Origin of the sequence: Sphingosinicella sp. BN140058 (genome assembly GCF_004135585.1) — a bacterium.
Taxonomy (GTDB): domain Bacteria; phylum Pseudomonadota; class Alphaproteobacteria; order Sphingomonadales; family Sphingomonadaceae; genus Allosphingosinicella.
The window spans coordinates 602,027-657,608 of sequence record NZ_CP035501.1 but is presented as its reverse complement, the minus strand read 5'-3'; the positions used below and the strand labels follow the sequence as shown (position 1 = coordinate 657,608).

Below are 55,582 nucleotides of genomic sequence, written 5' to 3'. Positions count from 1 at the left end.
TCGAGACTGCAGCTGCCGGTCTCAGCAGGGTGACGACTTGGCTCAGAGGATCCAACGACCAGGACGATCCATAATGTTTCAGCGATCGGTGAATATAGATCGTCCACGGATGTCCTGTCTATCTCCATGCATCGAAGCCACGGAGACACGACAATGACCAAGACCATCCTCATCACCGGAACCTCGTCCGGTTACGGCAAAGCGACGGCGGAACTGTTCCTCGCGCGCGGGTGGACTGTCGTCGCGACGATGCGCAGGCCCGATCCGACCGTGTTCGGTGACGCCGAGCGGCTGCGGATGCTTCCTCTGGACGTAACGTCAGACGAGAGCATCGCCGCCCTGATCGCTGCAGCCGGACCTGTCGACGTGCTCGTCAACAATGCCGGACTGGGCGGGGTCGGCGCGTTCGAGGCGATGCCCAAATCGATGATCCGACAGCTCGTCGAGACCAACACGATCGGCGTGATGGCGATGTGCCAGGCCGTCATCCCGCAAATGCGCCAGCGACGTTCGGGCACGATCGTCAACGTCACGTCGAGCGTCACCCTCGGCGACTTTCCGCTGGCCGCCCTCCACACCGGTACCAAGCAGGCGATCGAAGGCTTCTCCGGCTCGCTCGCCCATGAACTCGCTTACTATGGCGTCAGGGTTAAGGTCGTGGAGCCGGGCTATGCGCCGACGACCCGGTTCGGGGCGAATGCCATCGTCCCCGTCGAGGATCTGCTGCCGGGCGACTATGCCGACTTCGCACGACCGATCCTGGAAGCCTTTGCAAATCCGGCGATGACGACGAAGGAAAGTGAGGTGGCCGAAGAGATCTGGAATGCGGTCCACGACATGGCGGGTCGGCTTCGCTTCCCGGCGGGGCCGGACGCCCTCGCGCTCGCTCAAGCACGCTGAGAAAGTTCGGCGAAGAGCTGTGTGGAGTTTGCTGGCCGGCATCGGGCGACGGGCTGGCCGTGGGCCGCCCCTGCATCTCGCCCTTGGGCGCCGGCGATCGTTGCCTTGGATTGCAGGGCAGGCTTCACAGCCGCGGAGGATCGATCACCCGGTGCACGGCGAAGACCGTGTACGCGCCGGGTTCGCAGCCGCCGCCGAAGCGGCCCTCGTCGATTGCGGCTTTCGCGTCTTCGAATGTGTCAAAGAGGCAGCTCGCGTTGACCGGGATCTTGGCGGCCATGGAATTGCACGACAGTGGCGAGTGAGGATCGCCATATTCGACCGCAAGGACATCGTAGCCGACCAGCACCAGCTTAGACGGCTCCGGGACGAGCACGTCGTCCCCAACAGACGAAGTCTCGTCGGGTGTTCGGGGCTGCCACTCGGAAGGATCGAAGGTCCAGCCGTCGGACTCGAGCTCCAATTCGTACGCTGCGTAGAAGAACAGCTCGGCGCCGGTGAGATCGACGTCGTTCTGCGCGGCCAGATCCCGAAGCAGATCGGGACTGTTGGCGAGTCCGAAGCCGTTATGCTGCCAGCTGTCCGCCGGGTGGGCGACGGTGCCGCTGACGCAATGCGCGAGGCTGCAGACCTCCTTGATATGGGTCGGGCTCGAGACGAGCCACTCCGGCGGGGGCACGACATGTTTGAGAAGGTAGCCTGCAGCGATCATGAAGGCAGGCTAAGCCGCTGCGCACTCCTCAGCCATTGAAAACCGAACAAGTTGAACGGCGCACCGAAGGTTGGGGCACGTGTCGGATCCGTTCGAGGACCCCGACCTCGCCCACGCGGGCACCGACGTCAGGGGGCGCAGCGGGCAGGGGCCGCCAGCGCCTCGGCTGATGAATCTGAACGGATCGGTCCGCGCTGTAGCGCGGTGATCCGATGGCAGGCGTCGCGATCGTCCACCTGGTTCGCGAAACCAGTCAGAATTCTCGGGACATGGCGTGCATCATGCCTCTCCGCTCCAGGGCTGAAGATCGAGCAGCAAGGTCGGGATCAGCTCCGACACGGTGGGATGGATCGGCACCGCCCAGCGAAGCTGCTCGATCGGCTGGTCGGCGTTCATCATGTCGAGCACGCCGTGGATCGCCTCGTCGCCGCCGGTGCCGAGGATCGCCGCGCCGAGGATGCGGCGCGTTCCCGCATCGGCGACGACCTTCATGAAGCCGAGGGTCTCGCCCTTTTCGACCGCGCGACCGACCCGGGTCATCGCCCGCTTTGCATGGAGCAGCGGCCGCCCGGTGGCGATCGCCTGCGCGTCCGTCATGCCGACCCGGCCGAGCGGCGGATCGATGTAGAGCGCATAGCCCGGCAAGCGCCGGCTGACCCGCCGCTCCTCCCTATCGAGCAGATTGGCGGCCACGATCTCGAAATCGTTATAGGCGGTATGCGTGAACGCGCCGCGTCCGTTGCAGTCGCCGAGCGCCCATATGCCGGGCACGCTGGTCTGCAGGCGATCGTCGACCGCGATATAACCGCGCCCGTCGACCGCGATGCCGGCCGCCTCCAGGCCAAGGTCATCCGTGTTCGGCCTTCGCCCCACCGCCATGAGCACATGGCTGGCAAGTACCGGCCGCGCGTCAGCGGCACACTCCACGCGCACCTCGATATCCTCGCCGCGACGGGCGAAGCCGATGCAGTCCGCACCCGTCCTGACAGTGATGCCCTCCGCCTCCAGAATTTGCCTGATGGCATCCGACACGTCGCGGTCCTCGCGTGCGATCAGCCGGTCCATCCGCTCGACGACGGTCACCGCCGCGCCGAAGCGGCGATACATCTGGGCGAACTCCAGCCCGATGTAGCTGCCGCCGATCACGACCAGATGCCGGGGAAGGCTGTCGAGTGCGACGATGTCGGTGTTGGTCAGGATCGGAACCTCGTCGATGCCCGGCATGTCCGGCACGACGGCACGAGCACCGACATTGATGAAGATGCGCGGCGCGGTCAGCCGCTCGCCCGCGACCGCGACGATGTTCGGCGCCTCGAAGCGCGCATGGCCGCGGATGATCTCGACGTTGGCCATACCGGTCAACCAATTCTCATTTCCGGCGCGGCCGTCGCGAATGATCTTGTCCGCACGGGCCGCGACGGCCTTCATGTCGACGGCGATCGGCCCATCGACGTTGAACCCGTATTCCGTGCCCCGCCTGGCGGTATGAACAGCATAGGCGCTTGCCACCAGCGTCTTCGTCGGCCTGCAGCCGGTATTGACGCAGGTGCCACCGACATGATGGCGCTCGATGATGGCGACGGACAGGCCGACGTCGTTCAGCCGGCCGGCGAGCGCGGGCCCCGCCTGGCCGGCGCCGATGATGATCGCGTCGAAGCTGCGCATGGTAGGATCCCTCTTGATGTCGGCCGTACCGGTCCTGCCGGCCGCCATCTGCCGAACCACCTCAAGCTTGAACGCACGCCCAAAACGTTATCGTGCAACCTTGGCCATCAGCTCTCTCCAATCAGAGCTGTCCCTTATATTACCGTATCATCCTAGGGGCGTACTCAAACTTCGGCGTCAACGAATTGAGTATCATTTCTCCGGACTCATAAGGTCACGGCGCCGCCGAACGGCTTGTATTGGTCGTGTGCCGACGGGCCGCATCGGCGGAGGCTGGTGCGCATGCCCCGGCTCGATCGTCAGCCGTGATCGCCGCGGTCCGGCTCGAGCGCATCGTCCTCGATGTGGCCCTGTCCGGACGCGCGGAGGCAGTCGGAAATGAACCACGCACATTCCGGAAGGAAGACCTTGTGCGCCGCGAACCAGTTGATCGTGTCTCCCACGGTGCACCAGATGACGAACAGCATCCCGCACAGGCAGAAGCTCCAGAGATGAATGGTGAACGGCTTGGCGAAGCCGCCGTGCCAATTGGCCAACATCAGGAAGAGAAGGCGGCTAACCAGGCCCGTCGCCGTGAGGGCGATCGCTAGTTCCGCCAAGACCCCTATGCTCTGCACCGCCGGTCCTCCCGTTACGCTGCACCGGATCTACCATCGAATCGGCGTGGAGTGATGCCCCGCCATCTCCGTCCGTGCGGCGCCAGCGCTCTCCGTCGACTTCCCACGGCCCCTGCTTGATGGCGACTTCGGGCGTTTGCACCTGCCACGTTAACCTGGGTTGCGCTGCCAGTATACCTAGTTCAATCGTTTCGCGAACCCTCCCCGCGCCCGCCGGGACTGCCCCAGCGTCCGATCCCGGGAAGGTCAGCGGTACGGTTGCGTGTCCCGAAGTGGTCCGAACCCGACGGGCAGGATAGCTAGGCGTCAACATCAGCTTTCGCCAAGAACCGGGCACGAGGCGAATTGCGGAGGAACGACCGGGCTTCTTCGCGCGCGGACGTTCGCAACGTTACGGTCGACCGGCTTTCCGTGGTCGAAGGCTGCCGTCACCGGATGGCGCGCCTGTCGGGCCGTTCCTGCCAGCCGCGGCCCAGAGGGTGAACGTGCATCGTCATCAAGATGGAGCAGCAAGCGGTAGCTGCCTACAGGCCGGAACTCAGGCGACGAGCTGGGGCACGCCCGTGTAGAAGTCGGCGCGATTCCGTCCCCTGCTTTTGGCCGTGTAGAGCGCTTCGTCAGCGTGTCCGACCATCTGATCGAGGTCCGCCCCTTCGACCGGGGCGGTGTGGATGCCGAAGCTCGCCGTGACAGTGCCGCAGGCTCCGAAATCATAAGCGTGGAGCGCACCACGGACCCGCTCCGCAAGGGCCATGGCGTCGTCACGCCCGCCGACATGGACGATGAGGAACTCCTCGCCGCCCCAACGGCCCACCAAGTCGGCCTCGCTTGCCTGCGCAGAGAGGATAGAGGAGAATGCGACCAGCACGGCGTCACCGGCATTGTGGCCGAACGAGTCGTTAAGGCGCTTGAAGAAATCGATGTCGATCAGGATCACCGAGATGGCGCTACTCGGAGCGACGCCGGCGGTAAGGCCCTCATAGCCTCGAACAAGACCCCGGCGGTTGAGTACCGAGGTCAGCGCGTCGGTAAGCGCGCTTTCCTGCGCCGCGCGGGCCGCTGCGAGCGCCGCTTGCTCCGTCCGCTTGCGCCTCTTCAGATCGCCGGCGAGCCTGACCAGACGCATCGCGAGGAACGCGATCGCGAAGATCACCCAGGCGGCAAGGATGACCAGATAGAGTTCGGCTCTGCTCAACAATTTCCGGTTGAAGGTGATGCTGTGCACATCGAACGCGTGCTCACCCTTGGCAGACCAGGAACCCGTCTGAATGTCGAGGCTGACGATATTCTCGAACTGAGGCCGGCTCAATGCGGGCGGCATCGAGAAGCGCGTCAGCCACCATTCTGCGACAGAGAAGTCTTCGGGGCGCACCTCGATCACGCGACGGTCTCCGGTGCGGACGAACACCTCCACCTTGTTCGGCTTGAACGTATCCGGCCGATCCTTGTGGCTGTAGCGAGGATCGAAATCCAGCAGGTTGAAGCGGATCGTCTCGCCCGGGCCGCTGTACGACATGTCGATCGAGATCGACTCGACCTTCGCGAAGTTCATGCCTCTCACGCCGCCCCAGCCGCCGAACAGCAATTGATAACCGCAATACGGATATTGGAAGCCATCCTTCAATGCGCAGCGCCAGTGAAGGGGCCGATCATTGTCTGTCGAAACGGTGGAGCTACCCTTCTCCGCCTGGTCGCCATAGCCGTTGAGGATGTAATCTCCCGCGTTCATGCGGTTGATCGTAAAGCTTCGGTCGAGGAGCGTGTCGCCGGCGATCAACGCGATCAAGGTCGTCCCGAGAAGCAGCGCGAAGCCCCACTCCAGCGGCGCGTTGGCCAAGGCGCCAAGGAGCTTCGCACCTTTACTTCCGCCATTCCCTGCCGCGTTCACATCCCGACCTTCTTCGATGACCGACGCGCATGCGCCGGTCTCAACCTCCGGCACGGCTAAGCCAAAGGTGCTATTCGCCTGTGAAATAGCATATGAGGACTTATACGGTGCGCTGCGGCCCGTTCGATCGACGCCACTCGCGGCTAAGAGCCCGACCCGACCAGGCTCCGGCAGTGATTGCGCAGCGCGCGCAGGCGGGCGGCTTCGTGGCGGTACTCCTCCGCGCTCCGGCTCGAGCCCAGGGTGCCGGCGTCGATTCGCTTGGCGCTGGCGTCGGCGCCGCCGGCCGCATGAGCGAGATCGGCGATGAGCTTTTCGACCGCGGACGGATCGACGCGGGCGAGGGCGTCGGCGATCAGCTGCGCGCTCTCCATCCTGCCGGACCGGGCCGCCGTCTGCGCCGCGATCGCGGTCGGGGCGGCGCCGCGGGCGAGCAGGGTGCGGACGAGGTCCGGCGGCGCCTGGGCGGCACCGTTGGCGATCGCGTTGCGCGGGTCGCAGCCTTGCTCGATCAGCCACGCGGCCGCTTCGAGCCGTCCCGCCGCCAGCGCATGGTCGAGCGCGGCGCCGCCGCCGCGGAACGGCTCGTCGAGGTCGCATCCGGCACCGCGCAGCGCCGCCAGCAGGGCGATGTCGCCGCGGCTGCTCGCGGCCTCCAGCGCGAGCCGGCGGGGGCGCGGGCGCGCCGCGATGCTGCCGTCGGCAAGCGCGGCGCGCCAGTCGGTCACCGCCGCGCGGACCAGCGCCTCGAGCGACGCGGCGCGGGCCGGATCACGCGCGCGGACCTCGTCGATCCCTTCCATCAATTCGTTGCCGGGACCGTGGGCGTCCGAGCCCAGGGCCGGGTCCGTGGGCAGGTCCAGCCTGCGGAAGAGGGCGGGCACGTCGTCGGCGATGCGCGCCAGCGCGGCGTGGTGAAGCTGGAGCGGCCAGGCCGGAGGCAGACCCTGTGCATAAGCGAAGACGGCGCCGTAATCGGGGCCCGGTTCGACGCAGACATAGAGCCGGTCGAGATATTCGAAGCCTCCGAACGGCAGGAAGGCGAGTGTCCCGCGCCAGGTGTCGCCCGCTTCGTCCGCCGCCGCCTCCGCATGTTCGGCCTCGTGCTCGATCCAGCCGGGGAGGTCCCGGTAGCCGTCGCTGCCGGGATAGAAGAGCTCGGTGAACGAGAATTCGTGGACATGGTCGCCGAACTCGACGCTCAGCGCATAATCGATGCGGCCGCCGAAGCTCGCCTGCCAGAGGGCAAGCAGGCCGTCCGGGATCGGCCCGGCACAGCGTGCCTCCACCGCGTCCCGCTCCGCCTGCGTGATCGGCGGACGCGCGTCGAGGATCAGGCGATCCTCGAAGATGACGATGCCGTCCGTGCTCATGCCAGGATCGTCATGGTGCAGACTTTCCTTCCAATCCGGAGTTCAGGTCGTTGGGCGCTCTTGTGCAAAGCTTTGGGGGACGAGGACAGGGCGAATGTGCGTCACAGCAGACCGCTGGGGCGGATCGTACTCCTGGGCGCACCCGCAAGTATTGCCGCGTGAGCAAGGGTTGGATGCGCCGTTCAGGGATTCGACGATGTCACGCGAGGGCGGCCCTAACGTCGAGACGAAGAGGATCTTCCGTCCGACGCCGGCGCCTCGAGGAGCCGCTTGATCTCGGCGAGCAGCACCGGCCAGGCCGGCGTCAGCGGGCTCGCGATCTCGAAATGGCCGGCGCCGGAGACGATGCGCAGGACGGCGTCGTCACCTGCGGCGCGGGCGCGCTCGACATATCGCTCGGCGAGCGGGCGCGGCATGAAGCTTTCATGCTCCCCCCAGATCAGCACATGCGGCACCTGCAACGGCAGCAGCGCGCCCGGCGATGCGGCACGATAATGGTCGGGCACACGATCGGGCTCGCCGCCCATCATCTGCGTGATCACGGGATCGCGGCATTCGCCATGATAATTGGCGATGTTCTCCCGCATGTCGAACGGGCCGGCGAGATCGATGGCACCGAGCGGACGCAGGGGGCGACGGCCGGCGATGGCGCTCGTCGAAGGCACCCGGGCTCGCGCCGCCGCCCAGAGGGCGAGGTGGCCGCCCGCCGAATGGCCCACGAACACGATCCGGCGCAGATCGAGCCGGTCGCGCCGGGCGAGGCCGCGCAGATGATCGATGGCGGCGCCGACATCCTGATAGGTTCCTGGCCATCCGCCGCCGGGCTGGCCGAGGCGCCGATACTCGATGTTCCAGGTGGCGATGCCTTCGCGCTTCAGGGCATCCCCGATGGGTGCGAGATCGCGCAGCGTCGCATAGGCGGCCTTGAAGCAGCCTCCGTGGACCAGCACCACCACCGGATGCGGCCCCGAACCGGCCGGCAGCCGCAACTCGCCATACTGGTTCGGGTCCGATCCATAGCGGGAGACCGCATCCGCGGCGCGCGACGGGATCTCCTGAAACTGTCGGGGCGTCATCAACCCCTGCTGCCCCGTTGCGGCGGAGGCAACAAGAAGGCCGGCCAAGATCGACGCTTTCGACGACAGCATCATCCCTGCTCCCGTGCACGATGTTCGAAAGACATGGTGCATGAGCGGCGCCTGCAAATCCAGCCCATCGACGCAGCCCGGGGTGCGTGGCTAAGGTTCGCGCTGCGCGGGACCAAGGGGAGGCGAATGGAAGCGACGGGCGTTCTGGCGGCGGGGGAGAGCAATGCCGCGATGGCCTATGTGAAGGGGCGGCGGGGCGTGTCGCCGCGCCAGATCAAGAGCATCGCGCTCGCCTGCATGTTCGCGGTCGGCATGCCGGTTGGGAAATGGGCGTCCGGATCGTGTCTGACGGGCGCTGATCATTGTCGAATTCGCGTTCATCGGCCTGGCTGTCGGCATCGTCATCACCCAGATGGTGATGGGCCCGTCGATGCGGCGGGCGCTCGCCCGGCGCGGACAGGCCTACGAGCAGCCGCTGACGCTTCGCCTGACGCCCGAGGGCCTGGATTACGATCTTGGGGACGTCAGGATGACGGCCCGCTGGGCGTGCGTCACCGACTTCTACCGGACCCGCAAATATTGGGTGTTCCTGGTGCAGAGCAGCGCGATGGTGCTTCCGCGCCGCTTCTTCGCGAGCGCCGAGGCGGAACGTGCGTTCATCGCCGAGGCCCTGTCGCGGATGACACAGACGGCACAAGCGAGAAGCTCCGACGCCGCACAGCTTGTGGGGCGCTAGCACGGACGCGCACGCGTCGCGCCGGGACCGAGCTGTACAGGCGGGATCGGCGACATTCGCGACGCGGATCATTTCCGATCTTCCCGCCGAACGATGCACGCGCATTTGCCGAGTGATAATCGAAAGTTCGGCATCTCCGTAGCGGATCCTGCTGCCCTCGCAGCCGTGCGCATGCTATGGTGGCCCGCGCAGCCCTCTGGCGCCGGCAATTCGGTAACGTGAGTTACCGATAACATTTGTGCGCCATGCCGACGTGGAAGTCCGGCTCAGGTACGCTCGACAGTGGCGCCGCGATCCTCTCGCATCATCGCAAAATCCTCTGGAGTCCGAGGTCTTTGTTGACACCCCGAAAACGCCGCCAGTATAGATGGTACCGGTAACATTCACAGGCCGGCACCTGCAAAAAGCATGGGCCGGGCGAGGGGAGGATTTCGAATGTCTCGCATCGAACTGGTACGTCGCGCCCTGCTCAGGGCTGTCGCAACCTCGACGATCGCGGTGTCGTCCCTCGCTGCGGCTCAATCGGCCGACGCGCCGGCGGCCGCGCCCGGCGACACGATCGCCGAGCCGGCCGATGTCCAGGCGCAGGACGGTGCCGGGCAGACCGCACCGACCCAGATCGATTCCGTCGACCAGGAAGGCGCCGATCCCTCGGCGACCGGCAATGGCGAGATCGTGGTCACCGGCTTCCGCGCCTCGCTGCAGAGCCAGACCAACGCCAAGCGCAACTCGATCGGCTTTACCGACACCATCTTCGCCGAGGATATCGGCAAGTTCCCCGACACCAACATCGCCGAATCGGTGAACCGCATCCCTGGCGTCACGATCAGCCGGGAAGTGACCGGCGAGGGCGCCAACGTCGCCATCCGCGGCCTCGGCACCAACTTCACCCGCGTGCTGCTGAACGGCGCGCCGGTTGCGGTCGCCTCCGTCCGCTTCGATGCCCAGGGCACCAACCGGGAAGTCGATCTCGATCTGCTGCCGACCGAATTGTTCACCCAGCTGACGGTGAGCAAGACTCCGGTCGCGAGCCAGGTCGAGGGCGGTGCTGCGGGCACCGTCAACCTCCGCTCGGCGCGGCCCTTCGACAATCCCAAGCCGTATATCAGCTACGGCCTGCAGGGGTCGAAGGTGAGCGGGGCCGACAAATGGGGCTATCGCGGCCATGTCGTTGCCAGCGCCACCTTCGGCGACTTCGGCATCCTGGTCGGCGGCGCCATCGTCAAGAACCAGTTCCGGGTCGACGGTTTCGAAACGATCGGCTGGACCAATCCCAATCTCAGCGCCACCCAGCGCGCCGGCACCCGCAATCCGACCGGCGGCGGCAATTTCGCGATTCCCGGAGTGGTGCCGGCCAATGCCGGCAACGGCCTCACCCCCGGTGCCGTGATCGACCAAGCCTTCCTGCTCGCGAACAACCCGGGCGCGACGATCGATCAGATCGACAACGGCCTGATCCCGCGCTTGGGACGGCCGCGGACCGAAATCGGATCACGCGACCGCTATAACGGCCTCGTCTCGCTCGAGTGGCGGCCGAGCGATTCGCTCCGCTTCTACGTCGACGGCATGTATGCGAAGCGCACCACCGACTTCACGCGGACGGCGATGAACTGGGTCGGCCGCAACGGCGCCGCGATCCCGCTCAACACCACCTACGACCGCGAGGATTGTTCGGCAGGCTGCGTCGTCACCAGCGGCACCTACGCCAATGCGCAATTCTTCCTGGAATATCGGCCCTATAGCGACGACCAGGAATATTGGGGCGTCAATCCGGGCGCGGAATTCACGGTCAACGAATGGATCAAGGGCGACATCCAGGCCAATTACACCAAGAGCGATTTCCGGCGCGAGAGCCCGACCGTTCTGGTGATCAGCCCGCCAAGCAGCGGCACCACCGTCACCTATGCCAATGACGGCGGCATCCCCGACATCAGCACCAACATCGATCTCAACGATCCGCGCAATTTCGGCTGGGCCGGCGGCGGCCGCGTCAATCTCAACGGGGAGGAGCGGGCGACGGAAACCAAGGGCGTGCGCGGCAGCCTGCTGTTCGGCGACGAGCGGCGCTTCAGCGTCCGGGTCGGCGGCGCCTATGACGATACCAAGCGGCGGATCACGCCGTTCGACAACACCAATCCGTGGCAGAATGCGATCTGCGGCAACGGGCCGAGCGTTACCCTGCCGGCGCCCAATACCGGCACGACGCCGTGCACCGGCCTCAACCAGCCCGGCAGCGCCACCCCGGCGGGCTTCCCGACCTTCCCGGGCTACGGCACCAACTTCACCGCCGGGGGCGCGCCAATCACCTATGCGGGCTCGCTGATCCCGACCGCGGCGGTGCCCGGCTATCTGCTGCCCAACAGCAACGGCTTCATCACCGTGGACTGGGACAAGTTCCGCCAGGACACCAATTACCGGCAGCTGCTCGCCGATGCCGCCGAGACCGGCACCGGCAGCAGCGGCGCCAATGGCGGCCTGATCCGCGAGAAAGTGACCGGTACCTTCGTCGAAGCGAACGGCGTCATCGACGTCGGCGAGAACACGCTGCGGCTGAACGGCGGAGTCCGCTACGTCCGCACCGAGCAGATCGTCGGTGGCCGGATCAGCGTTCCGGACCCGCGCAACGCCACCATCGCCGACGGCGGGCGCTACCCGAACGTGATCAACTTCTCGACGACGCGGACGCTCTATTCCAACTTCCTGCCGTCGGCGAGCCTCGCCTTCGATTTCGCCGGCAAGGCGGTCGCGCGCGCATCGGTGTCGAGGACGATGACCCGCCCCGATCCCAACGCCCTGCTGCCGGGCGCGAGCTTCGTCGCGCCATCGGCCGACGTCGGCACGGTCGGCAACAGCGATCTCGATCCCTACATCTCGGACAATATCGATCTCGGCTTCGAATATTATACCGGCGGCGAGGGCGTGATCGCGGTTGCGGCATTCCGCAAGTCGATCACCGGCTTCACCGTCAACGGCCTGCGCACGGTGCCGTTCTCGTTCCTCGAGCAATATGGCATCACCGTCGACTCGCTGACCCAGGCACAGCGCGACGCGCTCGCCTCCCGCGCCGTCGGCGGGCAGCCGCTCAGCGCGGTCGACGTCGTCCTGCAGCAGCAGGTCAATGCCGACGGCAAGCTGAAGGTGAACGGGCTCGAGTTCCAGATCACCCAGCCGCTCGACTTCCTCACCCGCTACATCGGCGTCGAAGGCTTCGGCGTGCAGGGCAACCTCACCCTGATCGATCAGAAGGGCGAGGGCGAGGGCGCGCCGGCAGTGGCGATCGGAGTCGCGCCGACGACCTATACGCTGACCGGCTATTACGAAGGCAGCGGCATCTCGGCCCGGCTGACCTATACCTATAACGAAGGATCGCAGGGGTCCGGCCTCAACCAGAACGGAATCCCTGCCGCCGCCATCTTCGGCCGCGATTATTCGCAGCTCGATTTCTCGGGCAACGTCGATCTCGGCAAGATATTCGACAACGATTATCTGCCGACCCTGGTCGTCAACGTGATCAACATCACCAAGCAGGCGCAGAGCAGCTACTTCCAATTTCCGAACGCGACCTTCAACGAATATAATCCCGGAAGAACCGTGCTGGTCGGCCTGCGCGGGCGCTTCTGATCCGAGACCGGGAGCCGCGCCTGCGGCTCCCCTCATGCTCCTCCACTGATGCCACCGACAGGTGGCATCTTTTTTCGGTTCAACCGCGGATGCCGACGTGAGAGGAAACGTGCCATGACCCGTTCGTATCTGAAGGCCTCGATCGCGCTCGCCGCTGCCGCCTGCGCCGCCGCCGGCCAGGCCCAGCCGCCGAAGCTGGTCCGCCACGGCACCGCGATCCAGCTCAAGGTGCAGGGCAAGCCGATGCTTCTCCTGGCCGGCGAACTCGGCAACTCGTCCGCGTCCAGCGCCGCCTACATGGCGCCGCACTGGCCACGGCTGAAGGCGATGAACCTCAACACGGTCCTCGCCCCCATCCAGTGGGACATGATCGAGCCGGCGGAGGGGCGCTTCGACTGGTCGAGCGTCGACCGGCTGATCCGCGACGCGCGGGCGCACGACCTGCGGCTCGTGCTGCTCTGGTTCGGAGCCTACAAGAACAGCATGTCGACCTACGTGCCCGAATGGGTGAAGCGCGACGAGACGCGCTTCCCGCGCGCGCAGCGGCCGAACGGCACCGGAGTCGAGATCCTCTCCGCCCACGCGCCGGACCTCCAGGCCGCCGACGGCCGTGCGTTCGCGGCGCTGATGGCGCATGTCCGCAGCATCGACGAGCGTCAGCAGACGGTGGTGATGACCCAGGTCGAGAACGAGATCGGCATGCTTCCGGTCGCGCGCGACTACGGGCCGCTCGCCGAAGCCGCGTGGCGGGCACCGGTCCCGGCCGAACTGCTGCGCTACCTAGCCGCGCATCGGGACAGCCTGGTGCCCGAATTGAAGCAGCTGTGGCTCGATCGCGGTGCGCGCGAGAGCGGGAGTTGGGCGGAAGTGTTCGGACGCGGCGATGCGGGCGAGGAAGTGTTCACGGCATGGCATTATGCGCGCTTCGCCGAAACGCTCACCCGCGCCGGCAAGGCCGCTTATGCGATGCCGATGTACGTCAACGTCGCGCTCAACCGTCCCGGGCGCGCACCGGGCGAGTATCCGAGCGGCGGGCCGCTGCCCCATCTGCTCGACGTGTGGAAAGCGGGCGCGCCCAGCGTCGACTTCATCGCGCCCGACATCTACTTCCCCAATTTCAGCGACATCGTCGATCGCTATACGAGGCCCGACAATCCGCTGTTCGTTCCCGAGGCGAACAATGCCGACCGGTTCGACGTGCCGGCCAATGCCTTTTACGCCTTCGGCGAGAAGGATGCGATCGGGTTCGGCCCGTTCTCGATCGAGTCGATCGGCGATGCGGGGGCGGACCATCCGTTGGCGCAGGCCTATGACGTGCTGCGCCAGCTGACCCCGCACATCCTCGCCAATCAGGGCAGCGAGCGGCTGACCGGCTTCAAGCCCCGCTTCCTCTACGACGGCACGATGATCTACGAGCCGCAGGTGCGCACCATCGGCGACTATCGCTTCACGATCTCGTTCGCCGACATCATCAACCCGGTGGCGGGGCCGAATACCGACAAGGCCGGCGGGCTGATCGTCCAGACCGGCCCCGAGGAATATCTGATCGCCGGCCGCAACATCACCGTCACGATGAAGCCGGTCGGCGGGACCAAGAATGCGGCCGGCATCGCCAGCGCGAGTGAAGGCCATTTCGACGCCAATGGCGCCTGGATCGCCGGACGGCATCTCAACGGCGACCAGACCCACCAGGGCCGCCACGTCCGCCTGGGTGACGAATGGGGCATCCAGAAGGTGCGGCTGTACAGCTACGAATAGACGGGGGGCTGTCCGCGGCGCAGGACGTCTCGACACGCCGGCGTGGAAGTATCATCGGAATAGCCGCCGAGCCGGCTTGACCGCCCTCGTTCTGTTTCGGGTTCAGCTTCCGACCGGGACGAGGTGGACGATTCGTCCGGAGCGCGGATCGGCCCCGACAGGAATCCGCAGCCAGGGGGAGCCCGTTCCGGGATCCCCCCAGAGTTCGAAGCATCGCCTGCTGCCGCTCACTGCGGTGCAATAGGAGCCTCGCGCGACGCTGTAGCGCCCGGCCGCCCAGAGTGTCGAAGAGGTGCTCCGGCGCATTCGGCCGCCGTCCGAGAAGGTCTCGTCGCAGCCGTCACCAGTTTCGCATTCTGGATCGTGCATCCGGGAGCCGCGCAGCAGGTCCTTCAGCCGAGAACCGCTGATCCGCTCGTAGCGGGTCGTATCGACCCCCTGCTGCGTCACCATTCCCGGATGCATCGTCAAGGCGGCAAGGGTGGCGATGAGCGCGTTCATCCGTTCACCTTACGCTTGTCCCGGCCTGCTCCACCCGACGTCGGGGTCTCGGCATAGTGATCGGCCAAAGCTTCGGCCGCGCGGCCGATCAGTTCCAGCGGCAAAGGCGCGGCGTGCGGGAAGATCAGATTGCCCTTCGGCCCGCGATAGGGGTCGAGTTCCTCGACCAGAAGCTGCGGCGCCGTGACCGGCGGATAGACGCCGATATGCTTCTTGAACGCCGCGAAGTAGAAGAAGATTCTGGTCTTGCGGAAAGCCGGCATGCCATAGCCGACGCAGCGTTCGGCCCCGCTTACCCTCTGCTCGACGATCGCCTGGATCGCTTCCAGCCGTCCTTGCGCTTCGGGCGAGGCCAAGGCGAAGAGCTCCTGATGACTCTTGATCGGTGGTGCCGTGACCATTGGATCGTCCTTCATGGCTACGACGCATCGCACGATCGGCGAGGCGGGCATAGCCCGGAGGCGTGCAGGCGCAGGGGCGGGACGAGGCGGAATCACCGTCGCGACATGTCGGGACCATGGTGCCGGGGCAGCGGCTCTGGCATCATCATGCCATGACGCGGCATCAGCTTCTTCCGATTCTCCCCTGCAACGACATCGAGGCCTCGCAAGCCTTCTACGAGCGGCTGGGCTTCGCGGTGACCGGCGGCGATGCGGGGTTCCGCTTCATGGCCGACGGCAAGGGGTGGGAGATCATCCTGCGGCCTGCCGAGGCCGGCTGGGTGATCCCGGATCGCAATTCGCACGGCCTGTTTCTGTTCTGCGACGATGTCGATGCGGTCGCTGCCCGTGTCCGAGACATCATCGTCGAGAAAGGCGCACCGCATCGCAAGCCGTGGGGTACCTATGAATTCGCCGTCGGCGACCCCGATGGCTTGCTCGTCCGCATCGGCCGGCCGGCGCGTGAGGATGATCCACTCCAGCATTGATCGGCGGGGGAACCCACCAGGGGGCGGTAACGATAATGCCCGTCGCCTCACTTCCCGGACCGTAGCCCCGGCCCGCGACAGCTGAGCCGACGCGCGGATCCCGCAACGCAGAGACCTTGCGCATTGCCCGAGGCACGCGTAGAAACTGAACCATATGGTTCAGTATCACGCCCCCCGTCTCGATGCGTCCTTCGCCGCCCTCTCGGACCCCACCCGCCGCGGGGTGCTGGAACAGCTTGGCCGTGCCGACGCGTCGATCACGGTGCTGGCCGACAGGTTCCACATGACCCTTACCGGCATGAAGAAGCATGTCGGCGTGCTGGAACGCGCGGGGCTGGTCACGACCGAGAAGATCGGGCGGGTGCGGCGGTGCCGGCTGAGCCGGCACGGGCTGGAGGAGGAGGCGGCGTGGATCGCGCGCGCCCGCCAGCTCTGGGACGCCCGCTTCGATGCGCTGGACGATGTCATTCAAGACCTCAAGCGGAAGGAGATAGCCGATGAACCACCAGGGACGTGAGCGCAGCACGCACGAAGGCACGCGCGTCAACCGCAGATCCGACCGCGAACTGGTCGTCACGCGCATCTTCGACGCGCCGGCACGCATCGTGTTCGAAGCCTGGACCCAGGCCGACCTGTTCAAGCAATGGTGGGCCCCGAAATCGGCTGGCGTGCCCTTGCTGTCGTGCGAGATGGATGTCCGGACCGGCGGCCGGTACCGCCTGGAATTCGGCCACGATGCCGGGAGTTCGATGGCCTTCTATGGCAAATATCTCGAGGTGGTGCCGCCGACGCGGCTGGTCTGGACCAACGACGAGGGCGAGGAGGGGCCGGTGACCACGCTCACCTTCGAAGAGCGGAGCGGAAAGACGTTGCTGACCCTCCACGAACTCTACCCGACCAAGGAGGCGCTGGACGAGGCCCTGCTCGGCATGGAGGAGGGAATGCCCGAGCAGTTCGGGCAGCTCGACGAGCTTTTGGCCACGCTGCGGGCGAGCGCCGGACGCGGGTGAGGCCACCGGGCGAGGACCTGAGCGACGGGGACTGAACGAGACCATCACTCCAAGCAGGCGCATCAATCGGGAGCATTCGCCAGTGCAGCCGCGTAACGCGAGCGTGTCCCTACTCCAGCTTGCCTCCGAAGCCGTGAGCGCCAGCGCGGCGGCGCAACCGCGCGTCGGAGTGTTGGGCGAGGCATGAGGTTCTTACGGTTCGGCTCAGTCTGATGTTTGCATGAAGCTCTTTCCTGACTCTGGTGCGACGACGAAAATCAAGGTGGCGTGACGTCCATCACGCGCGCGCCGGATGGAGCCCATTATTGCACCCCGGAAGCCAGTGAAGCGTTCGAGAGGTCGGGACCGCAAGCGGATGCCGGCTTTGGCCAAGCAAGGCAAAGGGAGCATCGTCATGTCAGGCTTGCGCGGAATTAACGCCAACGGGTTCGGTCAATCCTACGCCAGCCGCGGCATGCGGGCACTCTCGTCCCGCCTGCAGCGACTCGAGCGCACCTCGCTGAAGCGTGAGAGGACCGCTCCCCAGAGCGCCAGGGCTGCGGACCCCGACGCGCAGAAGTACAATCTCCTCCTGGCCGAGCGAAGGCAGCTCAGAAGTTCGAGCAGCGATGCCGCGTCACGCCGGCATCTTGAGACGCTGCTCCAGGATCTCGACAGCCGGCCGATGCTCGCGGTGACCGCACCCGATCGGCCCGAACGCATGCCGACCATGACTACTCGTCTCGTCGGAGTCGCGCCCGACATCGACGCTAACACGGTGACGTATCAGCAGTCGTCAGGAGAAGTTCCAATCTTCGGCGCGCGCGTCGTCGTCGATGTCGATCGCGAATCGAAGGCGCTGGTGGCGGTCAATGGGCAGCTTGCACCACCGCCGGTCCGACCTGCGATTGCGCGACTGAGCCCAATCGAGGCTTGGCGCAGGCTTGCCGACTGGTGTGCGGCGCCGGCGAACCTGACGGACCCTGCGGTCGCGCCAACCCTCACCTGGTATGTCGACGACGCTGGAACGGAATATCTAACCTACCGCTTTCGCAACACGCAGCTGACGCCGCCCAAGGGCGATGAGGTCGAGAGGGATGCCGATCCCGTCGCTTGCGTACGCCACGCTCGGCCGGGTTTGTGTAGTTACGACTATCTCGTCGACGCCGAGGACGGTTCCATCCGCTATTATTTCGCGTCAGCCCCCCATTTCGTACCCTCACCAATGTGTGGCATCGACTGTGCCAATGAGCTGCGCAAGTTCTACGGGTTGAAGGTTGGCGAAAGCTACATCCTCAACGACCCACAGCGCGACATCGTAACCTACGACTATAAATTCGGGAACATCAGCGAAGAACCGATCCCTGCCCTCCCGGAAACAGCGATGCCCTTCCCGAACCATGATATCGGCGATGCTTCGCCGGCCGCGGTCTCGGCCCATTGGCACGCCACTCTTGTATTCGACTTCTTCAACGATGTGCTGAAGCGTAACGGTATCGACGACCGGGGAATGAAGCTGGTCTCGGTCGTCAACGTTTATTCCGGTGACGACACCAGTCCTACACGTCCGCAGTGGGGCAATGCGGCCTGGTGGCGGAACGCGATGTGGTACGGGCAGGAAAAGGACGCCACCGGCACGCTGATGAGCTTCGCCCGGCACCTCGACATTATCGCGCACGAGCTTACGCATGGCGTTACTTCGAGCTCCTCCAACCTGGTCTACCGCGATCTGCCCGGGGCGCTGAACGAATCCTTCAGCGATATTTTCGGGGTCTTCATCGCCAACTGGTACCCCGAGCCGAAACCGGTACAGGACTGGAACTGGGAGATCGGCGCCGGACTCGGCCGCAATGGCGGGGCGCTTCGCAACTTCGCAAACCCTGCCGCGGTTGGCCAACCGGACCATATGCGCCACTACGAGCCCCTGCCGGAGTATCAGGATTATGGTGGGGTGCACCGTTATAGCGGCATCCACAACCGAGCCGTCCACGGCATCGTCACCGCGCTCGACGGCGATGGTCAGCCGATCATCCCGATCAGGGATGCTGCGCTGCTCTTTTACCTCACCCTGGTCCGTCTGACCCCGACTTCGAATTTCTCGGCCGCGCGCCGTACGCTCGAGACTGTTGCCGGTGTCTACTATGCCGACGACCCGCGCAGAGAGGAGCGGCTGAAGGCGATCTCCGAAGGTTACGATGCGGTTGGGATCGTTTAACCAGGAGCCTTGCAGTGGGCTGGGGGGCACTCGTCAATCTAGGAGCCGAGTGCCTGGTATCGGCGGTCAAAACGAGCGCTTGCGCCGCTCGGTAGCATGCTTGTCCCGGAATTCGCAGCGCTTTCAGCGCAACGTATCTCCTGATGCACCGACCTGATCGACTCATGGTCGCCACAATCGGCATTTTCTTGAATTGATAAAGTACTTCTTCTCCGGATGCCTTCGTGTATCTTGATCACGGCACGAAGTGCTCCGTCGGCTTAGAAACGTTCCAGGGAGGAGAGAGAACTTGCCCCTGTTCGGAAATGTGGACGGCGGTATCGAAGGCCAAGAGGGCTTTATTCGCTTCGAGGATCGCTGGGGAGATATCGCCTTTCGTCCGAGCGACAGGCGCGTGAGGATCATCGTCGGTCGGCGCGGCGCCGGGAAGAGCCGGTACATCAGGGCGATGGAACGAGACGCGAGCAGTCAAACGGGTGAGCATCTCCTCGTCTTCCCTCAGCGGGATGAGAGCGTGTGGATCTCGGAGATGCGATGGGTGCATCGATCCTATCCTGAGCATCATGAACGCGTAGAGCTTTGGCGGCGGCTTTGGGGCGCGGCCGCTTATGCCGGCATCGCGTCGAACCTCGTCAATTACTCTGCCCCGCCGGGAACCACGATCAGCATGCGTCCGGAGGACAAAGCCTTCTTCGTGGATTTTTGCCGGCAGCATTTCGACAAGGCATCGGTGGCGTTCCCGATCGTCTCCGCATTGAACCAGTTCCTGGCGAGATACAGCGATCGAAGCCGACTCGACAGCTTCCTCAAGGAGGCATTCTGGACCGAACTCGAGGATCGCGTTCTGAAGTCGAGTGCGATTTCCACGCCGGTTGCCTGCTACATCGACACACTCGACGAGACGTTCGGCGCTTCCCCCGCTGCGGCGACTGACTGCCAGGTTGGGCTATTGCTGTGGATGCTCCGCAAGTTCCAGGACCCCAACGTCAGCAACCGCATCCATATCGTCGTGGCTGTGCGCGATACCGTCTACGCAAGCCTGATGCAGAGCGAGCACGGCCGGCGTTTCAGCCGGAATGACATGATACGCTGCCTCGATTGGACCGATGATGCGGCGCTTTACTTTCTTCAACGAAAGATCGACGGGTTGCCGCCCAGCGCACAAGTGGATGCGAAAGAGAAGGTAAACAATGTGCGGCGATGGCTGGGCATCGAAAAGGTTCGGAACGAGGTCAGGAGCGGCGGCGAGGAGCGCGTTTGCGACGTGATCGTACGACACACCCGCTTCTTGCCCCGCGAGATCATCGAGATCGGCAATGCGCTCGGACAGTATGTTGAACATTGTATCGCCGAGAAGACGCAACCCGATGGTTCCGCGATCGCGCAGATCATCATGGATACCGGCAAGCAATTGGCCGATCTGGCCATCGAGACTGCCACCGATCACATGGCCGCGCTCGACAGCGATCACGGACGGACCACGGTCGCCAATGGTTTCCGCCAGGAACTGATCCGCGCCATTGACCGCGTCTTCATACCCGCCTTGGGAGCCGAGCGATTCACGCTTGCCGATCTACGTCGCGCGGAACAGGCGTTCACCGAGCAAGTGGGAGGCTGGTCGCCGAGCTTTGATTGGCGGACGGTATCGCTCGGCGAGGTTCTTTGGCTCCACGGGCTCATCGGCTTCGAAGACACGACCGGTGCGAAGCCGATCGTGAAGTACTTCAGCTCCACCAAGAGCCTTCGTTCGCACGTAAGCGCAGAGTTGCCGGACGCCGACTATTATTATCTGCACTCTGCCCTAATCCGCCCGAAGAAGATGGACATCCAGGCGGAGGCGCCGATCGTCGAATCGGCGGACGCGGATTGACCGAGCAACACAGCTTCAAGAGCTGGCGCGACTTCAAGGGAGCGCTTCCGGATTTGTTCGGAGGGTCGCAGCCGATCATGAAGCGGTTCGCCTTCAGGGGGCAGGCCGATGCCGACTGGCCACTCTCGTCAAGCTTCGATCGCGCCTACGTTGGAGCGGATGTGGATCGTCAAAAGTCGTACATACGGTATCTGAATTTCTTTCGAGTTCTGAACCGCAGACTGGGCAAGGATCTACCGGACGACCACGAAGAAACGGGAGCGATAGCACAGCATTACGGAATGCCTACCAGATTGCTGGACTGGAGCCTGAGCCCGTATGCCGCGGCATTCTTTGCGTTCTATTACGCCAAGGTCGACCGCGTCAGACAGTCGCACGTGGCCGTCTGGGCGCTTGACGCCCGCGAGTTCCCCAAGATCGCGGATCCGCGCTACTTTGCCGTGCTACGGCCGCGCAACACCGGTAATGCCCGCATTCACCGTCAGGTTGGAAGCTTCATTATCGCAAGGGGTGAACAGTTCGACCTTGGGGCATATCTATCGCAGATGCCGCAATCCTCGCCTATTCTGCACAGATGCATAATCCCCACCCGGGATGCGGACGAAGCGCTTAACGACCTTATTCTGATGGGTCAAACGCCCGCCGATATATATCCGGACTTCGAGGGCGTGGCGAAATACGTCAGGTTGCGCATGGCTTTCGAGGGCTACAAGCTCTGAGGGCTCTGACTGTCGCACGCGAGCCGCATTCACTCGCAACGGCACGATCATGTTCCCCGCAATGTGCACCGTCGCGCGTTCGCGACGCACGGGAAAATCCCGATGCCACTTACCTTCTTCGATCGGCATAAGCGACCAGTAGACTGGCCCGGTGCTGCCGGGAGGAGATCGTGAGACTTGCGACGCCACCGGCTTGGCATCGTAGGTACCATAGGCCGGCGGAGGCGGATGGCGGCTGCCGTAGTGCTCGCCACGCAGTGACCCTCGGCGCCGGCGTGCCTCCGCTCGGCAGCCGAACAAGGAGCCCTCGGGTGAGCGAAGCGGGCGCGCGCGAAAGCCGGCTGTTGGGCGCCTCGCTGGCGGTGGCGGTCGTCGTCGCGATCGTCACCGTGTCCTTCGGTCTGGTCGTCGGCTCGCAGTCCATCCTGTTCGATGGCATCTACACGATCGTCGAAGCGGCGATGACGAGCCTGTCGCTGGTCGCGGCGCGGCTGATCGCGAAAGGCGCCGACCAGAGGTTCCAATATGGCTATTGGCACCTCGAGCCGCTGATCGCCCTGATCAGCAGCCTGCTCCTCACCTTCGCCTGTCTCTACGGCTTCCTCGAGGGCCTGAACGGCATCTTCACTGGCGGGCGGCCGGTGGATTTCGACAGTGCGGCGATCTTCTACGGGGTAGTGACCGTGTTCAGCGCCGGCTTCTATCTCTATCTGCGGCGGTCCGGCCGAAGGCTCGGCTCCCAATTGCTGGACCTCGACGCGCGCTCGTGGCTCGTCGCCTCGATCCTCGGCACGGCGCTCGGCCTCGGCTTTCTGGCCGGCGGACTGCTCGCCGGTACCCGCTGGGCCTGGATGGTGCCCTATCTCGATTCCGCCATCCTCACCCTTGTATCGGTCGTTCTGATCCCGCTTCCGCTTCGAACGATCCTTCAGGTGGGACGAGAGATCATGCAGATCGCGCCCGAAGATCTGGACGAGCAGGTCCGCAGCGTCGCACGGGAGGTCGCCGCCCGGCACGGCTTCCGCCGCTTCAACACGCATGTTCGGCGCAGCGGACGTCAGCGCTTCGTCGAGATCGGTCTGGTCGCGGCGTCGCAAGATGCCGCGACGACCTTCCGGACTCTCGATCGGATCAGGAGCGAGATCGCCGCAGCCCTCGGCGGCGCCAACCCCGGCTGCTGGCTGACCGTCGACTTCACCGCAGAGGACGAATGGATCTGAGCGCCGTAACCGGCCGCCCAGCACCGCGCGCGCCGATGCCGCCGCCTTCCCGCAGCATTTTAGGGAATTGGGCCTGCCATCTCATTCCGTCTCCGAACCATCTTGCATTCACCGCCTGTGCCTGCAAGTCGGCTCCCGGTCTCGACCTGGGGAGCTGGAATGAAGAAGCTGTTGCAAGTGGCGTGCGTGATCCTGATCGGCGTGATCGTGATGATCGGCGGGCGCTATTATCGCTACGTCGCGAGTTCGGACACGCCGTATGACGAGGTCGGGATCATGCTGAACGGCTACATGCCGGGGCCGGTGCGCAGCTGGGGATGCGGCAAATTGAAGGCGCGCTTTCCGGACCAGCTGCCGCCTTATGGCTGCGCCGGCGCCGATCCGCGGACCTGGGCCTGAACACCAAGCGCTCGCGCGGCGTCGTCCGCCGCGCGAGCGCGCATGTTGAACAGGCGTGATCAGGCGCGGTGGCGGCGGAGCAGCATCCAGCCGCCTGCGCCGAGGCCCGCCGCAGCCGCGGCGAGGCCATAGGGCAGGGGCTTGCCGTCCTCGTCGGGAGCGGTCGTGGCGACCCCGGCCAAGCGGGCTTGCTTGCCCTTTTCCTGGTTTGCCGGCGCCGCATCGGCACCGCCGGCGGGCACGAAGCCATTCTCGGTTAATTGCATCGCCGACAGATCGATGCCCATCTGCTCGGCCCCTTGCGCCACGGCGGAGCCGAGCGCGCGCAATTGCGCCGGATTGTTCTTGTTCTGCTCGACGGCGGTGTCGACCAGACTCATCTGGATGAGCAGAGCCTCGGCGAATTCCTGCTTGGCGGCATCGTCGGCCCCGACGATCTCGGGGGTGGCGCCGATCGCCCGCGCCGCCTGCGCGCTGACCGCCTGGCTCATCGCGCGGCTGGGGCTGTCGTTGTTGCCGCGGGTCGCGTTCCAGGCGCTGATCCACCAGATCGCATAGGCATCGGCGATATTGTCGACCCGCAGCCCGAGCGGCGCGATCGCACCGCCGACTTTGTCTATGAAATCGCCCGAGGCGAACAGGCGCTGCATGTCGGCGGCATTGCCCTGATCGACCGCGCGGGTCTTGGCGACGAAGGCGGCGAGATTGGCGGCGCGGCGCTGCTTGGAGGGCTTGTAGCGGAGCGCCTGAAGGTTGACCGCCGTGGGTGCCGGCCCGGTCGTGCCGACGAAATTGTTGCGCGGTCCCGCCGCACGGGCGCCGCCGTTTCGGCCCTGCATCTGGCCGCGCAGGGTTAGGCCCAGCGTGTCGGTGCCGGTGACCGAGGGAATGATCGTGCTCCAGCCCATATTCTGCGCGGTGGCCGGCGATCCGCAAAGGCCGAGGGCGACGAGGAGAGCAAGTGCACGTTTCATTTCGAACCTCCGGAAACGCAAAGAAGGAGGGCGGACCGGAGTCCGCCCTCCCCCAGGGGGTAAGCGACTGTTATTGCTTGCGGGCCATACCGCTGAGACCTTCGCCGATCGTCTTGATGACGGTGCTGCTGGCGTTCATCAGGTAGGAGAATTCCTGGCCGGCGACCTGCAGATCGGTCGACGCCTTGACCGACTTGTTGCTGCCCTGCTTGTCGAGCGCCTTGGCCATCGAGTCCATGTCCTGGACCTTCTTGTCGAGTGCCTCGGCCATCGAGTCGGCGATCACCTGCAGCCAGCTTGCGCCGGACTTGGAGCCGCGCGACTTGCGGGATTCGGCCATTTCCTTGCCGCTCTTGAAGGCGTCGGCGAGCTTGTCGAACATCTCGCGCTGATCGTTCTGGGCGGCGCGGGTCAGCTCGCCCTGCTGCGACGGCGACAGGTTGAAGTCCTGCGCCAGCTGGGCGACCGCCTCGCCGATATTGGCCGGACCGCCGGTGGTGCCGGTCGCCGCCGAGAAGGCATTCTGGGCGAGGTTGGTGATCGCCGGCGGCAGGCCGAGCTGCTGGCCGAGCTGTCCGATGACTTCCTTGACGATCGCGGCACCAAGCGTGCGGGTCGCGAGCGCTGCCCAGCCGGCGGGGCCGGCGGCCAGCAGGCCGAAGTTGACGGGATTGAGGAACGAACCGGTGATGCCGCCGAGGATGCTCATGTGGTTACCCTTTCACACTCGAATTTCGCGCTCCGTGCGGGGAGCTGGCCGGTTGCGACTTCCGCCGCGACAAGGAGAAATTGCCCGAAACGGGCCGCCCCCGCGCTCCACGATTCGTTTAGATCGCCTAAACGAATCGCTTAGGAGGAGCGGCCTCATTCGAGCGGCAGGAAAAGCAGTCCCGCCAGGCTGTTCAATTCGCGCACGCCGTCGAGATCGAGCTTGCGGATCGCGTTGTTCATGTGGGTCCTGACCGTATTCTCGGTCATGTTGAGCAGGGTGCCGATATCGCCATTGGCACGGCCCCAGCCGAGGAAGCGCAGCACCGCCGCCTCGTTGCGAGTCAGCGTCTGCAGACCGGCGAGGTGAAGGAGGGGCACCCGCCAGCCGGCGACGGTGAACTCGCCGATCAGGATCTCGCGGCCATGAGCGTCGCGCCGGGCTTCGGCCTCGCGCAGCCGCTCGACGAGCTGGGCGAGGTCGTCGGTCCCGGCAGGGCTCTCGCGGCCAGGCTCGGCGCGGGGCGCCGGGCGGGGGGCGTTGCCGCCGATCATCGCGGCTGCGCCGTACGCTGGAGGACTCCGCCGGCAATGCCTTCACGGGAGCCGAGATCGGCGATGATCGCCTGCGCCAGCAGCGGCAAAGTGAGGATGACCACGAAGATCGCTCCCGCCGCCTTGATCGGCATCGACATCGAGAAGACGTTGAACGACTGGGCGAAGCGATTGAGGAAGCCCATGCCGAGATCGATCACGTAGAGCACGGTCAGCACCGGCGCCGCGAACAGAAAGGCGAGGGCGAACAGCCGGCCGAATTCGCCTTCGAAGAATTGCAGCGCGCGCATGTCGAGGGCGAGGCCGCCGGGGCCGAGCGGCCAGAGCAGATAGCTGCCCATCACCGTGCCCACGAGAAGGGTCAGCCCGCCGGCACTGACGAACACCACTTCGGCGAAGCGGCCGAGCAGGATTCCGGTCAGCGAGGTGGTGGTGCCGCTCAGCGGATCGACGAGCTGGCCGATGGTCGCGCCGACCTTGGTGTCGATGAGCTCGCCCGCCGCCGCCAGCGCCCACATCACCGTACCGAAGAACAGGCCGATGATGCCACCCGCGGCCGCTTCCTTGAACAGCATCGTCGCCCAATCCATCGCGGTGAGATTGGCGGGCGCGAAATTCGCCTGGCTGGAGAGCGCGACCAGGCCGAAGGTGACGATGATCGAATTGCGCACCGTCGCCGGCATCACCTCCCGCGAGAAGACCGGCACGAACACGAAGGCGAAGGCAAAGCGGGTCGCCGCCACGCCGACGGTAAGCAATTGATCGAGCCACGGCATTGCAGCGAACAGCGGAATGCCGACGCCGGGAGGGGCTGCCTCGATCATCGGCCGACCCCGGCAAGGCTCATGAAGATGCCGTCGGCATAGGAGTAGAGCGTTCCCGCCATCAGGCTGGCGGTCACGAAGATGCTGACCACGATCGCGAAGAATTTCAGCGTATATTGCAGCGTCTGCTCCTGCAGCTGGGTCGCCGCCTGCAGGACCGCGACGAGCAGCCCGACCACCGACGCCGCGATGATCGGCGGCGCCGACAGCAGCAGCACCAGCCACAGCGCCTGAGTGGTGAGGGTGATGACGTCGTCGGTCAAAGCGGGCGGCCCCTACGCATAGGACAGGACCAGCCCGTGACTGAGCTTCACCCAGCCGTCGACGAGGACGAACAGCAGGATCTTGAACGGAAGCGAAATCGTCACCGGCGACAGCATCATCATGCCCATCGCCAGCAGGATGTTCGAAATGACGAGATCGATCACCAAGAATGGCAGGAAGATCAGGAAGCCGATCTGGAAAGCGAGCTTCAGTTCCTTGACCACGAACGAGGGAATGACGACGACGAAATCGCTTTCCTTGAGATCGCGGACGCTGCCCTGATCGCCCATGCGCTGCTGCGTGCGCAGGAAGAAGGCGCGCTCGCGCGGATCGCTGTGCTTCATCAGGAACTCGCGCAGTGGCTCCTTGGCGCGATCGGCGGTGGCGAAGATGTCGCCGTTGCTCTCGATCGGATTCTCGGCCGAGACCGGCTCCCCCGGCATGGTCGCGGTGGTCGGTGATTCGATCGCGGCCGCCGCCTGCATCTTCTCGAGCGTCGGGTACATGACGAACACCGACAGGATCAGCGCCAGGCCGTTGAGGACGAGGTTGGGCGGCACCTGCTGCAGGCCGAGCGCGTTGCGGACCAGGCTGAGCACGACGACGATCTTGGTGAAGCTGGTCACCATCACGGCAAAGAACGGCGCCAGCGAGATCAGAACGACTGTGATCAGCGCCGAGCCGGGAGTGAATTCGGCAAGGTTCACGCGCGCACCTCCGATTCCCCGGCGGCCGGATCCTGGCCGGCGGCCTCGACCGGAGCCGCGGCGCTATCGTCGATGCCGGACCGTTCCTCGATCAGCACCGCGAAGCGATCGCCGAGCTGGACGAGCTCGCCCCGCGCCAGGGTGCGGCCGGCCACGAGCAATTCGACCGGCATGCCGTCGGTCAACGGCCCCAGCGGAAGCGCGGTACCGGGGCGCAGATCGGCCAAGCTGGCGGCGCTGGTCATGCGATCGGGAAGCCTGATCGTCAGCGGTACGGCAAAGTCGCGGGCAGGCCCCGTGCCCTCATCAGCCATCGTGGTTCCTTGCGTTTGCAGGGTGAAATCTCCCGAGAGAAAATCGAGCAGGCCGGCGACACGTCCGGCTTCGCTCGCCAGAATAGCGGTGGTGCGCGCACTGAGCAGGACGAGATCGCCGGCTTCGAGCGCGCCGGCCTCGGCCATCGGCAGGCGCGGCCCGTCGGCGAGAAGATGAACCAGCACCGGCATCGCGCCGGGTGCGGGCGTCAGCGCATCCGCTTCCGCGCGCCAGCGCGCTGCCGCCGGATGATCGACCGGCAGCGCAATCTCCGCCGCAAGCCCTTCGCCGCGCACCAGCAGGATCACGGCGTCCCCAAGCCCTTCGCGGATCTCGCTGGGTTCCAGGTCAAGGCCGAGACCATGCTCCAGCCGCTCGAGCAGGGGCTCACCGCGGTCGAGCATCCTGACGGCATCGCCGATCCGGGCGTCGTCGAGCGGGCCGCTGTCGCGCAATTGGAAGCAGACATGGTCGGTGCAGCCGAACCAGGCGCCGGGCGCGATCGTGTGGAGGATCTCCGCGTCGAGGCCGCGCGCCGCGATCAGCGCCGCCGCGGCGGCACCGAGCGCGGCCGCGTCCGGATCGATCCGGCGCAGGCTGCCGAGCGCCTCGAAGCGGAGTGCGGTCGCCATCACAGCCGCCTAAGGCTCGGCTCGGCCGGCAGCGGCGTGCCGCCCGGCCAGCGCGCGAGCAGGGTGATCGAACCGGCGGTGACGCCGACCAGCATGGTCTCGCCGCGTGCCTCGATCAGCACCACCCGCTCGCGCTGGCCCAGCGGCATCGAACGCAGGAAGCGGATCGGCTGCGATTCCTCGCCGTTGACGCCAGCGGCGAGCTGCCGGTCCTGAACCTTCTTCAGCAGCCAGATCACGCCCCACGCCATGCCGAGCACCAGCGCAAGCGCGATCACGATCGCGATTATGGACGAAATTACCGCTCCAATTCCCATGTCGGTTCACTGTCTCCGTTGCTTCAATTGGTCGCGGCGGCAGCGGCAGCCGGCAGCGCATCATCGTCCATATCGTGCCACATCGGCGCTTCGCCGCTCTTCGCCTTCGCCGCCCACAGGATCACGGCCGCGATCGCATCGAACATGTCCTCGGGCACGATCTCGCCGATTTCTCCGCGGGCCCACAGACTGCGTGCGGTCGGAATGTTGCGGATGATCGGGACCCCGGCGCGCTCGGCTTCAATACGCATCGCGGCGGCGACGTCGCCCATACCCTTGGCGGCGATCACCGGCACCGGGCAGGTTTCCTGATCGTAATCGAGCGCGATCGCGATGTGGGTCGGATTGACCAGCAGGGCGGCAGAGCCGCGGGTCGCGCCGATCGTGTTCTGGTTCGCCCATTCCTGGTGCATCTCGCGGCGCATCGACTTGACCTGGGGATCGCCCTCATCCTCCTTATGCTCCTGCTTGATGTCGCGGCGGCTCATCTTCATCTTCTTGATGAAGCTGTGCTTGGCGTAGATCCGGTCTGCGACCGCGACGAAAAGGAAGACGGCGACGACCATCGCAAGCATCTGCAGGGTCAGCGAATAGGTCTGGTCGAGCACCGCCATCGCGGCGACCTGGCCGCTATTGTCGATCGGCGAACTGCCGGCGAGCCGCACGACCTGGCCGGCGCCGTTCAAGGCGGTGCGGACGGTGAGATAGATGATCGCGCAGATCAACCCGGCCTTGACCAGGGTCTTGACCAGCTCGAACAGCCCGTCCTTGCCGAACATACGCTTCAGGCCCTCGACCGGATTCATCTTCTCGAGCCCGAACTTCATCTTCTCGACCGTGACCAATGGCCCGACCTGAAGGAATTCAGTGAGCGTGGCGAGCAGCGCCACCGGGACCAAGGTCGCCAAGGTGATCCGAAGAAGCGTGGCGGCCGCGTTCCAGCCGAGATTGGTCGCAGCCTTGTCGAACGGCAGGCTGGTCGCACCTGCAATGGTTTCCGACGCGAGCGTCGCCAGCTGGCTTGCTGCATAGCCGGAGACGGCAAGAAACAGGATCATCCAGGCAAGCGTCAGCAGCCCGGTGCCCAAGTCCTTCGATTTTGCGACATCGCCCTTTTTACGTGCGTCCCGAAGCTTCTTCGGTGTCGGTAGCTCGTTCTTGTCGGCACTGTCGTTGCCTTGGGCCACTCTTTCGCGTCTCCCCTGCACGAGACCGGCGCATGCACAAGAAAAAGGTGCAGCGTTGGCCTCGTCAGCCCGAGCAGGTCATGCGGTCGACTGTCCGTGGGGCGGGACAACCGACCCCCTATTGATCCTGCAAGTTGCAACCCCGGGTCAATCACCTAATTCGGACATTGGGATTGTAGAAGCCAGGCTAAATGCTTGATTTCCCTCTGCCCCGGTTGATTCGACTCAGGATGAACCGTGCGACGGACGCGGCGAAGCGTATCGACATGAGTGTCAGCTGATCCGTAACGAAAAAAAGTTCCCGCGAAATTCGCAATTCATCGCTCCCAGCCAACGGCTTACCGCAGTTAACCATTCGGAAATAAATATGGCTAATGACTTGAAAACGCAACAAAAGCTCGACAAGCTTAAGGCGTTCCCGGACGAGCAGGCCGGAAACAGTGGGGCATCGTGTACAGACAAGGATTGGTCGCAAGGACCAGTAACTTGGGGAGCGATGCAGTATGAAATGCTTGTTTCAAAAGGCGCTCGGGATCGGGGTCCTGGGTGTCGTGGCTTTGGTTCCGGCGGCGCAGGCCAAGGACCGGCCGAAGCCTCCGCCGCCCTGTCCGCTGACCTCCACCTTGCGCGTCGCCGAGGCGGGTTCGCTCGAGGGCATTCAGTCGCTCGCCACCTGCACCAACGTGATCGTCGCCCCCGCGATCCCGGCCGAAGTGCCGCCGGCACCGCAGATCCGCATCGCGCCGCCGGCGGAGCCGCGTGAGCGCAATGCCGCCTCAGTCTTCCTGACCTCGGCCGGCGGCTTCGAGGCGAAAGCGGCTGGAGCCCAAGGGTTCGAAGCAGGTGGCCAGTCGGCCGTTCAGGGCAAGTTCGCTACCAAGACGCTCGCCAGCGGGCCGATGCAGATCGCCGCGATCGCGCCGGCCGCCGACGAGCCGCCGGCGCCGGTGGAACTCGCCGGCCTGTCGGCCGAGCTCCCGGCAATCGAAGCCGAGACCATCCTGGCGATGCGGCCGATGTCCTACACCACGCAATATGACGCGATGATCAGCCGGGTGGCGGCACGGCATCGCATCGATCCGCTGTTGCTCCACGCGGTGATCGATCAGGAATCACGCTATCAGCGTACCGCCACCAGCCATGCCGGCGCCCGCGGGCTGATGCAGCTGATGCCGGGCACGGCGAGCATGCTCAACGTCCGCGGGGCCGCGATCGTCGATGCCGAGGCCAATGTCGACGGCGGCGCCCGGCTGCTGCGCCAGCTGCACGGCCGCTTCAACGATTTCTCGCTGACGCTTGCCGCCTACAATGCGGGCGAAGGCGCGGTTCGCAAATACGGCAATCAGGTGCCGCCCTATCGCGAGACCCAGGATTATGTGCGCAAGGTGATGGCCCGCTACAACAAGCTGGTCGCGGAACAGGCCATCGGGACCCGCTGAACATGGCCCGTGCCTTGTCGCTTCGCCGCATAAGGGCGCTTCCGATCCGCGCCGCGGACATGCTGCTGGTCGGCATCCTGATCGCGGTCGTCATGCTGATGATCGTGCCGATCCCGCCGCTGGCGATGGACGTGCTGATCGCGGTCAACATGACGATCGGGATCCTGCTCCTGCTCAGCAGCCTCTACGTCACCAAGCCGCTCGATTTCTCGACCTTCCCGACCGTGCTGCTGCTGTCGACCCTGTTCCGGCTGGCGATCAGCATCTCGACGACGCGGATGATCCTGACCCACATGGATGCGGGCGACATCGTCCAGCAATTCGGCGAGATGGTCGCCGGCGGCAATCTGGTGGTCGGCCTGGTGGTGTTCCTGATCATCACCATCGTCCAGTTCATCGTCATATCGAAGGGTGCGGAGCGGGTTGCCGAAGTCGCGGCGCGGTTCAGCCTGGACGCGATGCCGGGCAAGCAATTGTCGATCGACAGCGATCTTCGCTCGGGCATCCTGTCCAAGGACGAAGCGCGCGAGAAACGGCGCACGCTCGAGCTGGAGAGCAAGCTGCACGGCAGCCTGGATGGCGCGATGAAGTTCGTGAAGGGCGATGCGATCGCCTCGATCGTGATCGTGCTGGTCAATCTGATCGGCGGCCTCGCGGTCGGTACGCTCTACCATGACATGTCGGCGGGCGAAGCGGCGGCGACCTTCTCGATCCTCACCATCGGTGACGGTCTCGTCGCGCAGGTGCCGGCCCTTTTCTCCGCCATGGCGGCGGGCCTGCTGGTCACCCGCACCACCGACGAGGAGCGCGACCGCGATCTCGGCCCCGCCATCGCCCGGCAGATATCGGGCAAGCCGCACGTGCTGATGATCGCAGGCGGCCTTGCCGTCCTGCTCGGCCTGGTGCCCGGTTTCCCGACCATCGTCTTCTTCGGTCTGGCCGCGCTGCTGTTCGGCGGCGGTGCGCTCAGCCACCCGACCTCGGGCGCCTGGATCCGCGGCAAGTTCGGAATCGAAGCCGCCAGCGACACCGCGATCGTCGGCGAGGCGCTGATCGAGGCACGGGCGCTGCCGACCCTCGATGCGCTGCGGCTGACCGTCGGCCTTCCCGCGGAGAGCGCCGAATTCCAGGCACTGGCGGCGCGGGTGCGGACCGGCGTGGCTGCGCTTCAGGAGCGCAGCGGCGTCGCCATCCCGGATCTCCGGATCGTCGCCGATGCCGACATCGGCGAGCAGCGCTGGGTGCTCGCGGCGCACGACGCGCCGCTCGGCTCCGGCAAGGCCGAAGGGGCCGACCCGGTGGCGACGATCGGCCTCTATGTCGAGCAATTGCTCGGCCGCAACCTCGTCCTGTTCCTCGGCCTGCAGGAGGTCACCGACCAGCTCAACCGGCTCGGCGAGAGCCATCCGGAGGTGGTCAAGGAAGCGGTGCGGGCGGTGCCGACCGGCCGAATCGGCGAAGTGCTGCGGCTGCTCGCCGAGGAGCGCGTGCCGCTGCGCAACTTCCGCGACGCGGTCGAGGCGATCGGCGAAGTGGGCCAATATGAACGCGAGGCGGTCGCCATGGCCGAGCGCGTCCGGGTTGCCATGCGCCGCCACCTGATCGCGCCGCTGTGCGACGAAGGACGGCTGCGGGTGCTGATCGTCGGCACGAACCTGGAAGACATCATTCGCCAGACGCTGACTCCGGTCGACGGACAGATGCGGCTCGCGATCAACCCGCATCAGATGCGCGCGCTCAACACCCTGCTCGCCGAGCAGATCGCCGCCTCCGGCGCGCGCGCGATCCTGACCGCGCAGGATCTGCGCCGGCCGCTGCGGCTGCTGATCGCCGGCGATCTGTTCGAGGTGCCGGTAATCTCGTTCAACGAGCTCAACCCCGCGGTCCCGCTGGACATCGTCGGCGAGCTCAATTCCGCCCCAGAGAGCCTGGCCAGCCAGGCGCAAGACGAGTTTGCTCTATGATCCGATCGTCCTGTTCCCTGATGATACTGGCTTGTGCCGCCGCTTTGTCCGCGCCCGCGGCGGCGGAAGCGCCGCCGTTCGCGAACAAGCCGATCACGCTCACCGCGCGCGATCAGCGCGTCGACGCGGCGATCGTCGACCTGTTCACCCAGGCCGGTTTGCAGGTGAAGGTGAGCTCGGCGATCACCGGCAAGATGAACGGCGTGTTCTCGGGCACGCCGAAGAAGATCTGGTCGCAGCTGTCCAAGGCGTTCAACCTGGTCGCTTATTATGACGGCGCCGTCGTCCGGGTCTATTCGGTGGGCGAGGTCCAGTCGCGCAGCTTTGCCTCGGCCAATCCGGCCGGGGTGGTGCGCGATGCGAAGAAGATGCGGCTGCTGGACGGGCCCAACAAGGTCTCGGCTTCTTCGAACGGAGTGAGCGCAACCGGCGTTCCGGCCTTTCTCGATCGCGTCGCCCAGCTCGCCGGCACGACTCCGACCGAGAGCGGGCCGGCGGTGATCCAGGCCTCCGCCACTCCGGCCAATGCGCCGCTGATCTCGCCATTGCTCGGGCCCAACGCGATGGCGACGGTAACCAGCGCGCCGCTGCGTTCGCGCACGCTGAGCGCCGCCACCGCGCGGTCGCCCTACGAAGTGCGGATCTTCTATCTGCGCTACGCCCGTGCCGACGACACCATCCAGAAGAGCTTCGACCGGACCATCACCATTCCGGGCGTCGCTTCGATCCTGCGCGGCATGATGGGCGATGGACGTCCTTCCAACACGGTCTCGACCAGCGGCGGCAATTTCGACATTCAGCGCCAGTCGCTGCCCCGGCTCGGCGGCCGTGGGCTCAATGCGGTGGCGCCGGACGAAAGCCAGCGCAGCTTCGACCAGCAGGGCAGCCCGGGGCTCGACACCGTCGTCGTGCGCGAAGCGGCGGCACGCGACGTCAACGGCCCCCGGGTCGAGGTCGATCCGGCCAACAATGCGGTGCTGATCCGCGATCGGCCCGAATCGATGACGGTCTACGAGGACATCGTCCGCGCGCTCGACGTCGAGCCGCGCGGCGTGGAGCTCGAAGCGACCATCCTCGAACTCGACACCAGCCGGCTCAAGGAACTCGGCCTCGATTTCGGCTTCCGCACCGGCGGCCTCGGCGCTTTGTTCGGCGGCAATGCGACCAACCCGACCGAGAATTTCTCCGGCGGCAATGCCGTTGCCGGCTATCTGACCGGCTCGCTGGACCTGTTCGCCGTCCGCATCACCGCGCTCGAGAAGAGCGGTGCGCTGCGGGTGATCTCGCGGCCGCGGCTGAGCACGCTCAACAACATCCCGGCCGTGTTCAACAACCAGGTGCAATATTACGTCCGCGTCGCCGGCGACCGCCAGGTCGACCTGTTCCCGGTGACCGCGGGGATGGTGATGCGGGTCAATCCGTCGATCCTGTTCGACGGCGGCGAGCTTCGCACCCGGCTTTCGATCGAGATCCTCGACGGCTCTCCCACCGGCCTGATCGTCGACGGCATTCCGGCGGTGAAGCAGTCCAGCATCAACACCAGCGCCGTCGTCAAGCAGGGCGAGAGCCTGCTGATCGGCGGCATGACGATGGACACCCAATATGATTACAAGTCGAAGGTGCCCGGAGTCGGCGACATCCCCGTCATCGGCCAGGCCTTCCGCAAGCGGCAGAAGGGCAATCAGCATTTTGAGCGGATCTTCCTGATCACGCCGCGGGTGCTGTCGCAGCGCACCCAATTGGCCGGACCGGTGCCGACCAACCCGATCCCGCTCGAGCAGCTGCAGGCGGCCGGCAAGAAGAGCAAGAAGAGGGGGCGGCGATGAACGCGCCGTTCGCGCCCCTGATGGTCGGCACGATGGTGCTGCGCGTGCTCAGCGGACGGCTGAGCGGCGCGGAGCATCGGCTGCATGCCGGCAAGTTCGTGCGCGTCGGCCATGGCTTCGACCATGATATCGTGCTGCGCGATCCCGCGACGCGCGGCCTCTCGCTGGAGCTTCATCTCGGCGACGAGGTCGCCACGATCAGGGTCGTCGCCGGTCAGATCGGCCTGCTCGGCCGCCCGGTTGCGGCGGGCGAGGAGATGACCTTGCCGCCCTACGTGCCGATGATGATCGGCGGCTTTGCCGTCGCGATCGGCGATCCGGCGTCCGAACGCTGGCAGGAGAGTGCGCGGTTGTGCTCGACGCTGGCGCCGGTCGACGCCGCCGCCGGCGAGGTCGCGCGGCAGCAGGCCGCACTCGGTGAGCGGATCGCGACACGGCTCTACCCGATGCGCGGGGCGCTGTCGCTGGAGCGCCGCTGGCCGGCTTACGCTGCCGTGGCGGCCGTTCTGCTGCTGTTGCTGACGCTCGCGGCACCGGCCGGGCAATGGGTGTCGCGCCAGTTGAACGACACCGGCTCGGATCAGGTGGTGCTTGCCGCCGCGGGCTTCGGCGATCTAACCCTCACCGACGGCCCGAACGGGCCGATCATCCGCGGCATCGTCAAGGACGATGCGGCGCTCGCCAATTTGCGCATGATCGTTGCGCAACGTATCGGCGCAGCAACCTTGGACGTCCAGACCATGGAGGGCCTTGCCGCGGCGGCGACCGATCTGCTGCGGGCGCAGGGCGTCGACGGCGAAGCGGTACCCCGCCGCGGCCATGCCCTGCTGGTCAATGCCGAGTTCCTGCCCGCGGATCGGCAGGCGGAGCTCGCCCGGCTGATCAAGCAGGACGTGCCCGGCGTCAGCCGTGTCCACTTCGCGGCCGACCCGGGCCGCGGCGACCGCGACCTGCAATATTTCTTCTCCGGATCGGAATACGGCCTCGCCAGCTTCGTCGACGGCGATCCGGGCTACATCACCACGGCCGATGGCACGCGGTGGTTCGCCGGCGCGCAAGTGCCGACCGGGCACCGCATCGTCACCATCGGCAACGGCCGCGCCACGTTCGAGCGCGACGGCCGGATCGAGGAACTCGTCCTGGGCCCCAGTACGCCGCCAGCCCAGGGCGCCACCGAAGGCGGCCAGACCACCGGAGAGACGCAATCATGACCAACCCGATCACCAGTGCTTCGCTCGGCACGCTCGTGTCGCTCGGCAACATGGGAACGACCGATGCCCGCAGCGGCCGCGGCAACTGGTTCGAAGCGTTCAGCCAAGCCTGGGGCAAGGCACTCGACACCCAGGCGGATGCGATCACCGCGCAGGCCGACGTCGTTTCGCAAGGCGGCGACAAGCCGTCCGACATCACCCAGCTGACCACCGAATCGATGCGGATGACCTTCATGGCGAACAGCTCGCACACGTCGATCGACAGCGTGTCCAAGGCGCTCGAGACGATGGCACGGAAGAACTGATCATGAGCATCGAAGCGATCGGCGCCGCGCTCGGGCCGGCCGGCGCCACAGGCTCGGCCGGGGCCGGCAGTCGCGCCATGGATCTGCTGCCGCCGGGCGGCGGCGGCACCAGCCCCCAGCTCGAAGGCCGCTTCCAGGCGGCGGTGGACCGCGCCGGCGGTCTCGACGGCGTGGTCCCCGCCGGTCCGCTGCCGCCGGCGATCAAGAACATGTTCGGTGCCCTCGATCAGGTGAACATGCAGGCGCAGTCGGTGTCGCGCTATGCGGAAGCGGCCGAAGCCAGCGGCGGCCAGCTGACTCCGGGTGAGATCGTTCAGCTGACGATGAAATGCTCGGAATTCATGTTCCAGGCCCAGCTCACCTCCAACATCGCCAACCGCAGCTCGGACGGCGTCCAGCAATTGTTCAAGCAGCAATGACGGCGGCGGCCTCCTTTCGTCGCCGGCCGGGGCGGGCCGCTCTGCCCCTGCTGTTGCTCGCCGCCGTCACTCTCTCCGGCTGCGGCCGGCAGGAGGTCTATGGCAAGCTGACGGAGAATGCCGCCAACGAGATGGTTGCGGTGCTCAGCCAGGCCGGGATCGAAGCCGGCAAGGCCAAGGGCGAGAAAGAGGAATGGAGCGTCACCGTCAGCCAGGGCGATTTCGCCAAGGCGGTGGAGACGCTTCGCGCCCAAGGCCTGCCGCACGAGAATTTCGACGATCTGGGTACGGTGTTCAAGAAGGAGGGCTTTACCTCGACCCCGCTCGAGGAGCGGGCGCGGCTGATCTACGGCCTGTCGCAGGAGCTGAGCCGGACGATCAGCGACATCGACGGAGTGGTCCAGGCGCGGGTCCACCTCACCATGCCGGAGGCGGATCCGTTGTCCCGGGAAGCCAAGCCGTCGGCGGCCTCGGTGTTCGTCAAATATCGCACCGGCTTCGACCTGCGCAGCCAGACCGGCGCGATCAAGGCGCTGGTCACCAACGCGATCGACGGGCTTACCTACGACCGGGTTTCGGTGGTGATGGTTCCGGCGCAGGCGTTGCCGATGCTGCCGCAGAATGACGACAGCGTCTCGATCTCGACCCTGGTCCGTGGGCTGGTGGTTGTCGTCGCGGCATCCGTGCTTGCCTTTGCCGGCCTTGCCTTGTTGCGGATGCGGCGCCGCCGGCCCGGCCTGCCGGACGTGGTGCGGCCGTGAACGCAGAGGCGCGGCACCGCCGCTATGCGCTGCTCGCCGAGGCCGCACCGGATGGGCGCGGTGCCCGCTTCGCGCGGCGCCGCGCCAACCAGCCGGGCCCGCTTTATTCGGACCTCGCGAAGATGCCGGATTGGCTGGCGGCGGGAGAGGCGGACCGACATCGCCTCGCCGCACTGGCCGGTCTGCTTCACTACCGCCGCGCGATCGATGCCGAGCTTTCCGGCCCCAAGCTTGCGACGATCGCAGCGGCGCTCGGCGAGGATCTGCTCGACGCGGCCTGCGACGCCGATCTCGACCAGGACGGCCCAACCACTCTGCCGCCCCCCGAGCGGATCCTGGCCGAGGGGCGGGACTTGCTCGAGGCCGCGTTGCCCGTCTCGCTCGCCGTCACTTTTCCCGGCGCGCGCGACGACGCGCGGGCGCGCAGCCTGGTGATGCAGGCCCATGTTCTCGAAAGGGCCATGGCGTGACCTTTCACCTGTTCCATGCCGACAAGAACAGTCTGCTCGCGAGCGACCGGGCGGTGATCAAGCGATCGGACCGCAAGGATTTCACCGACGCGGCGGCCCTGCTCCAGGCGGCGAGCGCCATCCGTGACGAGGCCGTCGCCGCGACCGAAGCGGCGCGGCGCGAAGGCCACGCCCAGGGGCTCGCCGAAGCGCGCGACACGATCGAGGCGCAGTTGGCCGAGCAGATTGCCGGCTTCGCAGCCGCGCTCGATGGGCACGAGCAAGCCCGGCGGAGCGACATCGCCGAAGCCGCTTATGCCGCGGTGCGCGCGATCGTCGGCGAGATCGCCGACGAAGAGCTCGTGCCGCGGATGGTGGAGCGAACGCTCGCCCGGCTGCCGGCAGAAGGACCGGTTGCCCTGTTCGTCGCGGAAGCCCTGGCCACCAAGGTCTCGGAGCGGCTCGGCACGGCCAGCCACGTCGTCGTCAGTGCCGAGCCGGGGCTCGGTCCGACCGACTGCGTCGTTCGGACCAGCGCCGGGCAGGTGATTGCGAGCCTCTCCGTGCAGCTCGATTCGCTCGCCAAACGCTGGGGCGTCGCCGCGTGACCGGCCGCGCCGATACGCTCGCCCTCGTCCGCGCCCTCGATGCGGCGCCGATGTTCGAACAGCATGGCCGAATCGTCGGCGCGATCGGCACCACCTTGCGAGTGACCGGGGTACGCGCGCGGATCGGCGAAAGCTGCGAGATCGTCGACGCGGAAACCGGCTTCTCGCTGTGGGCGGAGGTCGTCGGTCTTGCCGATGGGGGCGCCATCCTTACCCCGCTCGGCGACCTTCGCGGCCTGTCACTCGACAGCGACGTGATCCTGCGCAGCGGCGACGATCGCACGCCATACGGCCCCGACATGTTCGGGCGCGTGCTCGACGCCCGGCTGCAGCCGCTCGACGGCCTGGGCCCGGTTCGGCGCGGCGACGACCGGCCGATCCACGGCAGCTCGCCCAATCCGATGGGCCGCAGGCCGATCGACCGGGCGATGGAGACCGGGATCCGCGCGATCGACGGTTTGCTCACCGTCGGCGTCGGCCAGAGAGTCGGCATCTTCGCGAGCGCGGGCGTCGGCAAATCGACCCTGCTCGCCAATCTCGCCCGCCAGGCGCAATGCGACGCGATCGTGATCGCGATGATCGGCGAGCGTGGCCGCGAGGTGCGCGAGTTCGTCGAGGAAACGCTGGGCGAGGACGGGCTCGCCCGATCGGTGGTGATCGTCGCCACCTCCGACCGGCCGGCGATGGAACGCGTTCGCGCAGCCCATGTCGCGACTGCGATCGCGGAAGGGCTGCGCGACGAGGGCAAGCACGTGCTGCTGCTGATGGACAGCGTCACGCGCTTCGCCAGGGCGCTCCGCGAGATCGGCCTCGCGGCGGGCGAGCCGGCGGTGCGCCGCGGCTTCCCGCCCTCCGTCTTCGCCGAGCTGCCGCGTCTGTTCGAGCGCAGCGGCGCTTCGGCCGCGGGCGTCATCACGGCGCTCTACACCGTCTTGCTCGAGGACGAGGAGGGCGATCCGATCGGCGAAGAGGTGCGTTCGCTGCTCGATGGCCACATCGTGCTGTCGCGCAAGCTCGCCGCGCGCGGCCACTTCCCGGCGATCGACGTGCTCGGTAGCCAGTCGCGCCTGTTCACCAAGCTCGCCGGCGCGGGCCAGCAACGCGCCGCCGCCGGCTTGCGCGCGATGCTCGCGAAGCTCGACGAGATCGAGCTGCTGGTGCAGATCGGCGAGTATCAGCCGGGCCGCGACCAGCTTGCCGACCGCGCCCTTGCCGAGCGCGGCGCGATCGCCGCCTTCCTTCGCCAGACCCGGGACGATCGCGCTTCGCTCACCGAATGCGTCGCGCGGCTCCGCACTTTCGAGGAGATGGATCATGGCCGCTGACCAGCGCGGGCCGATGCTCGCTAGGATCGCGGAGGTGCGGGCGCAAAGGCTGACCCGCGCCGCCGCAGAGGCGCACGCCGCCCGCAATGCCGCCGAGGCCGCGGCCGAGCGCGCCCGCCTGGAGCGGGAAACGGCGGCGGCGACTCGGCGCGAAGCCCGTGCGCTGTTCGTCGGAACGCCCGCTTGCGCGCAGGCGCGGCTTTGGCTCGACCGCACCATTGCGGGCGAGACCAGCGCCATTGCCGAGCTTTCGGAGCGATCGGGCCGACTCGATCTCGCCCGAGATTCGCACGATCAAGCGGTCGGCGCCCTTGCCCGCCACCAGATCCGCAGCGACGCGGTCGCGGGCCACCATCTGGCGGCCGTACGTGCCGAGCGGCGGCGGAGCGAGGATCGGGCGGAGACGGATGCGCCCGCCGTCCGGGTGCGCGCCTCGTGAACGGCGGCGCACAAATCAAGTCGGCCAAGGCGCCGGCGCTGGCGCCGAGCCGCCCGGCTGCGCCCGGCAGCCAGACTCCGGAACCGCTGCCCAGCCATCGCCGCGCCTTTGCGGAGGCGCTGACCCGGCACGGCGGCAAGATGCGCGACCAAGCGCTGGACATGATCGGGGATGCCGGCGCGGTTGCGAGCCCGCGTCCGTTCGCCGCCATCGCTTCGGCAGATGCGCCGATCGCCGCCGGCGACGTCGATCCGGCGCTGCATGCGCAATTCGAGCGGATCGCGGCGGCCATCGCCGAAGTCGCCAAGTCAGGGGTCGAGCCCGAAGTCCACCTGTCGCTGCCGCTCGGCGCCTACCGAGTCGAAGGCGCGGTGCTCGGCCGCGATCTTGCCGGCCAGATCAATGTCGCGTTGATTCCGGGAAGCGTGGTGCCGCCGGCGGTGGCGGCGCAGTGGAGCGAGCAATTGAGCGAGCGCCTGGTGCGGCGCCAGTTGCGGATCGGCCGGATCAGCGTTCAGCCGTCGAATCGTCGGGCATTCTCGCCGGCATAGAGGGCCATCGATCGGTAGACGTCGATCGCCTGGGGACGGCGCTCGGTCTCGCTCGGCTGGTTGCGTCCGATCGTCAGCATCAGCGAATCGATCTGGTTGTAAGCGACGAAGCTCGAGATTGCCTCACAGATCTCGCCGAGGCTCAACGTATCCTGGTCGGGCCCGTAGAGGCCGCCGACCGCCGTCTGATCGAGCACGCTCTGATCGACGGCATTGCCATATTCGTCGCTCCACGTGCCGGTCAGGTCACTGACGATGGTGAGCCCATCGCGGGTCGCAGCATCGATCGCTTCGCCATCGAAGCTCTGGACGACGGCGAGATCGCCGAGCGTCGTCTCGGCGATGCCGGTGATCACCATCGCCCGGTCGTCGCGCGTGACGGTGAGGCGATCGAGCCGGAAGAGATCGGCGACCAGCGCATCGACCGCAGTCTCCATCGTGATCTTGGTGCCGTTGCCGAGCTCGACGCTGGTGGTGCCCCAGAAGCGGGCGGCATCGGCGCCGTCGAGAGCGATCTCGGCCGCGCCCCAGACCAGAATCGACTCGCCGGTGAGCGCATTGGCGACGAACACCGCCGATTGCAGCTCGTCGATGGACAGGGAATAGCCGTCGGCGAGATCGAACACGACGTTGCCGATCGACACCGCCTTGACCTCGAAAGCCGGAGGGCCGGAAATGGCCGGGAGATCGTCCGAGGGGGCGATGTACACGGCGACGTTCACCGACGACGGCAGCGCTGCATCGCTATCGGCGGGCGCCGCCATCGGATCGAGCAGCACCACCGCGGCGATGAACTGACCATCGTCGCCTTGGCCATCGAGGCCGAGGGTGGCGGCGCTCGGCGGCGCTACAGCTCCGGTTTCCATGGCGCATCTTCGCGGAGCCGGAACACGCCGGCCTCGACTGCCGCCACCGCATAGTCGGCGTCCGTGCAGCCAGCCCGTCCGTCCGGGTCGGTGAGATTGAAGTGGAGGTCGGCAAGGGCGCCGAGCACGCTGCTATGCGGTCGCGCCGTCAGCAGCGAGGCGACCTCTCCGGCAAATTCGTGCAGCGCGCGCGACAGGCGGCCGGCATCGGTCGGGCTGGCACGGAGCACGTTGGCGAGTTCGCCGGCGAGGGCGTCGACGCCGTAATAATCACCTGCCTTGCTGCCGGCGGGAGCGCCGCCGCCGCCGCCGGAAAGGCCCAGTTCGCGGGCGATCGTCGCCGCGATGCGGCTCGACAGGGTCGACATTGCTGCCGCCGCCTGCGCACCGGGGCCGTTGCGGACGCCGCCGGCGCCGCCGAGGGAGGTGGCCTGTACGCCGCCGCTGCCGATCGACTGGATCATCTCATTTCTCGTCCGAAGCCTGGAACATGTTGCCGTGAATAGACGAATATTCGCGGCGGCGCGCTCAACGAATCGCTTAGGCAATGTTACGCACCGCAGGGGCCCATCGGGAGTGACTTGGATGATCGTAACCCTCGCCGCCGGCCTTGCCGCCACCGCCGCGCAAATTCCCGCTGCCGAGCGCAGCGTGCTAATGGATGTCGCCCGCCAGCCGGTGCTGAAACGCCTCGGCAAGCCGGTGGAATTCGTGGTTCGAAGGCTCGAGCGACAGGGCGATTGGGCGTTCCTGATCGCGGCCATGCAGGACAAATCGGGACGCCCGATCAGCTATGCCGGCACGCCGCTCGCCTCTGCCGAGGCGGAGGGCATTGTCTCGAAGGATTATGTCGCCTTGCTCCGGCTGAGCGGAGGGCAGTGGCGGGTAATCGATGCCGCGGTCGGCCCGACCGACGTTGCCTGGGCGGATTGGGCCGAAAAGCACCGGGCACCGAAGGCTTTGTTCCCCTGAGCGGCTTTTCCGCAAACGGCGGACGCGATCAGTAGCTGCCGTGTTCGTTGCCGGCCGTCCAATATTGGAAGGTGCGGCGAAGATCGCGTGTCGAGAAGACGACGTTGCCGCGATTGCGCTCATAAGCCATTGCCGGGGCGCCATCGAGCGTTCCGGACCACCAGCCCGATTGCCGTCTGCCGACGAAGACGGCGCGCTTGCCGCTCTTGCCGCGCGCCTGCATCCGCATGGTGCCACCGGCCACGCTGAAGCCGACCTGGCAGGCTTCGGGGGGCGCCGTGCCGAAAACGCAGGTTGCCGGTTCCGCGGGGACGGCGGCCGCGACCGCCAGAGCCGCCGCGAACAGCGCCAGGCTCATCTCTGCATGATCGAAGCGGCCACCCGTGCGCGCTGCGCGGAATCGCCGACGATGTCGGCCGGGCGCTCATAATAGCGGCAGACGATCGCTGCGGCGTCGCCGGCGCTCGAGGCGCCGCGCAGGCGCTGGCCGGCACTGCTCTCAGACGTCGACAGCTCGTGCTGGACGAAGCGCAGCTGCTCGGTAAAGGTCGAGCTGCGGATGTCATGGCCCGCCCAGGCTGCGAATGCCGCCTGCCGTGGCCCTTCCCATTGTGCGAGCCCGTAGCCGGGGCCGCCGCCCTGCTGGCGAATGTTGGCGTTCATGCCGCTTTCCCCATCGAGATTGGCGACGATGCCGGCGGCCTGCGCCCGCGTCCAGCCCTGGCTCTGGAAGAAGGCCATCGCCTGATCGATGCGGCCCTCGCGGGTTGCGGCGGCGGTTCCGACCTGGCCGGTACGCGCCGTGTCGTCCGCCGCCGCCCGCGTCGCGCCTTGACCCTGTACACTGGCGGGCGCGCGCAGAATCTTGCCGCCATTGGAAAGCGCCCACGAGAGATTGCCGTAGGTGACTTTCTGGCTGCCGTCCGGATTGCGGTTGTTGGAGCCGATCGTCTGGCCGTTGCCGGCGTAGAGGACGGTGTGCGAGACTCCGCCGCCCTGGATGATGACGACGTCGCCGGGCTTGGCCTCGGACGCGCTGACTTCGGTCCAGCCGCGCGCGCGCAGAGTGGAATTGAGCTGCGCGACCGAATCGGTGTGGAGATTGCCGGGCAGCTGGCCGGCCTCGGTCAGCACGGCGGAGACGAAATTGGCGCAGCAGACGTTCGCCGGCACGTTGGCGTTCATCGGCAGATTGTCGCTGCGGTCCGCACGCAGTTCCGATGCGTTGCGGCCGAGATATTGCTTGGCGATGTCGGCCGGATTGCGGCCGTTGCCCGTGCCTCCCGAGCTTTCGGTGCCGCCGACACTGCCGGTGCCGCCGGCCTGGCCGCCGCGCCCGTCGAGCCGGATCGTCTGGTTGGGGAAGATGAGGTTGGGGTTGGCGAGGCCGTTGTCGAGCGCGAGATCGCGCCAGTCCAGGCCGAATTTGGCGGCGATGCCCGACAAGGTATCGCCGGGCTGCACCGTGTAGCTTCCGCCCGCCGCCGCCGCCGAACCGCCCGACGGGATCGTCACGTGCTGATTGGCGAAGATCAGGTTGGGGTTCGAGATCTGGGGATTGGCGGCCTTGAGCGCGGCGAGCGAGACGCCGTGGCGGGCGGCGATGCCGGAGAGCGTGTCGCCGGTCTGGACGGTGTAGCGCCCGGAAGCGCCGCTCCCGCCGGTGGACTGGGTGCGGGCTGCGGTAATCGACTCGACCATCTTCGCCTCCGTAGAGTGTCGAAGCCTGGATCGCATTCGGTTCCGCCGCTGTCTCTCAACGATTCGTTTAGGCCGGCTCCAGATGGAGGGATGTCCATGCCGCTACCGCAACGTCGGCGAGCCATCTCTTTAGCCGTTTGCGACGACTTATGTTCGCGCTAACACCCACGCAACAACGATAAGGGAGACCAGGATGACCGCCAGCTTCGATCGCCGTGCCATGCTCGCCGGAGGCCTTGCCGCATCCGCCGCGACATTGATGCCGCTGAGCCAGGCATTCGCGCAGCGGCGGGGCCGGGTGTCCGCGAACGACAAGGTGCAGGTGGGCGTGATCGGCTGCAAGGGCATGGGCTGGGCGGACCTCACCGCGATGATCAAGGGCGCCGACGTGACGCCCGTCGCGCTGTGCGACGTCGACCTGGAAGTCCTCTCCGGCCGCGGCAGAGAGCTGCAACAGGCCTCCGGCCGCGCACCGCGGCTCTACGGCGATTATCGCCGGATGCTCGACGACCAGAATGTGGACGCCGTGATCATCGGCACCCCCGACCATTGGCATGCGCTGCAGCTGACCGACGCGATGTCGGCCGGCAAGGACGTCTATTGCGAGAAGCCGCTGGGCAACTCGATCGCCGAATGCCGCGCGATGGTCGCGGCCAAGCAGCGCCATGGCCGAGTCGTCCAGGTCGGCCAGTGGCAGCGCAGCAACCGGCATTGGGCCGACGCCATCGCCCACGTCCAATCCGGTGGCATCGGCAGGGTCCGGAAGGTCAAGGCCTGGGCCTATATGGGCTGGATGAAGAACATCGCGCCAAAGCCGGACCAGGCGCCGCCCGAAGGCGTCGACTACGATCGCTGGCTGGGGCCGGCGGCGCAGCGCGCTTTCAACCCCAATCGCTTCCATTTCAACTGGCGCTGGTATTGGGATTATGCGGGCGGCCTGATGACCGACTGGGGCGTGCACCTGATCGACATCGCCTTGCTCGGCATGAAGGCCCAGACGCCGAAATCGATCAGCTCGCTGGGCGGGGCCTACGCCTATCCGGATTCCGCCATGGAAACGCCCGACACCCAGACCGCGATCTACGATTTCGGCGACTTTTCGGTGGAATGGGAACATGCGGTCGGCATCAGCCGCGGCCCCTATGACGGCCATGACCATGGCGTCGCCTTCGTGGGCGAGACCGGCACCCTGATCGTCGACCGCAGCAAATGGTGGGTCACGCCGGAGACGAGCGACGGCAAGCCGATGACGCGGGAAGTTCCGGTCACCAAGGCCAGCGACAGCGGACTCGATCGGCACACGGCGGACTTCATCGCCTGCGTGAAGGATCGCGCCCGCACGCCCGCCTGCCCGATCGAATCGGCCGCCAATACGGCCATCGTCTGCCAGATGGGCAACGTCGCCTGGCGTACCGGCCGCAAGCTGCACTGGGACAATGCCGGTGGCCAGTTCAAGGGCGATGCCGAAGCCAACGCCCTGATCACGCCCCGTTACCGCGCGCCGTACCGCCTGCCGGCCTGAGCGTAGTGCTTCCATGATGGCGAGGAGAAGCTGACCCGAGGGTCGTGCTTCTCCCCGACCGATGTACATCGGCCCTGGAGCGTTGCCGAACGTCGCTCTTCTGCGCCTGGATGACAGGCCATCAGGCAGAGGCGGCCTACGTAATATTACCAGTCACTGCAGGGAAGCTGCGGCTGAAGCGTCTTAGTGAGCCTCGGCTATTCCCATGATCGCGCGACAATATCTGCGCGAATAGCGGCCGCTCGAATCGAAGCCGCGCGCATTTCCGGCTAAAACATCTGCGGTGCTTGGGACCGATCGAGGTTCGTACGGCCTATAACGTATTCGCCCACTCGGCAAACCAGATATCAGATCCAAACAGGACATCAAATGAAGAGCACACTTCTTTCAAGTGCGGCGCTGGCCGCGCTTGTCTTCGCCGCGCCGGCGTTCGCGCAGGGCAGTGCGACCGATCAGCAGGAACTCGTCTCGCTGCTGAAGGCCCAGGCGGCCGAGATTGCAGCGCTGCGCGCGCGCCTCGACAAGATCGAAGGCACCGCCGCCGCGTCTGCGGCGCGTGACGGCGCAACCCTGCCGGCGCAGCCGGTCGTCGTCGCCCAGCGCGTGGGCGTTGCCAACGAAGAAAATGCCCAGGAGTCCTTCGCGCCGCAGATCGTTCCGCCCGGCCCGGCCGACCAAGACGTCGCTCGAGCGCGTGCGGCCATGAATGCCAACGTCACCACGGAATGGCGCGGTGGCCTGCCGACCTTCCGTTCGCCCGACGGCAAGTTCATGTTCAAGATGCGCGGCCGCATCATCAATCACGTCAGCTCGACCTTCGGATCGGACTATGACGCCCGCAACATCACCACCACCGGCGCCCGCGCATTGCGCATCGGCATCGAAGGCGCGGTCGGCCCGCACTTCTTCTACCAGTTCGAGAACGATTTCGCCGACAACACGTCGGACGTCGGCACCATGTTCGTCGGCTGGCGCGACAGCACCGGCGGTATCTCCTACGACGTTCGCTTCGGCAACATGTTCAACGACCGCAGCTTCGAAGGCTCGAGCGGCTCCGATGCGCCGCCGTTCCTGGAACGCAACGTCGTCGCCACCTCGATCATTCCGCAGCGCGGCTTTTACGGCATGGCGCTGATGCCCCGCATCTTCTGGAAGACCGGCCACGCGTCGATTACCTTGAGCGGGGATGCCGTCGATGCGAGCCAGGCGGTGGGCGACAGCCGTACCGTACTCGCCCGCGCGCATTGGAATCCGCTCAAGACCGATGACTCCATCGTCCATCTCGGGCTGTGGGGCTTCGACGAGAAGCTCGCCAAGGGTCCGGGCACGCTGACCCGCAACACCGTGATCGGCGGTCGTTTCAACAGCACGCTGCGAGTCTCGACCGGCACGCTGGTCGGCGGCACCGGCACCACCGGCTATGGCGTCGAAGTCGGTGGCTATACCGGGCCGTTCTGGATGATGGGCGAGGCCGGCCGGCGCGAAGCGCGGCTCGATGCCGGACGGCCGGATTTTGAGAGCAAGGCGTGGAGCCTGTCCGGCGGCTGGTTCGTCACCGGCGACCTGCCTCCGTACAATCCGCGTCTCGGCACCTTCGCCCAGCCGCGGGTGCTGCGCCCTGTCTTCGACGGCGGCCCCGGCGCGATCGAGATCCTCGCCCGCTACGAGGATATCGATTATTCGGGACTGCCGACCCTTGGCGAAGGCAGTGCCGCCACGGCGGGGGTGAATTGGTATCTGGACAGCATCATGCGCCTCCAGTTCAACTTCATTCACTGGAACACCAACAACCGCGCCGGCGCCTATACCGGCAAGGACAGCGGCGAGACGGTCAGCGCCGGCTTCGGGGTGACCTTCTAAGCGCTCGCGACATGCCGTGGCTGCCGCCCGAGAGGGGGCAGCCACGGTCTATCCTCCGATTTGATGATGCGGCCGGCGAAAAGCCGGCCCATTGCGCACCCGCCGAACCTGGCTAACCTCAGGCCATGCGTCGCCCGATCCGGAGCGCTGCAGCCAGGGAGGAGGCCATGTCCGAGCATTCTTTTCGCCGACTGAGTCTCGCCGATGCGCCCGATCTGCTCGTCGTCATGCGGCGCGCCGAGGGCGGGCTCGGGCGTCTCCCCGGCGAAATGGACCTGCCCTGGATGGAGGAGGCGCTTGCGGGCGCGCTGGCCGGAGGCGTCGCGATCGGCGCCTGGGACGGACACCGCCTGATCGGCATGATCAAGGCCAGCCGGATGCCCTCCGTGCAGTTCCAACACGTACTCTGGGATCTGACGATCGCGGTCGATCCCGATGTCCAGGGCTGCGGCGTTGCGCGGGCGCTGTTCGCGCACCTGCTTGAGAGCGCCGCAACGCTGACGCCCAGGGTCGAGCGGATCGAGCTGGTCGTCAGGGAAGGGCTGACTCACGCGATCCGGCTCTACCAACGGGTGGGCTTCCGACAGGAGGGCAGGTTCGAGCGCCGGTTCCGGCTTGCCGACGGACGATTCGAAGCGGATCTGCCGATGGCGATGTTGCTGTAGCGGATGCGCCGCGGATCAGTTCGCGCGATCCTGCCGCATGCGCTCGAGTATCTGGGGTGCCACCGTCATCCCGGCTCTGGCCATTGCGGCCGTCGGCCAAGCGCCGGTCACGACCATCTGGCGCACGTGGGCGCGCTCCGGCGGCGGCCAGCCGATCGGGCTCTTGCGTGCCCGGTCGAGCAGGCGCGCGCGTGCCGCCTGCATCTCGGCGCTGGTGAAGATCACCGGTTCGGCGGCAAGCTCATGCGCGGCCATGCTGCCATCCTCGGCGACGCTCCAAAGCGTGCCGCCCTTTTCGACGAGCAGTTCGGCGATGTCCGCCTGTTCGGCGTCGAGGGCGAGGCGGACCCGGTCGATGCCGAGCGGATCGGCCCAGCGCGGATCGGCACCGTGGCGGAGCAGGGTCATGACCGCGCCGATATTGGAGAAGGTGATCGCCGCGCGCATCGGATCCTCGCCCTGAGGCAGATGCTGCGGATCCGGGGACGCGCCGGCCTGGAGCAGGCGCTCCGCAAGCTCCGGCCCATCGGCCAGGACGGCGAGAGACAGAGCGTTGCCGGGGAGGGTGCCGTCCGCCGGCATGCCAGCGCCGAGCAGCATCGCGATCCCATCGGCGTCGCAGCGGGAAACGGCGAGGGTCAGCAGGTCGCCATATTGGCCGGTGGGCGCTTGCGGCATGCGTGGGTCATGGGTGACGATCGTCCCGATCAGGCGCGGATCGCGACGCAGCATCGCCTGCGCATCCTCCACGCGGCCATCGAGCATAGCCTCGGCGAGGGCACGGCCCGAGGCGCCGTTGGACACGTTGCTCAGCACCAGGTTGCGATCGGGCAGGACGACCGACGGTCGCTTGGTAAAGCAGGAAGGTTCGGTGGCCATGCATCCCCCAGTTGGCGCAATCGCCAGCATGGCGGCAGCGGCGATACGCAGGCGGCGGTTCACCGCTTCAGCCTGTAGGCAGTCTCGAAAGGGTTCGTCAATTGGCGCCGAGGCTGCTCAGCACCCAGTTCATGCCGTGACGCGCGACGGGATTATCCTGATACCAATGCGTGCCCTCGGGCCGGACGGCGTCGAGCGGCATGCGGGTGCCATAGGCTTCGGGCGCGTCGGCGAAGATCGCGCCGAGCGGGCCGCCGAAGATCGCGCCGGCGACGCGGTCGCCGCCATCCTGGACGGCGGACAGAATTTCGCCGCGGACGTAGAAAGCGGCGATGTCCGGCGCAGCGCCGCCATTTGCGGAGCGGATCGTCTCCGCCTGGCGGATGGTGTTGTCGCTGAGTCCGGCGGCGTTGAAGGTGGCGGCGTCGCGGCCGCTGGCCAGCGCCGCCGCGGAGGCGAGGCCGCCGCCGAGCGAGTGGCCGGCGAGGGTGATGTCGGCGTCCGGATGGCGGCCGATCGCCTTGGCGATCATCAGCGCCTTGGCATATTGATCGGACGGAAGGCCGACCGCCTGCTGGGCGTTCGCCTTCCAGTCGCTGCCGTCGGTCGAACCGCGGAAGCTCACGACATATTGGGGACCGCCATCGCCCTCCTTGACGTAGACTCGGGCGCGGAAGGCGCTCTGCGGCGAGGAAAGGTCCTGCGTGCGCAGGCCGACGCGCGAAAGGTCGCTCTCGGTCGCCACGCGATAGCCCGGCGGCGGCGCCGGAATGTCGTTGTAGACGTCGTCGGCGAGCAGCGCGAGCTCGCGGGTCGTCGGCGCGGTCGCCGCGCCGGCGGCGGCGGGCGCGGCCGCTCTCTCGACCGGGGCGACCGTCGTCGGCTGCGGGGCGGCCTGGATCGGGGGTGCGGGCTGCTGCCAGGCGAGCGCCTCGCGGGCGGGGATATGCTGTGCCTGGAACTCGGCGCTCGCCGCTTCGCGTCCCCGTGCGGAGATCGCGCTTGCCGGATTGATGCTGTGGCTGCGATTGGCAAAGGCTTCGACGTTCATCCGGTCCTCGCGACTGGCCCCGCCGAAAACGACGCGCGGGTGCGAACCAGTCTGATGCCACGGACCGCCACGGCCGTCCCTAGACGATTCGTTTAGGCGATCTAAGCGATCCGATGAGTGTGGCCTGCCCGCATGCATGGCACTTCATCCTCCAGTTCACGCCATCTCGGCATCAGGAGGAGCGAAGCCATGACCAACATATCGGCCGGCGCGTCGGCGCAGTTCGCAGCGAGTGCAAACGTTCTCGCCAATGGCAGCGCGCTGATGATGGCGGCGGGCATTCTCGCCGGATCCTTCCGTCCCCTCAACGCAGGGCCGTTGGCGTTCGGGATGCTTCCGGCGGCGTTCGCGATCAAGCTGGGCACGCTGGCGCAAGGCGCGGCACCCACCCAGCTCCAGCAGCAGGCCGGCTTCACGGCAAAGATTTCGGGTCAGCATACCGCCAAGGTCGATCTCGGCGACGGCTACCGGCTCGAGATCGACGAGCGGAACAGCGAGATGACGATCGTCAACGCCGAGACCGGACAGAGCACCCGGATCTGGGGCGATCCGCATGTCGACGTCAACGGCAAGCATCAGTTCGACTTCTACGGCACGACCACCTTCGAGCTCGCCAACGGTACCAAGCTGACGATCAACACCGAGCAATGGGCGGGCAATCCCAACGCCTATGTCGCGAGCCAGGTGGTGGTGACCCGCGGCGACAATGCGGTGGTGATCGACGGAATCAGCCAGAACCAGCTCGGCGATCTTTCGGTGAGCGTGTCGACCAACGGCTATGCCCTCGACGCCGCCCATCGCGACGGCTTCACCGTCCATGAAAATGCCGGCGGCTGGCAGACCGAACTCGGCCAGAAGGTGACTCAGGCCGAAGCGGACATCACCCGTCCGGGCGCGCTCTACGGGCCCGGCAGCGGAGCGCTGAGCCTTGCCGAGGCGGGAACCGCGATCGGTGCCTTCCTCTTCCTGGGCAGCCTGTTCGGGGCTGGCCTCGATGCGTCCGCGCGCAGCCAGAATGGCGGCTTCGAATCCGCCAAGCTGCTGCGCCAGATCCTGCTGGCCTGAGCCTTCGAGCGAGGAGCGTGAAATGATCGACGGCGTCAATGGACTCGGCAGCGTCAGCAGAAGCCTGTCCAACAGCAGCGGCCTCGGCGAGGCGCTGGTCGTTGCCAATCGCAGCGGCCGCGGGGTCGACGTCGCCGGTCTGACACGCGACCTCGCCCAGCTCGCGCTGCGCGATCCGAAGGGGGCGGCCGATGCGATCGAGGCTGCGCGCAAGGACCTGACCCCGGTCCAGCGCGGCGAGTTCGATCGGCTGCTGCCCGACGCGATCTCGTCCGGGCAGCGCGCCGGCAATAGCCCGCCGGGCGGCCTCACCGATGCCCAGAAGGAGCTCGCGCTCGATCTCACCCAGATGGGCCTGGACGTCGCCGGGCTGTTCGATCCGACGCCGATTTCCGATGGCGCGAACGGCATCGTCTCGCTGTTTCGCGGCGATTGGCTGGGCGCCGGCATCTCCGCGGTCAGCATGATCCCCTATGTCGGCGACGCTGCGAAACTCGGCAAGCTCGGCAAGTGGGGCGAGACGGTGATGAAGGCGGTCGACCTTGCCAAGACCGACAGCGCCTTCGCCCAGGCGGTCGGCCCCGCGCTCAAGAAGATCTCGGACGCGATCGGCGCCGCGCCAGAGAGCGTGCTCAACGCCTTGCCCGAATCCGCTCGCAACACTTTGTCGACGATGAAGCGCCAGATCGACGAGCTCTCCTCGCCGGCGGCGCGCAGCGTCGACGAGATCGCCGCACCGACCGTGCACAGCGCCAAGCTCGGCAACAATCAGGTGACCTGGACGGTGGACGCGCAGGGGCGCCCGACTTCGGCCTCTGCGACGCTTTCCGACGTGCAGCCCAAGGGCAGCAAGCGCGGCAATGACGAGCTGAACGCGCAGGACAATGTCCGCGGTCGCGGCGTCGCCGAAGACGATGCGGGGCACATCATCGGCCATCGCTTCATGGGCGATCAGGGCGAGCGGAACATGTTTCCGCAGAATTTCAACTTCAATCGCTCCGCCTACAAGACGATGGAGAACGAATGGGCCGCCTGGATCGAGGCCGGCGCGACGGTGAAGGTCAACGTCGCGCTGAAGGGCGGCACTGCGGACCGCCCGGACCAGGTCGGCGTGGTGTACCAGGTGTTCGACCAGAGCGGCAAACGGGTGTTCAAGAACAGCGAACTCTTCGATAATGCGGCAGGGCAGGTGTTCGACCGCGTTTCGCGCGCGGACATTGACAAACTGCTCGGCAAGTGACGGCATTTGCCGCGATCGTGGTTGAGGTGATGGCAATGACAAGCGTGACGTTCGACCAGAAGCGCGCGGACGCACTCGTTCACGACATCGGGCAGGCGATCCTCGCCGATGCCAATTATGTCGAGCGCGACTGGAGCGGGATCGCGCTGGTGGTCGAAGTCGGGCAGCGCAAGCGCATGTACGGCTACGTCTACGACGCCGAGGGCGAATGGGAGGCCGAGACCCCGGACGATTTCGACGTCATCGATCATGCGCGCGCATTGGCCGACGTGATGGCGCAAGGCGGCAGTCGCTGGCAGCGCTGCCTCGTCCAGATCTCCCGTCCAGGGCCGAAGATCGACATCCGCTTCGATTTCGACGACAGCGCCGAGTGGGTGGTGACCCCGGGCAATTCCGCGGAGATGGCCGAGAAACTGCGCCCCTGAACGCTTTCGCTTTCCGGTTTGGAGCCTGATCCACGCCTCAGGTCGGAGCTAAATGCTCCAACCAAGACGATCAGACTCCAGGCTCAGAGCGCGAGCGGGCCGTTCCGTCCCTGCTCGGCGGCATGGGTGATCGCTTCGCACAGGCGATGGGTTTCGAGCGCGTCACGCGCATCGATGCGCCCTCCGGCGGTCACCGCATCGAGGAACACGCGGCAAATCTCTTCGAAGCCGCGCGCCCTGGTGACCGGTGTCCAGTCGGAGGGCAGCATCGAGCCACGGCTGCCGCCGCGGTGCTCAAGCACTTCGCGGACGTTTTCGACCCGGGTCTTCTCGCCGCCGCCGATCACTTCCAGGAATTCCTCGTCGCTGCCGCTCGTGCGGACCATTATGCCCAGGGCGGCGAAGCCCCGGCCGGAAAGGGCAAGCGAGACGTGCTCGAGCATGCCGTCCGCAACCCGGGTCTCGACCGCAATCCGCTCGATATCGCCCTCGGCGAGGAAGCGGATCGTGTCGACCACATGGATGAAATCGTCGAATACCACGCGACGGGGCGGTGCGGGGAGAGCGTGCCGGTTCTTCTCCATCACCACGACCGGCCGCGGCCTGTCGCGTAGCGCCGCATAGGCTGGCGCGTGTCGGCGGTTGAAGCCGACCATGAGCGATCGATCGCGCTGCTCGGCGAGACGGACCAGCCGATCGGCCTCGGCGAGCGTGTCGGCGATCGGCTTGTCGACATAGACATGGATGCCGGCGCGGAGCAGCCGTTCGACCAGGGCTGGATGGGCCTCGGTCGCGGCGTGGACGAAGGCGGCCTCGATCCCGGCCCCGATCAGCGCATCGACATCCGTGTGGCGGCCCTCGATCCGATACGCGTCGCCGACCCGGCGCAGCGTTTCCGGATTGCGGCTGGCGATATGGAGCTCGACGCCGGGCATCGCCGCCAGGACCGGCAGATAGGCCTTGCAGGCGATGTCGCCGATCCCAACGGATCCGACCTTCATCGGCACGCCGCCGCCGCCGCGTCAGGCATGACGCGCTTCGGCCCGGCCGTCGGCGCCGTCGATCCAGGTCTCGATCACCTGGAGGTCGTCGTCGGCCGCGGCCAGGCTCGCCCGGTAGCCCGGGGCGATGCGCCCGAGTTCGTCGCCGAGGCCGAGGAATTCGGCGGGGTTACGGCTCGCCATCCGGACGGCATCGGCAAGGTCGATGTCGAGCATCTCGACGCTGTTGCGGACCGCGGCCGCCATGTCGAGATCGGAGCCGGCAAGCGTGCCCTTGTCGTCGACGCAGACACCGTTCAGGACGTTGATCGTTTTTCCCTGGAGCTCGAACGACTTGGTCTCGGCACCGACGGTCGGCATCGCGTCGGTCACCAGCATGAACCGCTCCATGCGGCTGCAGCGGAGGGCGAGCTGGAGAACGACGGGGGCGACGTGGGCGCCGTCGACGATGATCCCGCACCAGCTGCGATCGTCGGCCAGCGCGGCGCCGACCGTGCCCGGCTCGCGGCTGCCGAGCGGCGACATCGCGTTGAACAAATGGGTGAACCCGCGCAGGCCCTGCTCGAGCGCCTCCGTCATGATCGCATAGGTCGCGTTGGTGTGACCGGCGCAGACCAGCAGGCCGGCCCGCGCAAGATCTTTGATGCCTTCGGCGGCGACCATCTCCGGCGCCAGGGTGACCATGCGGACGCCGCGGCCCGGGCGCTTCAGAACCGCCAGCCCCTCGGCATCGGCGCGGCGGATGTGGTCGGCGGCGTGGATGCCCTTACGCTCGACGTTGAGGAACGGACCTTCGATGTGCACGCCCAGCACCCCCGGGCTCTTCGCAGCAATGGCGGCGTCGACGGCAGCGATGCTGCGGGCGACCTGATCGAGATCGTCGCTGATCAGGGTGGGCATGAAGCCGGTCGTGCCGAACCGGCGATGGGCACGGCCGATGGCGGCGATGCCGTCCGGCGTCGGCACGTCGTTGAACAGCACGCCGCCGCCGCCATTCACCTGGGTGTCGATGAAGCCGGGGAGGAGCAGGGCATTGTCGAGATCGCGGCGCTCAAGGCCGGACGGGATGTCGCCGGCATCGACGATCGCGGAAATGCTCTCGCCCTCGATGATCACGGCCTTGTCGGTGCGGAAGCCGTCGTCGAGCAGCACGCGGCCATTGGTCAGCGCGAAGCCCATCAGATCGTCTCCGTCACCTTGGACAGGTGGGGCGGGCGATCGGGATCGAAGCCGCGGGCGAAGGACAGAGCGTTGGCCGCGCGGTAGAAGCTCTGGATCTGCAGGATCGGCTGCAGCACCGGATGGGAGTCGACGCAGGGAAGGGCGATCGTGCCGGCCGGGCCTTCCCCCGCCACC

58 protein-coding genes (2 of these 58 cut by a window edge) are annotated in these 55,582 nt (G+C 66.5%); 31 read left to right on the top strand and 27 right to left on the bottom strand.

Features of this window, described 5'->3' with window-relative positions:
• A protein-coding gene (locus tag ETR14_RS02955) for an AraC family transcriptional regulator (RefSeq protein WP_129383289.1) crosses the window boundary here: on the bottom strand, positions 1-55 show its start. It extends 845 nt beyond the left edge of the window; only the first 55 of its 900 coding nucleotides appear in the window; the start codon lies at positions 53-55; its stop codon lies beyond the left edge, outside the window.
• A 98-nt stretch (positions 56-153) separates the two neighbouring features.
• Between ETR14_RS02955 and ETR14_RS02950 the strand changes: the two genes are divergently transcribed.
• Positions 154-900: an SDR family oxidoreductase gene (locus ETR14_RS02950; RefSeq protein WP_129383288.1), complete on the top strand. Its 747-nt coding sequence runs from the start codon at positions 154-156 to the stop codon at positions 898-900.
• Between the two features lie 124 nt (positions 901-1,024).
• Here ETR14_RS02950 and ETR14_RS02945 read toward each other — a convergent pair whose 3' ends face one another.
• The 6 genes from ETR14_RS02945 to ETR14_RS02920 form a co-directional block, all read right to left on the bottom strand.
• Positions 1,025-1,612 (bottom strand): hypothetical protein, encoded by a 588-nt coding sequence (locus tag ETR14_RS02945; RefSeq protein WP_129383287.1) that lies wholly within the window; start codon positions 1,610-1,612, stop codon positions 1,025-1,027.
• A gap of 279 nt (positions 1,613-1,891) precedes the next feature.
• Positions 1,892-3,277, bottom strand: a complete 1,386-nt coding sequence (locus ETR14_RS02940; protein WP_129383286.1) for an FAD-containing oxidoreductase — start codon at positions 3,275-3,277, stop codon at positions 1,892-1,894.
• A 299-nt stretch (positions 3,278-3,576) separates the two neighbouring features.
• Positions 3,577-3,816 carry a hypothetical protein gene (locus ETR14_RS02935; RefSeq protein ID WP_129383285.1) on the bottom strand — a complete coding sequence of 80 codons (240 nt, stop codon included), beginning with the start codon at positions 3,814-3,816 and terminating at the stop codon, positions 3,577-3,579.
• A 616-nt stretch (positions 3,817-4,432) separates the two neighbouring features.
• The gene (locus tag ETR14_RS02930; RefSeq protein ID WP_129383284.1) at positions 4,433-5,731 is read right to left on the bottom strand and encodes a GGDEF domain-containing protein; all 1,299 of its coding nucleotides are present in this window, start codon (positions 5,729-5,731) and stop codon (positions 4,433-4,435) included.
• A gap of 194 nt (positions 5,732-5,925) precedes the next feature.
• Positions 5,926-7,155 (bottom strand): ankyrin repeat domain-containing protein, encoded by a 1,230-nt coding sequence (locus tag ETR14_RS02925; RefSeq protein WP_129383283.1) that lies wholly within the window; start codon positions 7,153-7,155, stop codon positions 5,926-5,928.
• A gap of 215 nt (positions 7,156-7,370) precedes the next feature.
• Complete coding sequence (locus tag ETR14_RS02920) at positions 7,371-8,231, bottom strand: S9 family peptidase (protein ID WP_206185950.1); 861 nt, start codon at positions 8,229-8,231, stop codon at positions 7,371-7,373.
• Positions 8,232-8,655: 424 nt separating this feature from the next.
• Here ETR14_RS02920 and ETR14_RS28715 point away from each other — a divergent pair, with 424 nt between their 5' ends.
• The 3 genes from ETR14_RS28715 (at position 8,656) to ETR14_RS02905 (ending at position 14,358) form a co-directional block, all read left to right on the top strand.
• Positions 8,656-8,979: a YcxB family protein gene (locus tag ETR14_RS28715; RefSeq protein ID WP_206185949.1), complete on the top strand. Its 324-nt coding sequence runs from the start codon at positions 8,656-8,658 to the stop codon at positions 8,977-8,979.
• A 435-nt stretch (positions 8,980-9,414) separates the two neighbouring features.
• Entirely contained in the window at positions 9,415-12,600 is a 3,186-nt protein-coding gene (locus tag ETR14_RS02910) for a TonB-dependent receptor (protein WP_243455735.1), read from the top strand.
• A 114-nt stretch (positions 12,601-12,714) separates the two neighbouring features.
• Positions 12,715-14,358: a DUF5597 domain-containing protein gene (locus ETR14_RS02905; protein ID WP_129383282.1), complete on the top strand. Its 1,644-nt coding sequence runs from the start codon at positions 12,715-12,717 to the stop codon at positions 14,356-14,358.
• 102 nt (positions 14,359-14,460) lie between these two features.
• On the opposite strand, the gene ETR14_RS02900 is transcribed toward ETR14_RS02905, so the two are convergent.
• On the bottom strand, positions 14,461-14,859 hold the full coding sequence (locus ETR14_RS02900) for a hypothetical protein (RefSeq protein WP_129383281.1): 399 nt from the start codon (positions 14,857-14,859) through the stop codon (positions 14,461-14,463).
• Positions 14,856-15,275 (bottom strand): iron chaperone, encoded by a 420-nt coding sequence (locus tag ETR14_RS02895; protein ID WP_129383280.1) that lies wholly within the window; start codon positions 15,273-15,275, stop codon positions 14,856-14,858. Before ETR14_RS02895 ends, ETR14_RS02900 begins: the two co-directional genes overlap by 4 nt.
• 137 nt (positions 15,276-15,412) lie before the next feature.
• Here ETR14_RS02895 and ETR14_RS02890 point away from each other — a divergent pair, with 137 nt between their 5' ends.
• The 8 genes from ETR14_RS02890 to ETR14_RS02855 all read left to right on the top strand — a co-directional run bounded on the left by ETR14_RS02890 (position 15,413) and on the right by ETR14_RS02855 (position 23,199).
• On the top strand, positions 15,413-15,787 hold the full coding sequence (locus tag ETR14_RS02890) for a VOC family protein (RefSeq protein ID WP_129383279.1): 375 nt from the start codon (positions 15,413-15,415) through the stop codon (positions 15,785-15,787).
• A 154-nt stretch (positions 15,788-15,941) separates the two neighbouring features.
• Positions 15,942-16,304, top strand: coding sequence for a helix-turn-helix transcriptional regulator (locus ETR14_RS02885; RefSeq protein ID WP_129383278.1), 363 nt, complete (start codon positions 15,942-15,944; stop codon positions 16,302-16,304).
• Positions 16,285-16,797, top strand: coding sequence for an SRPBCC family protein (locus tag ETR14_RS02880; protein WP_129383277.1), 513 nt, complete (start codon positions 16,285-16,287; stop codon positions 16,795-16,797). The genes ETR14_RS02885 and ETR14_RS02880 overlap by 20 nt, the downstream gene beginning before the upstream one ends.
• Before the next feature lie 394 nt (positions 16,798-17,191).
• Positions 17,192-18,991: a M4 family metallopeptidase gene (locus tag ETR14_RS02875; protein WP_165356289.1), complete on the top strand. Its 1,800-nt coding sequence runs from the start codon at positions 17,192-17,194 to the stop codon at positions 18,989-18,991.
• Positions 18,992-19,280: 289 nt separating this feature from the next.
• Positions 19,281-20,861: a hypothetical protein gene (locus ETR14_RS02870; protein WP_129383275.1), complete on the top strand. Its 1,581-nt coding sequence runs from the start codon at positions 19,281-19,283 to the stop codon at positions 20,859-20,861.
• On the top strand, positions 20,858-21,580 hold the full coding sequence (locus ETR14_RS02865) for an FRG domain-containing protein (protein ID WP_129383274.1): 723 nt from the start codon (positions 20,858-20,860) through the stop codon (positions 21,578-21,580). Before ETR14_RS02870 ends, ETR14_RS02865 begins: the two co-directional genes overlap by 4 nt.
• Positions 21,581-21,891: 311 nt before the next feature.
• The gene (locus tag ETR14_RS02860; RefSeq protein WP_165356288.1) at positions 21,892-22,800 is read left to right on the top strand and encodes a cation diffusion facilitator family transporter; all 909 of its coding nucleotides are present in this window, start codon (positions 21,892-21,894) and stop codon (positions 22,798-22,800) included.
• A 159-nt stretch (positions 22,801-22,959) separates the two neighbouring features.
• Entirely contained in the window at positions 22,960-23,199 is a 240-nt protein-coding gene (locus tag ETR14_RS02855; protein ID WP_129383272.1) for a hypothetical protein, read from the top strand.
• Between the two features lie 59 nt (positions 23,200-23,258).
• Here the strand turns inward: ETR14_RS02855 and ETR14_RS02850 are convergent, their stop codons facing one another.
• From ETR14_RS02850 to ETR14_RS02810, 9 genes are all read right to left on the bottom strand, one after another.
• Positions 23,259-24,173 carry a DUF6683 family protein gene (locus ETR14_RS02850; protein WP_129383271.1) on the bottom strand — a complete coding sequence of 305 codons (915 nt, stop codon included), beginning with the start codon at positions 24,171-24,173 and terminating at the stop codon, positions 23,259-23,261.
• 70 nt (positions 24,174-24,243) lie between these two features.
• Positions 24,244-24,882, bottom strand: a complete 639-nt coding sequence (locus tag ETR14_RS02845; protein WP_129383270.1) for a hypothetical protein — start codon at positions 24,880-24,882, stop codon at positions 24,244-24,246.
• 155 nt (positions 24,883-25,037) lie between these two features.
• On the bottom strand, positions 25,038-25,436 hold the full coding sequence (locus ETR14_RS02840; RefSeq protein WP_129383269.1) for a helix-turn-helix transcriptional regulator: 399 nt from the start codon (positions 25,434-25,436) through the stop codon (positions 25,038-25,040).
• Positions 25,433-26,260 (bottom strand): type III secretion system export apparatus subunit SctT, encoded by an 828-nt coding sequence (gene sctT, locus ETR14_RS02835; RefSeq protein WP_129383268.1) that lies wholly within the window; start codon positions 26,258-26,260, stop codon positions 25,433-25,435. Before sctT ends, ETR14_RS02840 begins: the two co-directional genes overlap by 4 nt.
• Complete coding sequence (sctS, locus tag ETR14_RS02830) at positions 26,257-26,523, bottom strand: type III secretion system export apparatus subunit SctS (RefSeq protein WP_129383267.1); 267 nt, start codon at positions 26,521-26,523, stop codon at positions 26,257-26,259. Before sctS ends, sctT begins: the two co-directional genes overlap by 4 nt.
• Positions 26,524-26,535: 12 nt before the next feature.
• Complete coding sequence (gene sctR, locus ETR14_RS02825; RefSeq protein WP_129383266.1) at positions 26,536-27,231, bottom strand: type III secretion system export apparatus subunit SctR; 696 nt, start codon at positions 27,229-27,231, stop codon at positions 26,536-26,538.
• On the bottom strand, positions 27,228-28,178 hold the full coding sequence (locus ETR14_RS02820) for a FliM/FliN family flagellar motor switch protein (protein WP_129383265.1): 951 nt from the start codon (positions 28,176-28,178) through the stop codon (positions 27,228-27,230). Before ETR14_RS02820 ends, sctR begins: the two co-directional genes overlap by 4 nt.
• Positions 28,178-28,495, bottom strand: a complete 318-nt coding sequence (gene fliO / locus ETR14_RS02815) for a flagellar biosynthetic protein FliO (RefSeq protein ID WP_129383264.1) — start codon at positions 28,493-28,495, stop codon at positions 28,178-28,180. The genes ETR14_RS02820 and fliO overlap by 1 nt, the downstream gene beginning before the upstream one ends.
• A gap of 23 nt (positions 28,496-28,518) precedes the next feature.
• On the bottom strand, positions 28,519-29,682 hold the full coding sequence (locus ETR14_RS02810; RefSeq protein WP_129383263.1) for a flagellar biosynthesis protein FlhB: 1,164 nt from the start codon (positions 29,680-29,682) through the stop codon (positions 28,519-28,521).
• Positions 29,683-30,233: 551 nt separating this feature from the next.
• Between ETR14_RS02810 and ETR14_RS29030 the strand changes: the two genes are divergently transcribed.
• From ETR14_RS29030 to ETR14_RS02755, 12 genes are read left to right on the top strand one after another with little or no spacing between them, the layout of a single operon-like run.
• Entirely contained in the window at positions 30,234-31,121 is an 888-nt protein-coding gene (locus ETR14_RS29030) for a lytic transglycosylase domain-containing protein (RefSeq protein ID WP_165356287.1), read from the top strand.
• A 2-nt stretch (positions 31,122-31,123) separates the two neighbouring features.
• Entirely contained in the window at positions 31,124-33,085 is a 1,962-nt protein-coding gene (locus ETR14_RS02800) for a flagellar biosynthesis protein FlhA (protein WP_129383261.1), read from the top strand.
• Between the two features lie 20 nt (positions 33,086-33,105).
• A complete protein-coding gene (sctC, locus tag ETR14_RS02795) occupies positions 33,106-34,911 on the top strand; it encodes a type III secretion system outer membrane ring subunit SctC (RefSeq protein WP_165356286.1) in 1,806 nt (601 codons plus the stop codon).
• Entirely contained in the window at positions 34,908-36,122 is a 1,215-nt protein-coding gene (locus ETR14_RS02790) for a hypothetical protein (RefSeq protein WP_129383259.1), read from the top strand. Before sctC ends, ETR14_RS02790 begins: the two co-directional genes overlap by 4 nt.
• The gene (locus tag ETR14_RS02785; RefSeq protein WP_129383258.1) at positions 36,119-36,427 is read left to right on the top strand and encodes a hypothetical protein; all 309 of its coding nucleotides are present in this window, start codon (positions 36,119-36,121) and stop codon (positions 36,425-36,427) included. The genes ETR14_RS02790 and ETR14_RS02785 overlap by 4 nt, the downstream gene beginning before the upstream one ends.
• Before the next feature lie 2 nt (positions 36,428-36,429).
• Positions 36,430-36,846 carry a hypothetical protein gene (locus ETR14_RS02780; protein WP_129383257.1) on the top strand — a complete coding sequence of 139 codons (417 nt, stop codon included), beginning with the start codon at positions 36,430-36,432 and terminating at the stop codon, positions 36,844-36,846.
• The gene (sctJ, locus tag ETR14_RS02775; RefSeq protein WP_129383256.1) at positions 36,843-37,607 is read left to right on the top strand and encodes a type III secretion system inner membrane ring lipoprotein SctJ; all 765 of its coding nucleotides are present in this window, start codon (positions 36,843-36,845) and stop codon (positions 37,605-37,607) included. Before ETR14_RS02780 ends, sctJ begins: the two co-directional genes overlap by 4 nt.
• Complete coding sequence (locus ETR14_RS28100; protein ID WP_165356285.1) at positions 37,604-38,077, top strand: hypothetical protein; 474 nt, start codon at positions 37,604-37,606, stop codon at positions 38,075-38,077. Before sctJ ends, ETR14_RS28100 begins: the two co-directional genes overlap by 4 nt.
• Entirely contained in the window at positions 38,074-38,664 is a 591-nt protein-coding gene (locus tag ETR14_RS28095; protein ID WP_165356284.1) for a FliH/SctL family protein, read from the top strand. Before ETR14_RS28100 ends, ETR14_RS28095 begins: the two co-directional genes overlap by 4 nt.
• Positions 38,661-39,989 carry a FliI/YscN family ATPase gene (locus ETR14_RS02765; protein WP_243455734.1) on the top strand — a complete coding sequence of 443 codons (1,329 nt, stop codon included), beginning with the start codon at positions 38,661-38,663 and terminating at the stop codon, positions 39,987-39,989. The genes ETR14_RS28095 and ETR14_RS02765 overlap by 4 nt, the downstream gene beginning before the upstream one ends.
• A complete protein-coding gene (locus ETR14_RS02760) occupies positions 39,979-40,428 on the top strand; it encodes a hypothetical protein (RefSeq protein ID WP_129383254.1) in 450 nt (149 codons plus the stop codon). The genes ETR14_RS02765 and ETR14_RS02760 overlap by 11 nt, the downstream gene beginning before the upstream one ends.
• Positions 40,425-40,979, top strand: a complete 555-nt coding sequence (locus ETR14_RS02755) for a hypothetical protein (RefSeq protein ID WP_129383253.1) — start codon at positions 40,425-40,427, stop codon at positions 40,977-40,979. Before ETR14_RS02760 ends, ETR14_RS02755 begins: the two co-directional genes overlap by 4 nt.
• Here the strand turns inward: ETR14_RS02755 and ETR14_RS02750 are convergent.
• Positions 40,943-41,845 carry a DUF1521 domain-containing protein gene (locus tag ETR14_RS02750; protein WP_129383252.1) on the bottom strand — a complete coding sequence of 301 codons (903 nt, stop codon included), beginning with the start codon at positions 41,843-41,845 and terminating at the stop codon, positions 40,943-40,945. The two genes, ETR14_RS02755 and ETR14_RS02750, sit on opposite strands and share 37 nt — an antisense overlap.
• Positions 41,827-42,309 carry a hypothetical protein gene (locus ETR14_RS02745; RefSeq protein WP_129383251.1) on the bottom strand — a complete coding sequence of 161 codons (483 nt, stop codon included), beginning with the start codon at positions 42,307-42,309 and terminating at the stop codon, positions 41,827-41,829. Before ETR14_RS02745 ends, ETR14_RS02750 begins: the two co-directional genes overlap by 19 nt.
• 121 nt (positions 42,310-42,430) lie before the next feature.
• Here ETR14_RS02745 and ETR14_RS02740 point away from each other — a divergent pair, with 121 nt between their 5' ends.
• Entirely contained in the window at positions 42,431-42,817 is a 387-nt protein-coding gene (locus tag ETR14_RS02740) for a hypothetical protein (RefSeq protein WP_129383250.1), read from the top strand.
• Between the two features lie 28 nt (positions 42,818-42,845).
• Here the strand turns inward: ETR14_RS02740 and ETR14_RS02735 are convergent, their stop codons facing one another.
• Positions 42,846-43,175 (bottom strand): hypothetical protein, encoded by a 330-nt coding sequence (locus ETR14_RS02735; protein ID WP_129383249.1) that lies wholly within the window; start codon positions 43,173-43,175, stop codon positions 42,846-42,848.
• Positions 43,172-44,518: a phage tail tip lysozyme gene (locus ETR14_RS02730; RefSeq protein ID WP_165356283.1), complete on the bottom strand. Its 1,347-nt coding sequence runs from the start codon at positions 44,516-44,518 to the stop codon at positions 43,172-43,174. The genes ETR14_RS02735 and ETR14_RS02730 overlap by 4 nt, the downstream gene beginning before the upstream one ends.
• Positions 44,519-44,711: 193 nt before the next feature.
• Here ETR14_RS02730 and ETR14_RS02725 point away from each other — a divergent pair, with 193 nt between their 5' ends.
• From ETR14_RS02725 to ETR14_RS02715, 3 genes are all read left to right on the top strand, one after another.
• Positions 44,712-46,040: a Gfo/Idh/MocA family protein gene (locus ETR14_RS02725; RefSeq protein WP_129383247.1), complete on the top strand. Its 1,329-nt coding sequence runs from the start codon at positions 44,712-44,714 to the stop codon at positions 46,038-46,040.
• 369 nt (positions 46,041-46,409) lie between these two features.
• A complete protein-coding gene (locus ETR14_RS02720; RefSeq protein WP_129383246.1) occupies positions 46,410-47,900 on the top strand; it encodes an OprO/OprP family phosphate-selective porin in 1,491 nt (496 codons plus the stop codon).
• A 167-nt stretch (positions 47,901-48,067) separates the two neighbouring features.
• A complete protein-coding gene (locus ETR14_RS02715) occupies positions 48,068-48,565 on the top strand; it encodes a GNAT family N-acetyltransferase (RefSeq protein WP_165356282.1) in 498 nt (165 codons plus the stop codon).
• Positions 48,566-48,580: 15 nt separating this feature from the next.
• Here the strand turns inward: ETR14_RS02715 and ETR14_RS02710 are convergent, their stop codons facing one another.
• The gene (locus ETR14_RS02710; protein WP_129383244.1) at positions 48,581-49,444 is read right to left on the bottom strand and encodes an ankyrin repeat domain-containing protein; all 864 of its coding nucleotides are present in this window, start codon (positions 49,442-49,444) and stop codon (positions 48,581-48,583) included.
• Positions 49,445-49,541: 97 nt separating this feature from the next.
• Complete coding sequence (locus tag ETR14_RS02705; RefSeq protein ID WP_129383243.1) at positions 49,542-50,495, bottom strand: Mbeg1-like protein; 954 nt, start codon at positions 50,493-50,495, stop codon at positions 49,542-49,544.
• 189 nt (positions 50,496-50,684) lie between these two features.
• On the opposite strand from ETR14_RS02705, the gene ETR14_RS02700 reads away from it, so the two are divergent.
• From ETR14_RS02700 to ETR14_RS02690, 3 genes are read left to right on the top strand one after another with little or no spacing between them, the layout of a single operon-like run.
• Positions 50,685-51,560, top strand: coding sequence for a DUF1521 domain-containing protein (locus tag ETR14_RS02700; RefSeq protein ID WP_165356281.1), 876 nt, complete (start codon positions 50,685-50,687; stop codon positions 51,558-51,560).
• A gap of 22 nt (positions 51,561-51,582) precedes the next feature.
• A complete protein-coding gene (locus tag ETR14_RS02695) occupies positions 51,583-52,800 on the top strand; it encodes a DNA/RNA non-specific endonuclease (RefSeq protein WP_165356280.1) in 1,218 nt (405 codons plus the stop codon).
• Positions 52,801-52,835: 35 nt separating this feature from the next.
• Complete coding sequence (locus tag ETR14_RS02690) at positions 52,836-53,225, top strand: hypothetical protein (protein ID WP_165356279.1); 390 nt, start codon at positions 52,836-52,838, stop codon at positions 53,223-53,225.
• A gap of 83 nt (positions 53,226-53,308) precedes the next feature.
• Here the strand turns inward: ETR14_RS02690 and ETR14_RS02685 are convergent, their stop codons facing one another.
• The 3 genes in view from ETR14_RS02685 to ETR14_RS02675 are tightly spaced (at most 21 nt apart) and all read right to left on the bottom strand, a layout consistent with a single transcriptional unit that may run on beyond the window.
• Positions 53,309-54,226 carry a Gfo/Idh/MocA family protein gene (locus tag ETR14_RS02685; protein ID WP_129383239.1) on the bottom strand — a complete coding sequence of 306 codons (918 nt, stop codon included), beginning with the start codon at positions 54,224-54,226 and terminating at the stop codon, positions 53,309-53,311.
• 21 nt (positions 54,227-54,247) lie between these two features.
• On the bottom strand, positions 54,248-55,405 hold the full coding sequence (nagA, locus tag ETR14_RS02680) for an N-acetylglucosamine-6-phosphate deacetylase (RefSeq protein ID WP_129383238.1): 1,158 nt from the start codon (positions 55,403-55,405) through the stop codon (positions 54,248-54,250).
• Positions 55,405-55,582: the 3' portion of an SIS domain-containing protein gene (locus ETR14_RS02675; protein ID WP_243455733.1), read on the bottom strand. Its footprint extends 830 nt past the window's final position; the window shows 178 of its 1,008 coding nt (coding positions 831-1,008); its start codon lies beyond the right edge, outside the window — the gene reads right to left on this strand; its stop codon occupies positions 55,405-55,407. Before ETR14_RS02675 ends, nagA begins: the two co-directional genes overlap by 1 nt.

Bases quoted from the DNA above. Each gene is read 5' to 3' on its own strand.
- ETR14_RS02950 (WP_129383288.1), top strand. From the start codon at position 154: ATGACCAAGACCATCCTCATCACCGGAACCTCGTCCGGTTACGGCAAA.
- ETR14_RS02945 (WP_129383287.1), bottom strand. From the start codon at position 1,612: ATGATCGCTGCAGGCTACCTTCTCAAACATGTCGTGCCCCCGCCGGAG.
- ETR14_RS02940 (WP_129383286.1), bottom strand. From the start codon at position 3,277: ATGCGCAGCTTCGACGCGATCATCATCGGCGCCGGCCAGGCGGGGCCC.
- ETR14_RS02935 (WP_129383285.1), bottom strand. From the start codon at position 3,816: ATGTTGGCCAATTGGCACGGCGGCTTCGCCAAGCCGTTCACCATTCAT.
- ETR14_RS02925 (WP_129383283.1), bottom strand. From the start codon at position 7,155: ATGAGCACGGACGGCATCGTCATCTTCGAGGATCGCCTGATCCTCGAC.
- ETR14_RS02920 (WP_206185950.1), bottom strand. From the start codon at position 8,231: ATGACGCCCCGACAGTTTCAGGAGATCCCGTCGCGCGCCGCGGATGCG.
- ETR14_RS28715 (WP_206185949.1), top strand. From the start codon at position 8,656: ATGGTGATGGGCCCGTCGATGCGGCGGGCGCTCGCCCGGCGCGGACAG.
- ETR14_RS02910 (WP_243455735.1), top strand. From the start codon at position 9,415: ATGTCTCGCATCGAACTGGTACGTCGCGCCCTGCTCAGGGCTGTCGCA.
- ETR14_RS02905 (WP_129383282.1), top strand. From the start codon at position 12,715: ATGACCCGTTCGTATCTGAAGGCCTCGATCGCGCTCGCCGCTGCCGCC.
- ETR14_RS02900 (WP_129383281.1), bottom strand. From the start codon at position 14,859: ATGAACGCGCTCATCGCCACCCTTGCCGCCTTGACGATGCATCCGGGA.
- ETR14_RS02895 (WP_129383280.1), bottom strand. From the start codon at position 15,275: ATGAAGGACGATCCAATGGTCACGGCACCACCGATCAAGAGTCATCAG.
- ETR14_RS02890 (WP_129383279.1), top strand. From the start codon at position 15,413: ATGACGCGGCATCAGCTTCTTCCGATTCTCCCCTGCAACGACATCGAG.
- ETR14_RS02885 (WP_129383278.1), top strand. From the start codon at position 15,942: ATGGTTCAGTATCACGCCCCCCGTCTCGATGCGTCCTTCGCCGCCCTC.
- ETR14_RS02880 (WP_129383277.1), top strand. From the start codon at position 16,285: ATGAACCACCAGGGACGTGAGCGCAGCACGCACGAAGGCACGCGCGTC.
- ETR14_RS02875 (WP_165356289.1), top strand. From the start codon at position 17,192: ATGTCAGGCTTGCGCGGAATTAACGCCAACGGGTTCGGTCAATCCTAC.
- ETR14_RS02855 (WP_129383272.1), top strand. From the start codon at position 22,960: ATGAAGAAGCTGTTGCAAGTGGCGTGCGTGATCCTGATCGGCGTGATC.
- ETR14_RS02850 (WP_129383271.1), bottom strand. From the start codon at position 24,173: ATGAAACGTGCACTTGCTCTCCTCGTCGCCCTCGGCCTTTGCGGATCG.
- ETR14_RS02845 (WP_129383270.1), bottom strand. From the start codon at position 24,882: ATGAGCATCCTCGGCGGCATCACCGGTTCGTTCCTCAATCCCGTCAAC.
- ETR14_RS02840 (WP_129383269.1), bottom strand. From the start codon at position 25,436: ATGATCGGCGGCAACGCCCCCCGCCCGGCGCCCCGCGCCGAGCCTGGC.
- sctT (WP_129383268.1), bottom strand. From the start codon at position 26,260: ATGATCGAGGCAGCCCCTCCCGGCGTCGGCATTCCGCTGTTCGCTGCA.
- ETR14_RS02820 (WP_129383265.1), bottom strand. From the start codon at position 28,178: ATGGCGACCGCACTCCGCTTCGAGGCGCTCGGCAGCCTGCGCCGGATC.
- fliO (WP_129383264.1), bottom strand. From the start codon at position 28,495: ATGGGAATTGGAGCGGTAATTTCGTCCATAATCGCGATCGTGATCGCG.
- ETR14_RS02800 (WP_129383261.1), top strand. From the start codon at position 31,124: ATGGCCCGTGCCTTGTCGCTTCGCCGCATAAGGGCGCTTCCGATCCGC.
- sctC (WP_165356286.1), top strand. From the start codon at position 33,106: ATGATACTGGCTTGTGCCGCCGCTTTGTCCGCGCCCGCGGCGGCGGAA.
- ETR14_RS02790 (WP_129383259.1), top strand. From the start codon at position 34,908: ATGAACGCGCCGTTCGCGCCCCTGATGGTCGGCACGATGGTGCTGCGC.
- ETR14_RS02785 (WP_129383258.1), top strand. From the start codon at position 36,119: ATGACCAACCCGATCACCAGTGCTTCGCTCGGCACGCTCGTGTCGCTC.
- ETR14_RS02780 (WP_129383257.1), top strand. From the start codon at position 36,430: ATGAGCATCGAAGCGATCGGCGCCGCGCTCGGGCCGGCCGGCGCCACA.
- sctJ (WP_129383256.1), top strand. From the start codon at position 36,843: ATGACGGCGGCGGCCTCCTTTCGTCGCCGGCCGGGGCGGGCCGCTCTG.
- ETR14_RS02760 (WP_129383254.1), top strand. From the start codon at position 39,979: ATGGCCGCTGACCAGCGCGGGCCGATGCTCGCTAGGATCGCGGAGGTG.
- ETR14_RS02750 (WP_129383252.1), bottom strand. From the start codon at position 41,845: ATGGAAACCGGAGCTGTAGCGCCGCCGAGCGCCGCCACCCTCGGCCTC.
- ETR14_RS02745 (WP_129383251.1), bottom strand. From the start codon at position 42,309: ATGATCCAGTCGATCGGCAGCGGCGGCGTACAGGCCACCTCCCTCGGC.
- ETR14_RS02740 (WP_129383250.1), top strand. From the start codon at position 42,431: ATGATCGTAACCCTCGCCGCCGGCCTTGCCGCCACCGCCGCGCAAATT.
- ETR14_RS02735 (WP_129383249.1), bottom strand. From the start codon at position 43,175: ATGAGCCTGGCGCTGTTCGCGGCGGCTCTGGCGGTCGCGGCCGCCGTC.
- ETR14_RS02730 (WP_165356283.1), bottom strand. From the start codon at position 44,518: ATGGTCGAGTCGATTACCGCAGCCCGCACCCAGTCCACCGGCGGGAGC.
- ETR14_RS02725 (WP_129383247.1), top strand. From the start codon at position 44,712: ATGACCGCCAGCTTCGATCGCCGTGCCATGCTCGCCGGAGGCCTTGCC.
- ETR14_RS02720 (WP_129383246.1), top strand. From the start codon at position 46,410: ATGAAGAGCACACTTCTTTCAAGTGCGGCGCTGGCCGCGCTTGTCTTC.
- ETR14_RS02715 (WP_165356282.1), top strand. From the start codon at position 48,068: ATGTCCGAGCATTCTTTTCGCCGACTGAGTCTCGCCGATGCGCCCGAT.
- ETR14_RS02710 (WP_129383244.1), bottom strand. From the start codon at position 49,444: ATGGCCACCGAACCTTCCTGCTTTACCAAGCGACCGTCGGTCGTCCTG.
- ETR14_RS02705 (WP_129383243.1), bottom strand. From the start codon at position 50,495: ATGAACGTCGAAGCCTTTGCCAATCGCAGCCACAGCATCAATCCGGCA.
- ETR14_RS02700 (WP_165356281.1), top strand. From the start codon at position 50,685: ATGACCAACATATCGGCCGGCGCGTCGGCGCAGTTCGCAGCGAGTGCA.
- ETR14_RS02695 (WP_165356280.1), top strand. From the start codon at position 51,583: ATGATCGACGGCGTCAATGGACTCGGCAGCGTCAGCAGAAGCCTGTCC.
- ETR14_RS02690 (WP_165356279.1), top strand. From the start codon at position 52,836: ATGACAAGCGTGACGTTCGACCAGAAGCGCGCGGACGCACTCGTTCAC.
- ETR14_RS02685 (WP_129383239.1), bottom strand. From the start codon at position 54,226: ATGAAGGTCGGATCCGTTGGGATCGGCGACATCGCCTGCAAGGCCTAT.
- nagA (WP_129383238.1), bottom strand. From the start codon at position 55,405: ATGGGCTTCGCGCTGACCAATGGCCGCGTGCTGCTCGACGACGGCTTC.